This window comes from Microbacterium album, assembly GCF_014643695.1.
GTDB lineage: Bacteria > Actinomycetota > Actinomycetes > Actinomycetales > Microbacteriaceae > Microbacterium > Microbacterium album.
Genome location: NZ_BMJY01000008.1, coordinates 72,057 through 118,840, shown reverse-complemented (window position 1 = coordinate 118,840; position 46,784 = coordinate 72,057). Strand labels below are relative to the sequence as shown.

At 72.5% G+C, this 46,784-nt stretch carries 49 protein-coding genes, 1 tRNA gene and 1 pseudogene; 34 read left to right on the top strand and 17 right to left on the bottom strand.

Features of this window, described 5'->3' with window-relative positions; genetic code table 11:
- Positions 1 to 506: 506 nt before the first annotated feature.
- From IEX37_RS10650 to IEX37_RS10640, 3 genes are all read left to right on the top strand, one after another.
- Positions 507 to 701 carry a DUF2795 domain-containing protein gene (locus IEX37_RS10650; protein ID WP_188756245.1) on the top strand — a complete coding sequence of 65 codons (195 nt, stop codon included), beginning with the start codon at positions 507 to 509 and terminating at the stop codon, positions 699 to 701.
- On the top strand, positions 702 to 1,556 hold the full coding sequence (locus IEX37_RS10645) for a glycosyltransferase family 2 protein (RefSeq protein ID WP_188756244.1): 855 nt from the start codon (positions 702 to 704) through the stop codon (positions 1,554 to 1,556).
- Between the two features lie 108 nt (positions 1,557 to 1,664).
- Positions 1,665 to 2,420: a sigma-70 family RNA polymerase sigma factor gene (locus IEX37_RS10640; RefSeq protein ID WP_188756243.1), complete on the top strand. Its 756-nt coding sequence runs from the start codon at positions 1,665 to 1,667 to the stop codon at positions 2,418 to 2,420.
- Between the two features lie 39 nt (positions 2,421 to 2,459).
- On the opposite strand, the gene IEX37_RS10635 is transcribed toward IEX37_RS10640, so the two are convergent.
- A complete protein-coding gene (locus IEX37_RS10635) occupies positions 2,460 to 3,425 on the bottom strand; it encodes a glycosyltransferase family 9 protein (RefSeq protein ID WP_188756242.1) in 966 nt (321 codons plus the stop codon).
- A 106-nt stretch (positions 3,426 to 3,531) separates the two neighbouring features.
- Here IEX37_RS10635 and IEX37_RS10630 point away from each other — a divergent pair, with 106 nt between their 5' ends.
- From IEX37_RS10630 to IEX37_RS10600, 7 genes are all read left to right on the top strand, one after another.
- Positions 3,532 to 4,110 carry a D-glycero-alpha-D-manno-heptose-1,7-bisphosphate 7-phosphatase gene (locus tag IEX37_RS10630; protein WP_188756241.1) on the top strand — a complete coding sequence of 193 codons (579 nt, stop codon included), beginning with the start codon at positions 3,532 to 3,534 and terminating at the stop codon, positions 4,108 to 4,110.
- The gene (locus tag IEX37_RS10625; RefSeq protein WP_229663209.1) at positions 4,107 to 5,186 is read left to right on the top strand and encodes a glycosyltransferase family 9 protein; all 1,080 of its coding nucleotides are present in this window, start codon (positions 4,107 to 4,109) and stop codon (positions 5,184 to 5,186) included. The genes IEX37_RS10630 and IEX37_RS10625 overlap by 4 nt, the downstream gene beginning before the upstream one ends.
- Entirely contained in the window at positions 5,183 to 6,190 is a 1,008-nt protein-coding gene (locus IEX37_RS10620) for a glycosyltransferase (protein WP_188756240.1), read from the top strand. The genes IEX37_RS10625 and IEX37_RS10620 overlap by 4 nt, the downstream gene beginning before the upstream one ends.
- On the top strand, positions 6,187 to 7,449 hold the full coding sequence (locus IEX37_RS10615) for a glycosyltransferase (RefSeq protein WP_188756239.1): 1,263 nt from the start codon (positions 6,187 to 6,189) through the stop codon (positions 7,447 to 7,449). Before IEX37_RS10620 ends, IEX37_RS10615 begins: the two co-directional genes overlap by 4 nt.
- On the top strand, positions 7,446 to 8,147 hold the full coding sequence (locus IEX37_RS10610) for a D-sedoheptulose-7-phosphate isomerase (RefSeq protein ID WP_188756238.1): 702 nt from the start codon (positions 7,446 to 7,448) through the stop codon (positions 8,145 to 8,147). Before IEX37_RS10615 ends, IEX37_RS10610 begins: the two co-directional genes overlap by 4 nt.
- Positions 8,144 to 9,520 (top strand): PfkB family carbohydrate kinase, encoded by a 1,377-nt coding sequence (locus IEX37_RS10605; RefSeq protein ID WP_188756237.1) that lies wholly within the window; start codon positions 8,144 to 8,146, stop codon positions 9,518 to 9,520. The genes IEX37_RS10610 and IEX37_RS10605 overlap by 4 nt, the downstream gene beginning before the upstream one ends.
- A gap of 100 nt (positions 9,521 to 9,620) precedes the next feature.
- The gene (locus IEX37_RS10600; protein ID WP_188756236.1) at positions 9,621 to 10,319 is read left to right on the top strand and encodes an SDR family oxidoreductase; all 699 of its coding nucleotides are present in this window, start codon (positions 9,621 to 9,623) and stop codon (positions 10,317 to 10,319) included.
- Here the strand turns inward: IEX37_RS10600 and IEX37_RS10595 are convergent.
- Positions 10,285 to 11,463, bottom strand: coding sequence for a glycosyltransferase family 9 protein (locus tag IEX37_RS10595; RefSeq protein WP_229663208.1), 1,179 nt, complete (start codon positions 11,461 to 11,463; stop codon positions 10,285 to 10,287). The two genes, IEX37_RS10600 and IEX37_RS10595, sit on opposite strands and share 35 nt — an antisense overlap.
- 124 nt (positions 11,464 to 11,587) lie before the next feature.
- Here IEX37_RS10595 and rfaE2 point away from each other — a divergent pair, with 124 nt between their 5' ends.
- From rfaE2 to IEX37_RS10570, 5 genes are all read left to right on the top strand, one after another.
- On the top strand, positions 11,588 to 13,063 hold the full coding sequence (rfaE2, locus tag IEX37_RS10590) for a D-glycero-beta-D-manno-heptose 1-phosphate adenylyltransferase (protein WP_188756235.1): 1,476 nt from the start codon (positions 11,588 to 11,590) through the stop codon (positions 13,061 to 13,063).
- 110 nt (positions 13,064 to 13,173) lie between these two features.
- Entirely contained in the window at positions 13,174 to 13,902 is a 729-nt protein-coding gene (locus tag IEX37_RS10585; RefSeq protein WP_188756234.1) for a YceI family protein, read from the top strand.
- Between the two features lie 89 nt (positions 13,903 to 13,991).
- A complete protein-coding gene (locus tag IEX37_RS10580) occupies positions 13,992 to 14,681 on the top strand; it encodes a glycosyltransferase family 2 protein (protein WP_188756233.1) in 690 nt (229 codons plus the stop codon).
- A 61-nt stretch (positions 14,682 to 14,742) separates the two neighbouring features.
- Positions 14,743 to 15,738, top strand: a complete 996-nt coding sequence (locus tag IEX37_RS10575; RefSeq protein WP_188756232.1) for a DNA-3-methyladenine glycosylase family protein — start codon at positions 14,743 to 14,745, stop codon at positions 15,736 to 15,738.
- 24 nt (positions 15,739 to 15,762) lie between these two features.
- Positions 15,763 to 15,987, top strand: a complete 225-nt coding sequence (locus tag IEX37_RS10570) for a hypothetical protein (RefSeq protein WP_188756231.1) — start codon at positions 15,763 to 15,765, stop codon at positions 15,985 to 15,987.
- A 16-nt stretch (positions 15,988 to 16,003) separates the two neighbouring features.
- Here IEX37_RS10570 and IEX37_RS10565 read toward each other — a convergent pair whose 3' ends face one another.
- The 4 genes from IEX37_RS10565 to IEX37_RS10550 all read right to left on the bottom strand — a co-directional run bounded on the left by IEX37_RS10565 (position 16,004) and on the right by IEX37_RS10550 (position 19,857).
- Positions 16,004 to 16,759: an iron ABC transporter ATP-binding protein gene (locus tag IEX37_RS10565; RefSeq protein ID WP_188756230.1), complete on the bottom strand. Its 756-nt coding sequence runs from the start codon at positions 16,757 to 16,759 to the stop codon at positions 16,004 to 16,006.
- Entirely contained in the window at positions 16,756 to 17,811 is a 1,056-nt protein-coding gene (locus tag IEX37_RS10560; protein ID WP_188756229.1) for an iron chelate uptake ABC transporter family permease subunit, read from the bottom strand. The genes IEX37_RS10565 and IEX37_RS10560 overlap by 4 nt, the downstream gene beginning before the upstream one ends.
- Positions 17,804 to 18,790: an ABC transporter permease gene (locus IEX37_RS10555; RefSeq protein ID WP_188756228.1), complete on the bottom strand. Its 987-nt coding sequence runs from the start codon at positions 18,788 to 18,790 to the stop codon at positions 17,804 to 17,806. Before IEX37_RS10555 ends, IEX37_RS10560 begins: the two co-directional genes overlap by 8 nt.
- 71 nt (positions 18,791 to 18,861) lie before the next feature.
- Positions 18,862 to 19,857: a siderophore ABC transporter substrate-binding protein gene (locus IEX37_RS10550; RefSeq protein WP_188756227.1), complete on the bottom strand. Its 996-nt coding sequence runs from the start codon at positions 19,855 to 19,857 to the stop codon at positions 18,862 to 18,864.
- 135 nt (positions 19,858 to 19,992) lie between these two features.
- Between IEX37_RS10550 and IEX37_RS10545 the strand changes: the two genes are divergently transcribed.
- On the top strand, positions 19,993 to 20,787 hold the full coding sequence (locus IEX37_RS10545) for a siderophore-interacting protein (protein ID WP_188756226.1): 795 nt from the start codon (positions 19,993 to 19,995) through the stop codon (positions 20,785 to 20,787).
- Here the strand turns inward: IEX37_RS10545 and IEX37_RS10540 are convergent.
- Positions 20,738 to 21,487, bottom strand: coding sequence for a DUF998 domain-containing protein (locus IEX37_RS10540; RefSeq protein ID WP_188756225.1), 750 nt, complete (start codon positions 21,485 to 21,487; stop codon positions 20,738 to 20,740). The genes IEX37_RS10545 and IEX37_RS10540 overlap by 50 nt on opposite strands.
- Before the next feature lie 67 nt (positions 21,488 to 21,554).
- Here IEX37_RS10540 and IEX37_RS10535 point away from each other — a divergent pair, with 67 nt between their 5' ends.
- On the top strand, positions 21,555 to 22,121 hold the full coding sequence (locus tag IEX37_RS10535; protein ID WP_188756224.1) for a TetR/AcrR family transcriptional regulator: 567 nt from the start codon (positions 21,555 to 21,557) through the stop codon (positions 22,119 to 22,121).
- A 121-nt stretch (positions 22,122 to 22,242) separates the two neighbouring features.
- Positions 22,243 to 22,455, top strand: coding sequence for a PLDc N-terminal domain-containing protein (locus IEX37_RS10530; RefSeq protein WP_188756223.1), 213 nt, complete (start codon positions 22,243 to 22,245; stop codon positions 22,453 to 22,455).
- 15 nt (positions 22,456 to 22,470) lie between these two features.
- Here the strand turns inward: IEX37_RS10530 and IEX37_RS10525 are convergent, their stop codons facing one another.
- Both IEX37_RS10525 and coaBC read right to left on the bottom strand, forming a co-directional pair.
- A complete protein-coding gene (locus tag IEX37_RS10525; protein ID WP_188756222.1) occupies positions 22,471 to 23,310 on the bottom strand; it encodes an aldo/keto reductase in 840 nt (279 codons plus the stop codon).
- Positions 23,311 to 23,456: 146 nt separating this feature from the next.
- Entirely contained in the window at positions 23,457 to 24,665 is a 1,209-nt protein-coding gene (gene coaBC / locus IEX37_RS10520; RefSeq protein ID WP_188756221.1) for a bifunctional phosphopantothenoylcysteine decarboxylase/phosphopantothenate--cysteine ligase CoaBC, read from the bottom strand.
- 99 nt (positions 24,666 to 24,764) lie between these two features.
- Between coaBC and IEX37_RS10515 the strand changes: the two genes are divergently transcribed.
- The 3 genes from IEX37_RS10515 (at position 24,765) to IEX37_RS10505 (ending at position 26,446) form a co-directional block, all read left to right on the top strand.
- Positions 24,765 to 25,475, top strand: a complete 711-nt coding sequence (locus IEX37_RS10515) for an NRDE family protein (RefSeq protein ID WP_188756220.1) — start codon at positions 24,765 to 24,767, stop codon at positions 25,473 to 25,475.
- A 76-nt stretch (positions 25,476 to 25,551) separates the two neighbouring features.
- Positions 25,552 to 26,124 carry a DnaJ family domain-containing protein gene (locus tag IEX37_RS10510; RefSeq protein ID WP_188756219.1) on the top strand — a complete coding sequence of 191 codons (573 nt, stop codon included), beginning with the start codon at positions 25,552 to 25,554 and terminating at the stop codon, positions 26,122 to 26,124.
- Between the two features lie 121 nt (positions 26,125 to 26,245).
- Positions 26,246 to 26,446, top strand: a complete 201-nt coding sequence (locus IEX37_RS10505) for a hypothetical protein (protein WP_188756218.1) — start codon at positions 26,246 to 26,248, stop codon at positions 26,444 to 26,446.
- A 40-nt stretch (positions 26,447 to 26,486) separates the two neighbouring features.
- On the opposite strand, the pseudogene IEX37_RS10500 reads toward IEX37_RS10505, so the two are convergent.
- Positions 26,487 to 27,472 (bottom strand): annotated as a pseudogene (locus IEX37_RS10500) (malate dehydrogenase).
- 271 nt (positions 27,473 to 27,743) lie between these two features.
- Between IEX37_RS10500 and IEX37_RS10495 the strand changes: the two are divergent.
- Positions 27,744 to 28,418, top strand: a complete 675-nt coding sequence (locus IEX37_RS10495; RefSeq protein ID WP_188756217.1) for a DUF4287 domain-containing protein — start codon at positions 27,744 to 27,746, stop codon at positions 28,416 to 28,418.
- A gap of 75 nt (positions 28,419 to 28,493) precedes the next feature.
- Here IEX37_RS10495 and IEX37_RS10490 read toward each other — a convergent pair whose 3' ends face one another.
- A complete protein-coding gene (locus tag IEX37_RS10490; RefSeq protein ID WP_188756216.1) occupies positions 28,494 to 28,943 on the bottom strand; it encodes a MarR family winged helix-turn-helix transcriptional regulator in 450 nt (149 codons plus the stop codon).
- A 134-nt stretch (positions 28,944 to 29,077) separates the two neighbouring features.
- Between IEX37_RS10490 and IEX37_RS10485 the strand changes: the two genes are divergently transcribed.
- The 3 genes from IEX37_RS10485 to IEX37_RS10475 all read left to right on the top strand — a co-directional run bounded on the left by IEX37_RS10485 (position 29,078) and on the right by IEX37_RS10475 (position 31,569).
- Positions 29,078 to 30,196 (top strand): LLM class flavin-dependent oxidoreductase, encoded by a 1,119-nt coding sequence (locus IEX37_RS10485; protein ID WP_229663207.1) that lies wholly within the window; start codon positions 29,078 to 29,080, stop codon positions 30,194 to 30,196.
- Positions 30,193 to 30,810 carry an NAD(P)H-dependent oxidoreductase gene (locus IEX37_RS10480; protein ID WP_188756215.1) on the top strand — a complete coding sequence of 206 codons (618 nt, stop codon included), beginning with the start codon at positions 30,193 to 30,195 and terminating at the stop codon, positions 30,808 to 30,810. The genes IEX37_RS10485 and IEX37_RS10480 overlap by 4 nt, the downstream gene beginning before the upstream one ends.
- Before the next feature lie 291 nt (positions 30,811 to 31,101).
- Positions 31,102 to 31,569, top strand: coding sequence for a MarR family winged helix-turn-helix transcriptional regulator (locus IEX37_RS10475; protein ID WP_188756214.1), 468 nt, complete (start codon positions 31,102 to 31,104; stop codon positions 31,567 to 31,569).
- Here IEX37_RS10475 and IEX37_RS10470 read toward each other — a convergent pair.
- Entirely contained in the window at positions 31,527 to 31,673 is a 147-nt protein-coding gene (locus IEX37_RS10470; RefSeq protein WP_188756213.1) for a MetS family NSS transporter small subunit, read from the bottom strand. The genes IEX37_RS10475 and IEX37_RS10470 overlap by 43 nt on opposite strands.
- The gene (locus tag IEX37_RS10465; RefSeq protein WP_188756212.1) at positions 31,670 to 33,235 is read right to left on the bottom strand and encodes a sodium-dependent transporter; all 1,566 of its coding nucleotides are present in this window, start codon (positions 33,233 to 33,235) and stop codon (positions 31,670 to 31,672) included. The genes IEX37_RS10470 and IEX37_RS10465 overlap by 4 nt, the downstream gene beginning before the upstream one ends.
- A 127-nt stretch (positions 33,236 to 33,362) precedes the next feature.
- Here IEX37_RS10465 and IEX37_RS10460 point away from each other — a divergent pair, with 127 nt between their 5' ends.
- Positions 33,363 to 33,791, top strand: a complete 429-nt coding sequence (locus tag IEX37_RS10460) for a hypothetical protein (protein WP_188756211.1) — start codon at positions 33,363 to 33,365, stop codon at positions 33,789 to 33,791.
- Positions 33,792 to 33,901: 110 nt separating this feature from the next.
- Here the strand turns inward: IEX37_RS10460 and IEX37_RS10455 are convergent.
- From IEX37_RS10455 to IEX37_RS10445, 3 genes are all read right to left on the bottom strand, one after another.
- Positions 33,902 to 33,974, bottom strand: a tRNA-Arg gene (locus IEX37_RS10455).
- A gap of 189 nt (positions 33,975 to 34,163) precedes the next feature.
- The gene (locus tag IEX37_RS10450) at positions 34,164 to 34,787 is read right to left on the bottom strand and encodes an asparagine synthase (protein WP_229663206.1); all 624 of its coding nucleotides are present in this window, start codon (positions 34,785 to 34,787) and stop codon (positions 34,164 to 34,166) included.
- A 173-nt stretch (positions 34,788 to 34,960) separates the two neighbouring features.
- Positions 34,961 to 36,418 carry a glyceraldehyde-3-phosphate dehydrogenase gene (locus IEX37_RS10445; protein ID WP_229663210.1) on the bottom strand — a complete coding sequence of 486 codons (1,458 nt, stop codon included), beginning with the start codon at positions 36,416 to 36,418 and terminating at the stop codon, positions 34,961 to 34,963.
- Between the two features lie 374 nt (positions 36,419 to 36,792).
- On the opposite strand from IEX37_RS10445, the gene IEX37_RS10440 reads away from it, so the two are divergent.
- The 7 genes from IEX37_RS10440 to IEX37_RS10410 all read left to right on the top strand — a co-directional run bounded on the left by IEX37_RS10440 (position 36,793) and on the right by IEX37_RS10410 (position 44,982).
- A complete protein-coding gene (locus IEX37_RS10440) occupies positions 36,793 to 38,316 on the top strand; it encodes an AAA family ATPase (RefSeq protein ID WP_188756209.1) in 1,524 nt (507 codons plus the stop codon).
- Positions 38,317 to 38,393: 77 nt separating this feature from the next.
- A complete protein-coding gene (locus tag IEX37_RS10435; RefSeq protein ID WP_188756208.1) occupies positions 38,394 to 39,938 on the top strand; it encodes a fumarylacetoacetate hydrolase family protein in 1,545 nt (514 codons plus the stop codon).
- Between the two features lie 22 nt (positions 39,939 to 39,960).
- Positions 39,961 to 40,614: a GntR family transcriptional regulator gene (locus tag IEX37_RS10430; RefSeq protein ID WP_188756207.1), complete on the top strand. Its 654-nt coding sequence runs from the start codon at positions 39,961 to 39,963 to the stop codon at positions 40,612 to 40,614.
- Between the two features lie 46 nt (positions 40,615 to 40,660).
- Positions 40,661 to 42,187, top strand: a complete 1,527-nt coding sequence (hpaE, locus tag IEX37_RS10425; protein WP_188756206.1) for a 5-carboxymethyl-2-hydroxymuconate semialdehyde dehydrogenase — start codon at positions 40,661 to 40,663, stop codon at positions 42,185 to 42,187.
- Between the two features lie 44 nt (positions 42,188 to 42,231).
- Complete coding sequence (hpaD, locus tag IEX37_RS10420; protein WP_188756205.1) at positions 42,232 to 43,398, top strand: 3,4-dihydroxyphenylacetate 2,3-dioxygenase; 1,167 nt, start codon at positions 42,232 to 42,234, stop codon at positions 43,396 to 43,398.
- A gap of 10 nt (positions 43,399 to 43,408) precedes the next feature.
- Positions 43,409 to 44,194, top strand: a complete 786-nt coding sequence (gene hpaH / locus IEX37_RS10415) for a 2-oxo-hept-4-ene-1,7-dioate hydratase (RefSeq protein WP_188756204.1) — start codon at positions 43,409 to 43,411, stop codon at positions 44,192 to 44,194.
- The gene (locus IEX37_RS10410; RefSeq protein ID WP_188756203.1) at positions 44,179 to 44,982 is read left to right on the top strand and encodes an HpcH/HpaI aldolase family protein; all 804 of its coding nucleotides are present in this window, start codon (positions 44,179 to 44,181) and stop codon (positions 44,980 to 44,982) included. The genes hpaH and IEX37_RS10410 overlap by 16 nt, the downstream gene beginning before the upstream one ends.
- A 60-nt stretch (positions 44,983 to 45,042) precedes the next feature.
- Here IEX37_RS10410 and IEX37_RS10405 read toward each other — a convergent pair whose 3' ends face one another.
- On the bottom strand, positions 45,043 to 46,194 hold the full coding sequence (locus tag IEX37_RS10405; RefSeq protein ID WP_229663205.1) for a multidrug effflux MFS transporter: 1,152 nt from the start codon (positions 46,192 to 46,194) through the stop codon (positions 45,043 to 45,045).
- A 245-nt stretch (positions 46,195 to 46,439) separates the two neighbouring features.
- On the opposite strand from IEX37_RS10405, the gene IEX37_RS15875 reads away from it, so the two are divergent.
- Positions 46,440 to 46,784 (top strand): hypothetical protein (locus IEX37_RS15875; RefSeq protein WP_194461746.1); only part of this gene is annotated, 345 nt, incomplete at its 3' end.

The following is a 46,784-nucleotide window of genomic DNA, read 5'->3' as shown; positions in this document are numbered from 1 at the left end:
ACAAGTGCACGCTGTTGAGTTCTCAAGGATCGGATGCTCCCAGCCCTGCGACTCCCGCCGCAGCCCTCCGGGGCAACTTCTCGATCTTACCGCTTGAATCCGAGCTGTCAAGTTGGACACGCTGTGTCGAACCGGCTGCTCGGGCAAGCAGCGACCCACATCGTATCTCCCAGATCCTGGGCGATTGTTGTGGGCTTGTCGTCGACCTGGGGTGGGAGCCTTCCGGCTCAACCTCACCGCTTGGCGGCGACAAGGGATTACATTACGCCGATCCGCAGGTCTGAGCAAACCGCGGTCGAGCCCGGGCGTGTCGCGCCTGCCGTCCATTGCCTCGCGCCGGCCCGTCGCGGGACTCCGCGTCTGTCAACCCCCGCGTCTGCAGTGACCGCGGTTCTTAGCCTGGCCGTGCCCCGCCCCGGGCGGGGCCGTCGCAACGACGAACGACATCGGATCGGGGGAGGGACGCGGCGCTCGTCACGCCCTCCCCGCAAGCGGAAGGACCCACCATGGCTGACAACCCCACTCCGATCGAGCTGCAGAAGTACCTCGGCGGCGTCGACTACCCCGTGAGCAAGCAGGACCTGCTCGACAACGCTCGCGCAAACGGCGCGCCGGACGACCTCGTCTCGGCGCTCGAATCGTCCGGTGAGGACGAGTTCGACTCCCCCACGGCGGTCAGCCGCGCCGTGTCGGGTGGCTGAATGGCGTCGCGCGTGACGGCCGGCCGGTGGGGGAACCCGCCGGCACCGGCCGCGCCGCTCGTCGACGTGCTGATCCCGACCGCGGGTCGCGTGGCCGAGCTCGCCGTCACGCTCGCGGGTCTCGCGGCTCAGGACGACCCGCCCTTCCGCGTGATCGTCAGCGATCAATCGCTCGACGGCGCGACGGATCGGCCGGCCGTCGCGGCGATGCGCCGGGTGCTGCAGGCGCAGGGGAGATCCGTCGAGGTGCATCGCCACCTGCCCCGCCGGGGCATGGCGGAGCAGCGGCAGTTCCTCCTGGATCGTTCGGCAGCCCGGACGGTCCTGTTCCTCGACGACGACGTCTGGCTCGAGCCGGGCCAGCTGCAGCGGATGCACGAGGCGCTCGAGGAGCTCGGGTGCGGTTTCGTCGGCGAGGCGGTCCAGGGCCTGTCCTACCTCGATGACGACCGCCCCGCCGAGCGGGAGCCGTTCGAAGCGTGGGACGGAGCCGTGGCGCCCGAAGCGGTCGGTCGCGACACGGCGGCTTTCGAGCGGTGGCGCCTGCACAACGCGGCCAACCTCGTGCACGTGGCGCGCGAGGTGCCGTTGCCGCCGCGGGGCTGGATGCCCTATCGCGTGGCCTGGGTCGGAGGATGCGTGATGTTCCGCCGCGAGGCGCTGATCGAGGCAGGGGCCTTCGAGTTCTGGCGTGAGCTCGGTCCGGAGCACGCGGGCGAGGACGTCCTCGCGCAGTGGCGGGTCATGAGGCGCGACGGCGGCGCGGGCATCCTCCCCAGCGGCGCCGTGCACCTGGAGGCTCCGACGACCATCCCGCGCCGCCCCGTCGACGCCTTCGACCTCGTCGCACACTGACCCGCGGCCCGCCGGCCCTGCGATCGGGCAGCGCGTCGCATCTTCGCGCGCTTCTCCCCGCGTTTCAAGCCCCTCACACGCGCGGGCCGCCGCTGCCGACCATGAGGCATGACCGAGACCTGGGATGGCGACTCCGCCGCGGCCGATACGGAGCGCACGACGGCGGACCGGCTCGTGCTCGACAACCTCACGCTCGCGCAGTCCGTGGCCCGCCGGTTCTTCCGGCGCAACGCGTCGCGCGACGAGGACCTCGTGCAGGTCGCGTACATCGGACTCGTGAAGGCGGCGCGCCGGTTCGACCCGGAGAAAGGACGGAGCTTCGCGGCGTTCGCCGTGCCCACGATCACGGGGGAGATCAAGCGGCACCTGAGGGACGCCGGCTGGTTCGTCCGTCCTCCGCGGCGGGTGCAGGAGCTTCGCGGACGGATCGTGGAGGCATCTCCGCGCCTGGCCCAGGCCCACGGACACGCGCCCACGGTCGCGGAGCTGGTCGCCGAGCTGGGCGAACCGTCCGGGCTGGTGCAGGAGGCACTGGCGTGCCAGGACCACCTGTACCCGGCATCGCTGGACGTCCCCGTCTCCTCGGATCGTGAGACGACCGTGGGCGAGCTGCTCCCGGGCGACGGAGGCGAGCTCGAGAGAGCCGAGTTCGCCGCGGTGCTTTCCTCCGCCATGCGGGCGCTCTCGCCGCGTGACCGCCGCGTCGTGGAGCTGCGCTTCTTCGACGACCTCACCCAGCACGACATCGCGGCACTGCTCGGTGTGACGCAGATGCAGGTCTCGCGCATCCTCACGCGCACGCTCGGGGCTCTGCGCGATCACATCCGCCACGGCCCGCCGCCGCGACGCCTGCGCAGCGCGTGACGCGACCCGGGCTCGCTGCCGACTCGGACCCGGCGCTGCTCACTCCAGCACGTCGACGGCGCGCAGGACGTCCTCCACCGTTACCGCCAGCAGGGCAGGATCCGGCTTCTCGCCGAACGGGTCGCCCCGCCGCAGCTCCGCGGCCGTGAGCACCGCGTGCGGGCCGGGCGGCGGACCCCAGCGCTCGGGAGGGGCGGGGCCGAACAGCACGACCGAGGGCGTGGCGTACGCCGAGGCGAGATGCGCCGCTCCCGTGTCGGCGGAGACCACGAGCCGGGCGCGCTCGATCACCCCCGCGAAGCGTCCCAGGCTCAGCCGCCCGGCCAGAACCGCGGCGTCGGAGTGGCCCGACGCCCCGGCCACGGCGAGCGCGCGCTCGCGCTCCCTCTCGTCGCCCGTGAACACAACGCCATGGCCGCGGGCCGCCAGATGCCGCGCCACCTCCGCGAAGCGCTTGACGGGCCACAGCCGGGAGCCGTACGCGGCGCCCACGTGAACCACCGTGAGGCCCTCGGCGCCGGGCGGCGCAGGGGCCGACCGCAGACGCACCTCGTCGGCATCCGCCGCCACGCCGAAGGCCCGCACCAGTCGCACCCAGCGCTCGCGCTCGGAGACATCGTCCCGCCACGGCGGCATCCGCGGATCCGCCGGCGGGTCGCCGTCGATCCCGGGCACGCGATGGGCCATCGTCACCCGCGCGGCGAGCGCGTCCACGAGCAGCCGGCTCTCGCGGCCGCTGCCGTGCAGGTTCACGGCGACGTCGACGCGTCCCGGCGGCAGCGGAAGCGGGTCGTCCAGGCCGACGGTGGGCAGGAGCGCGTCGACGCCGTCGACCAGCTCGACGATCGGCTCGAGCCAGCCGGGCACCGCGACCACCAGCCGGTGATGGGGGAATGCCCGCCGCAGGCCCTGGAGCGCGGGGACCGCCACGAGCAGGTCACCGAGCTTGAGCGCCCGCAGCGCTAGCAGCTCCGGGCGGCCGTCGGAGGAGCCGAGGTATCGCACGCCCTCAGCATGGCAGGCCGTGCGCCCGGAGCGGATCTCGCAGGCCGGCGGTGGAGGGATGCGGAGAAGACGTTTGGCGCCGCGGAGAAGTGGGAAGTGCTCAGGTATGGCTTCCGATGGGACTCCCGTGCGGGCCGTGCTGTTCGACAGGGACGGCACGCTGGTGATCGACGTGCCGTACAACGGCGACCCGGACCTCGTGCGCCCCGTCCCCACGGCCGCGCGGGCGGTGGCACGCCTGCGCTGTGCCGGTCTGCCGCTCGGCGTCGTCTCCAACCAGTCCGGCATCGGCCGCGGGCTGATCGTGCAGGCCGATGCCGAGGCCGTGAACGCGCGCGTCGACACGCTGCTCGGCCCGTTCGACGTCTGGCGCTACTGCCCCCACGTGCCCGAGGACCGCTGCGCGTGCCGCAAGCCCGCCCCGGGCCTCGTGCTGAGCGCGTGCGCGGCGCTCGGCGTGTCGCCGTCGGAGACGGTCGTGATCGGCGACATCGCCGCCGACGTGGACGCCGCCGCGCGCGCCGGCGCGCGGGCCGTCCTCGTTCCCACGCCCGCCACGCGCGCGGAGGAGATCGTCGCAGCTCCGCAGGTGGCGGAGGACCTGGCGGCCGCGGTCGACTGGGTGCTGCAGCGGGTCCCCGATCGCGCCGGCGCCGGCGACCGTGATCCCGGGAGCATGCCGTGACGCGGCGCGCGCTCGTGGTCCGGCTCGACAGCCTCGGCGACGTGCTGCTGTGCGGGCCCGCGGTGCGTGCCGTCGCCGCATCGCCGGACATCGACGAAGTGTGGATGCTGTGCAGCTCGATCGGGGCGGAGGCTGCCCGCCGCCTTCCGGGCGTGGATCGGGTACTCGTGTGGGACTGTCCCTGGATCACCGCGACGAGGCCCGCGGTGACGCCCGAGCGGATGCGCGCGCTCGATCGCCTCCTCTCCGAGGCGCGCCCCTCCGTGGTCGTCATCCTGACGTCCTTCCATCAATCGCCGCTCCCCCTTGCGCTGCAGCTGCGTCTGGCGGGCGACTACTGCCGCATCGTCGGAGCGTCGACCGACTACGCCGGCTCGCTCCTGGACGTCCGGCTGCGACCGGGCGAGGACTTCTCGGAGGACCTCCCGGAGCCCGAGCGCGCGCTGGTGATCGCGGGGGCCGCGGGATTCGCCCTGCCGGACGGCGACGACGGGCGCCTCCGCCTGACCGGGGCCGCTCCCCCGCCGGTCGCTACGGCGGGGCTGTCCGACATCGTCGTCGTGCACCCCGGCGCGTCCGCGTCCGCGCGGCGGTGGCCCGCCGAACGACACGCGGCGGCCGTGCGGCGGCTGCGGGCGGAGGGCTGGGACGTCGTCGTCACCGGCGGTCCTGCGGAGCGCGAGCTCACGGCCCTCGTCTCCGACGGAGGCACTCAGGCGCTCGATCTGGGCGGCACGACCGGGCTCGCGACGCTCGCCGGGATCCTCTCCCGCGCGCGCGTCGTCGTCACCGGCAACACCGGCCCAGCCCATGTCGCCGCCGCCGTCGGCGCCCCGGTCGTGAGCCTGTTCTCCCCCGTCGTGCCCGCGTCCCGCTGGGCCCCGTACGGCGTGCCGCACGTGCTCCTCGGCGATCAGACGGCACCGTGCCGCGACTCGCGCGCGACGGAGTGCCCCGTGACCGGGCATCCCTGCCTGTCCTCCGTCACGCCGGACGACGTCGTGGCCGCGTGCGAGCAGCTCGCCGGCCCATCGCCGGCCTCGCGTTCCCGAGCGGGCCAGGAGGTGCGGGCGTGAGGGTACTGTTCTGGCACGTCCACGGCGGGTACGCCGACGCGTTCGTGCGCGGCGCGCACGAGTACCTGGTGCCGGTCGACGACGCGCGCGACGCGTGGGGGCTCGGCCTCGCGGGCCGCGACTGGCCCTCCGCGCGCGAGGTGCCGGTCGCGTCCCTGCGGGAGGAGGAGATCGACGTGGTCGTGCTGCAGCGCCCCGAGGAATGGGACGCGCTCGTCACGCTCACGGGGCGCGTGCCGGGCCGCGACGTGCCCGCCGTGTACCTCGAGCACAACACCCCGAAGCCGGATGCGACGGGCACGCGCCACCCGATGGCGGATGCGGGCATTCCCATCGTCCACGTCACGCATTTCAACCGCGTCTTCTGGGACAACGGCGACGCCCGGACGATCGTGGTCGAGCACGGCGTGCCCGACCCGGGTCCCCTCTACACCGGGGAGCTGCCGCGGGCGGGGGCCGTGATCAACGAGCCCGTGCGGCGGTGGCGCGTGACCGGCACGGATCTGCTGCCCCGCCTCGGCGCCCCCGTCGACGTGTTCGGCATGGGCGGTGGACAGCTGCGGCAGGCGCTCGGTGCCGACGGCGGCGACATCGCCGCCGCCGGAGACCTCCCCACCGCGCGACTGCACGCCGAGCTCGCGCGCCGGCGCGTGTACGTCCACCCGTTCCGGTGGACGTCCCTCGGCCTCGCGCTGCTCGAGGCCATGCACCTCGGGATGCCGGTGGTCGCCCTGGCCGCCACGGAGGCGCCCGCCGCCGTCCCGCCGGACGCCGGCGTCGTGTCCAACGACCTGGACCGGCTGCGGCGCGCCGTCGCCGCCTACCTCGCCGACCCGGCGCTGGCCGCCGCGCACGGCCGCGCCGCTCGGCGGCACGCCCTCGAGCACTACGGCCTCGCGGCGTTCCTGCGCCGCTGGGACGCGGTGCTCGCGGACGCCGCCCTGACCGGGTCGCGCCGTTCCGGCGCTGCCCTCCCTTCCCATGCCGAAAGGAGCATGCGATGAGGATCTCCATGGTGTCCGAGCACGCCAGCCCCCTGGCCACACTCGGCGGCGTCGACGCCGGCGGCCAGAACGTGCACGTCGCGGCACTGTCGTCCGCCCTCGCCGCGCGCGGCCACACCGTCACCGTGTACACGCGGCGCGACGACGCGGCCCTGCCCGAGCGCGTCCCCCTGTGCGAGGGGGTCGAGGTCGTCCAGGTCGACGCGGGGCCGGCCCTGCCCGTTCCGAAGGACGACCTGCTGCCCTTCATGGGAGAGTTCGGGCGCCGGCTCGCGACGTACTGGCGCCAGGACCCGCCGGACGTGGTCCACAGCCACTTCTGGATGTCCGGGCTCGCCGCGCTGGACGCCGCCGAGCGCGTGGCCGCGGACACGGGCGCTCGGCCCCCCGTCATCCACACCTTCCACGCGCTGGGCGTGGTGAAGCGGCGCCACCAGGGCAAGGAGGACACGAGCCCTCCGGAGCGCGAGGCCCTCGAGCCGCGTGTGGGCCGCGAGGCCGACACGGTCGTCGCGACGTGCTCGGACGAGGCGTTCGAGCTGATCCCGCTCGGCGTCCCGTCCTCGCGCATCTCGGTGGTCCCCTGCGGGGTCGACACCGAGCTGTTCACTCCCGACGGCCCGGCCGAGCCGAAGGGCCGGCGCTTCCGGATCATGACCGTCGGCCGGCTCGTGCCGCGCAAGGGCGTCGGGTCCACGATCTCGGCGCTGGCGCTCCTGGCCCGCACCGGGCGCGACGACATCGAGCTCGTCGTCATCGGCGGCTCGCGCGGCGCCGAGGACGTGTTCGACGATCCGGACGTCCAGCGGCTGCGCGACCACGCGCGCGCCGAGGGCGTCGACCACCTCGTCTCGTTCCGGGGCCAGGTGCCCCACGGCCGGCTCCCCGCAGCGCTACGCTCGGCCGACCTCGTGGTGTGCGCCCCGTGGTACGAGCCGTTCGGCATCGTGCCGCTCGAGGCGATGGCATCGGGCGTCCCGGTCGTCGCGACGGCGGTCGGCGGGCTGATCGACACCGTCGTGCACGGGGCCACCGGACTGCACGTGCCGCCGCGCGATCCGGATGCGATCGCGCACGCGGTGCAGGCGCTGCTCGGCGACACGGAGCAGCTCGCCGAGCTGGGCCGGGGCGGCGTCCGGCGCGCCCGCACCCGGTACACCTGGGCGCGCGTCGCCGCGGACACCGAGCGCGTGTACGCGGGGCTCGCGGCGGCGCGGCGCCCGGCGGCGCGCCGCGCGACGGGCGGAGCGCGAGGATGACGCTGTCGACACCGATCGCCCTCCCGCGCGCCGACGAGCTCGCAGCCACCCTGCGGGGCCACCTCGACGATCACGCCGTGGCGATGGCGTCGCTGCGGGCGCAACTGCCGATCGTCGCCGCGTGGGGCTCGGAGCTCGCCGCGCGGCTGCTGCGGGGACAGCGACTGCTCGCGGCGGGCAACGGCGGCTCGGCCGCGGAGGCCCAGCACCTGACGGCGGAGCTGGTGGGGAGGTTCGACGGCGAGCGGCGCCCGTTCTCGGCCATCGCCCTGCACGCGGACTCCTCGAGCGTCACGGCGATCGGCAACGACTACGGCTACGAGGACGTGTTCGCGCGCCAGCTCGCCGCCCACGGCAGGCCCGGCGACCTCGTGGTGCTGCTGTCCACGAGCGGCCGCAGCGCGAACCTAGTCCGGGCCGCCGCCGCGGCACGCGAGCTCGGCGTGGACTCCTGGGCGCTCACCGGCAGCGGGCCCAACCCTCTCGGGGATGCGTCGGACGAGCACATCGCGCTGGACGGCTCCGCCGCGGGGGTACAGGAGGCGCAGCTGGTCGCGCTGCATCTGCTCTGCCGCGTGTTCGACCACCGCGTACGCGCGCACGATGAGCTGCGCGCGCGCGATGAGCAGCGCACACCGGGCGGCGCCTCCGGCCGGCCGGAGGCGTCCCGCGGCGGGCGGAGAGGAGGCCTCGCATGAGGATCGCCGTGGTGGGAGACACCCTGCTCGACGTCGACATGACGGGGAGCGCGGACCGGCTCAGCCCGGATGCGCCCGTCCCGGTCGTGTCCGTCGAGGGATCCGTCGCCCGCGCCGGGGGCGCAGGCCTCGTGGCGACGCTGCTCGCGCGCGACGGTGCCGCGGTGCGCCTGGTCACCGCGCTGGGCGAGGACCGGCGCGCCGGCGAGCTGCGCGCGCTGCTGGAGGGAGCGCCGCGCGGCGCGATCGAGGTCGTCGCCGCGCCGTCGGGCGCCGCGACGCCCGTCAAGACACGCGTGCGCGCCGCCGGCCAGTCGATCGTCCGCCTCGACGACGGCTGCGACGTGCCCGAGCCGCCGCGGGCTACGCCCGCCATGCTGGCAGCGCTCGAGGACGTCGACGCCGTCGTCGTCGCCGACTACGGGCGCGGCGTCACGGCGGACCCGCGCCTGCGGGCCGCTCTCGAGCGCGCCGGGCGGCGCGTGCCGCTCGTGTGGGACCCCCACCCCCGCGGCACGGCACCGGTGGCATCCGCCGCGGTCGTCACGCCCAACCTGACCGAGGCTCTGTCCGCGGCGGGCACCTCCGGGCGCGGAGTGAGCGCCGCCGCGGAGGCGGCCGAGGCCCTCGTCTCGCGGTGGGGCGTGGCGTCCGTGCTCGTCACGCTCGGAGCGCGTGGGGCACTCCTGGCCTCGCGCGGCGCGGGCGCCGCCCACGTCGTGCCCGTCGCCGCTGTCGCCGCCGCTGACACGTGCGGCGCCGGGGACCGGCTCAGCGCGGCGCTCGCGACCGCGCTCGCGTCCGGCGCCGCGCCCGCGGAGGCGGCCGCCCGCGCTGCCGCCGCGGCGGCTCGATTCCTGGCCTCCGGCGGCGTCGGCTCCCTGGCCGCGCCCGCGGGCCCCCTGCCCATGGGCGGGGCGTCGGACGCGCTCGCGCTCGCCGGCGCCGTGCGCGCCGAGGGCGGGACGGTGGTGGCCACGGGCGGCTGCTTCGACCTGCTGCACGCGGGTCACGCGCGCACGCTGGCGGCCGCGCGTGGGCTCGGAGACTGCCTCATCGTGTGCCTGAACAGCGACGACTCCGTGCGGCGGCTGAAGGGCCCCGAGCGTCCGATCATGAGCGAGGCGGACCGCCGGGACCTGCTGATGGCGCTGCAGTGCGTGGACGCCGTCGTCGTCTTCGACGAGGACACCCCCGAGGAGGTCCTGCGCCGCATCCGCCCCGACATCTGGGTCAAGGGCGGCGACTACGTCGCGGCGGACCTGCCCGAGACCGCGGTGCTGCGCGAGTGGGGCGGGCGCACCATGACGGTGCCATACCACCCCGGGCGCTCCACGACGCGCCTGGCCGGAGCGCTCGCGCGCGTGGGTTGAGGCGCATCGCCCGCACCCGGGGCGCACCGCCCGCACGCGCGGCACCGCGCGCTTCTCCCCCTCACCAACCTCACCGAGCATCGAGATGTAAGGAGTCCTCATGACCGCAGACCGCACCCTCGGAAATGTCATCGTCACCGGAGGCGCGTCGGGCCTCGGAGCCGCCGTCGCTCGTGCCGTACGCGACGGCGGCGGGCGCCCCCTCGTGCTCGACCTGGACGTGTCGGCCGCCGACGTCCCCGATGCGTTCCCGATCGACGTCTCCGACACGCGCGCCACCGAGGCGCTCGTCGCGGACCTCGCGGAGCGCCACGGTGGCCTCGACGCGGTCGTGACCGCGGCGGGCGTGGACCGCCCGGCGCCGCTCGAGGCCCTGCCCGGAGAGGACTGGGAGCGCATCGTCGCCGTGAACCTGTTCGGCACGGCCGCGGTCGTCCGCGCGGCGCTACCCGCGCTCACCGCATCGCACGGGCGCGTGGTCGCGGTCGCCTCGTCGCTGGCGCTGCGCGCGTTCGGGGACGCGACGGCCTATTGCGCGTCGAAGTTCGGCGTCGTCGGCTTCGCCCGCGCGCTCGCGGCGGAGACCAAGGGCAGGCTCGGGGTCACCACGGTGTTCCCGGCCGGGATGCGCACGCGCTTCTTCGACGGGCGCGACGAGCAGTATAAGCCGGGGCCGGACGCGAACCTGATCGATCCCGGGCACGTCGCCGACGCGATCGTCTTCGCGCTCCGGCAGCCCGCCGGGGTGGAGATCCGCGAACTCGTCATGTGTCCCGAGGACGAACCGTCCTGGCCGTGAACGGGCTCAGCGCGAACGCGTCCTCGTAGACGGCGTCGACGGGGACCTCGGCGACGAACGACACGTCGTGCTCGCAACGGGGCGCGGTCCAGCCGACCTGGGTCGCGTCCCGTCCGCACACGGGGCAGTGCGTCGTCCAGCCGAGCTGCACTCGGTGACTCCGGCGGGTGAGCGGGCCCGCGTTGATGAGGTTGCCGACCCAGTACACGCTCGCGGTGGGCGTGCCGACGGCGTGGGCGAGGTGCCGCGGGCCGCTGTCGTTGCCGATGAACACGTCGGCGACGGCCAGCACTCCCGCGAGATCGGAGAGCGTCAGCCGGCCCGCGAGCGAGAAGACCGCGTCGCCGACGGTGCGCCCCGCCGCCCGCGCCGCCCGACGTGCCACGCCGTCCGCCAGCGGGGTGTCGTCCCCTTCGCCCACGAGCGCGACGCGCATGCCGTCGGAGGCGCACCGGGCGGCGATCTCGACGAACCGGTCCGCGGGCCAGCGCCGCCGCGGGTCGGTCGCGCCCGGATGGATCACGGCGAGCGGCGCGCGCCCGGTCCCCACCATGTCGCGGGCGCGCACTCGCTCCGCCGCGGTGACGAAGACGCTCGGCTCCGGTCCCGTGGACGGCGCCCCGGCGAGCGCGACGGTCTCGAGACGGCGCAGCACCTCGTGCTGATAGTAGACGTACGGCAGCGTCCGTTCGAGCGGCGCGGCGTCGGCCGTCGCGGTGCCGACCGTGTGTCGCGCCCCCAGCGCCAGCAGGAACGGATTCGAGTACCTTCCTCCGCCATGCAGCTGGCATGCGAGGTCGAACGCCTCGCCCCTCATCCGCTGCATGAACACCCCCGTGGCACGGGGATCGTCCTCCCCGTCTGCGCCGTACACACCGCGCGCCCGAGGCAGCACCTCCACGCGGGCCACCGGCCCGGGCCTGTCCTGCAGCAGCTCCCGGTGCATGGGCGTCCCGAGCAGGACGATCTCGGCCTCGGGGTACGCCTCCGCGAGGGCGTCGACCGCGGGCATCGCGAACAGCAGGTCTCCGAGCCCTCCGCCTCGCAGCACCGCGATCTTGAGCACGTCGTCGAACCGCCCCGTGTCCCGCGCGAGGACACGATCGGCAGTGGTCTCGGCGTGCTCCCGCACGGTCGTCCTCACGGCGCCTCCCCGACATCGTGACGCTCCGGGCCTCGCGTCACCCAGGATGTTCCCCGTTCCGGGGCGGCCGAAACCTTCTGGCCCGATCCGTGTACGGGAGCCGCGGGAGGGGTACTGACCCGGTATGGGGCGAGATCCGGACGACGTCATCGAGCTGATCCGCGCGCGAGCGCCACACGTGCTGGTCGTGGGCGATGCGATCCTCGACCGCTGGCTGCACGGCACCGTGCGGCGGCTCAGCCGAGAGGCTCCCGTGCCGGTCGTGGATGCCGACGGCGAGGTCGCCTGCCCCGGCGGCGCGGCGAACACCGCCGCGAACCTCGCCGCGCTCGGCGCGCGGGTGCGGCTCGTCGCGGAAGTGGGCGACGACGCCGACGGCAGGGCGCTCCGGCGCCTCCTCGACGACGCCGGAGTCGACACGTCCGGGCTCCTGGTCGATCGCCAGGGGTCCACGGCGTCGAAGACCCGCATCGTGGGCGACGACCAGATCCTCGTCCGCGTCGACCGCGCGGGCCCGGCGCGCCGCAAGGCGGCGACACCGGTGGAGGCGCTGCTGCCCCGCCCCGGGGAGACGCTCGTCGTGTGCGACTACGGCGCGGGCATGCTCGACGACGGCATCGTCGCGGAGCTGGCCGCGCGGCGCCCGGACGCGCGCGTCATCGTCGACGCGCACGACCTCGCCCGGTGGGCGACGATGCGGCCGGACGTCGTGACGCCGAACGGCGCCGAGACGGAGGGTCTGCTCGGCCGCGTGCTGCCCGAGGGCTCGGTGCGGCAGGACGTCGCGGCGCAGTGGGCCGGAGACGTGCTGGCCGTCGCGGGCGCGTCGGCGGCCATCGTGACGCTCGACCGCGACGGCACGGTCGTGATCGAACGCACCCTTGCCGACCCCGGCGGCGCGGCCGTGCATCGCACCCGTGCGCGGCCCTCCCCCGAGCACCAGGCGACGGGAGCGGGCGACACCTTCGTCGCGGCGATCGCCGTCGCGACGGCCGCCGGAGCGACGCTCCCGCGTGCCGCGGACTTCGCCCAGCAGGCGGCCGACGTCGTCGTGTCCCGTTCCGGGACCGCGGTGTGCTCCCTGGACGATCTCGGCGCCGGGCGGGCGGGCGCGACCGCGGCCGAGCCCGTGGACGATGTCGCGCTGCGCGCGGCCCTGACCGCCGAGCGGGAGCGGGGGCGGACGATCGTGTTCACGAACGGGTGCTTCGACCTGCTGCACCTCGGCCACACGCGACACCTCCAGCAGGCGAGCGAGCTCGGCGATGTGCTCGTCGTCGCGCTCAACGACGACGCCTCGGTGCGACGACTGAAGGGCCCCGGCAGGCCGGTCAATCCGGTCGAGGACCGCGCACGCGTGCTCGCCGCGCTCGAGTGCGTCGACTACGTCACGGTGTTCAGTGCCGACTCTCCCGCCGCTCTCCTGGAGGAGCTGCGCCCCGACATCTACGCCAAGGGAGGCGACTACACGCCGCAGATGTTGGCGGAGACCACCGTCGTGCAGGGCTACGGCGGCGAGGTGCGGATCCTCGACTATCTCCCCGCGCATTCGACGACCGAGATCGTCGCGCGCATCGCGCAGCGGGCGCCGCTGCGCTGAGCGGTACCGGACCCGACATCCGCGGGCGCGCGGACGCCCCAGCCGAGAGAACCATCCGAGAGCCGGCTGGCGGCGCGCATTCACGCGCCCGGAGGTCGCAGAATCGGAGCATGTCGAAGCCCGCTCCGCGTCGCCGCCTCAGCCGCGCGACGATCGTCGTCCTCGCCATCGTCGCCGCCCTCGTCCTGGTCGGCGGCGCGGCCGCCGCCTTCGGGCCGGCGTTCTACCGCGACGTGATCGTGGGCGAGGCGCCCGCCGCGCCCGCCGTCGATCCCGCGACCGCGCCATCCGCCCCCGCGGCGGACGAGCCGCTCGCCGACCTGTCCGGCACCTGGACCGTGGCCTCCGGCTCCTACGCCGGCTATCGCGTGGACGAGGTCCTCAACGGCACGGACGTGACCGTGGTGGGCCGCACCGAGGACGTCACGGGCGAGGTGCGCGTCGACGGGCTCTCGGTCGCGAGGGCCGAGGTCACGGTCGACGTCGGCTCGATCGCCACGGATGCCGCCGCGCGCGACGCCTATTTCCGCGACCAGGCGCTGTCGGTCCGCGAGCACCCGACCGCGACGTTCCGCCTGACGGAGCCGATCGAGACGGACGCCGCGCCCGAGGCGGGTGAGAGCGCGACCGTCGACGTGCGGGGCGAGCTCACCCTGAACGGCGTCACGCGCGCCGTGTCTGCGTCCGTCGACGCGGCGTTCGACGGCCGCACGGCCCAGGTCGCCGGCAGCGTACCGATCACGTTCGCCGACTTCGGCGTGGAGGCTCCGGACCTGGGCTTCGTGAGCGTGGAACCGGACGGGTTCGTCGAGTTCCTGCTGCTGCTCGAGAAGCGGTAGGAGCCCCCGCGGGGGCGTAGCCTAAGCGGCGGCGGAACGGCCCGGGAGGGGGATGGATCCGCCGGTCGGCCGCCGTTATTTTCGTGCGCATGACAGAATCTCGGTCGCTCCCCGTCGTGATGTGCACCTGGCGGCGTCCCGAGTACTTCCGCCGCACCCTGCGCTCGCTCGAGGCACAGGAGGGCGTCACCGTCGCGCTGCACGTGTGGAACAACAACCCCGACATCACCGAGGAACTCGAGCGCGCGGCGGCCGACAGCACCGTGCCCGTGACGTTCCGCCACAGCGCGACCAACGTGGGCGGCTTCGGACGCTTCTACCTCGCGCGCGAGCTCGCCGGAGAGCACCCCTACGTCGTCTTCATCGACGACGACCAGCTGTTCGGGGCGACGACGATGGCGACGCTCCTGTCCGAGGCGCGTCCGCGCAGCGCGAGCGGCTGGTGGGCATACCGCTTCATCGCCCCGCCGCACTACTGGCTCCGTCTGCCGGTGCGGAAGGGTCGCCGCGCACACTACCTCGGCACGTGCGGCATGATCGTCGACGCCTCGATCTTCGCCGACGAGCGCGTGTTCGAGTGCCCGGACCGGTTCTGGTTCGTGGAGGACGTGTGGCTGAGCTACGTGGCCGGGCACCTGCGCAGGTGGACCCTGCGCCGCTCGCGTGCGACGTTCCTGTTCATCCCCGACACCAAGAACCAGTTCACGGGGCTCATCCGCGAGAAGTACGAGTTCATGCGCTACCTGACCTCCCGGGGCTGGCTCACCCGGCCCTCCTGATCGCGCCTCGCTGGCCGCGCCCTCGGCGCGGAATGTCAGCGGGGCGACGTAGCGTGGGCGCATGCTCTCCCCCGCCGCGCTCGTCTCGCGCCTCCCGGCGCGCGAGCGCGACCCGCGTCCGGATCCGGGGCCGCGCCTCGAGACCGTGTACCGCCCGCGCGGGCCCCTCGACCTGCACGCCACCGTCGCGGTGTTCCAGCGCGGGCCCGGCGACCCCACGCAGGCGCTCGCGCGGGCGGCGGACGGGACCGTGATCTGGCGGGCGACGCGCACACCGCACGGCGTGACCGCCCTGGCGCTGCAGCAGCGCCCGGACGGCGCGGTGCGGGCCGCCGCGTGGGGTCCGGGACGCGAGTGGGCGATCGCGCAGGTACCCGCGCTGTGCGGCGCCGGGGACGACGACACGGGCTTCGACGCGGGGCTGCACCCGCTCATCCGGGAGGTGCACCGCCGCCATCCGGGCCTGCGACTCGGGCGCAGCGACCGGGTGTTTGACGCGCTCGCCCAGTCGATCACCGAACAGAAGGTCACGCTGCGCCAGGCGTTCGGTGCCTGGCGCCGCCTCGTGACGTGGTTCGGCGAGCGCGTGCCGGGGCCCACTCCCCGCCCGATGTTCGCTCCCCCGCCGATCGACGGCTGGCGGGACATCCCGTCGTGGGCGTTTCACCGCGCCGGTCTCGAGCCGCCGCAGAGCCGCGCGATCGTGACCGCGGCGCGCCGAGGGGCCTCCCTCGTTCGCGCCATCGAGGCCGCCGCCGACGGCACCGCCCGAGATCGCGCGTTGACGAGCGTGCCGGGCATCGGCCCGTGGACGGCCTCCGAGACGCGGCTGCGCGCGCTAGGGGATCCCGACGCGGTGAGCGTGGGCGACTTCCATCTCGCGCATCAGGTGGGGTACGCGCTGACGGGAGCGCGCGTCGACGACGACGGGATGATCGAACTGCTGGCACCCTGGGCGGGGCAGCGCCAGCGGGTCATCCGGCTGATCCTCGCCTCGGGCGTCCGGGAGCCGCGCCGCGCGCCGCGGCTGCACCCGGAGGACCACCGCGACCGGTGAGCGTCGAGGACCTAGCCTGGAAGCATGCCCCGTAGGCCGTCTCCGACTTCGCGCGCACGGTGGTGGGCCATCCTGCGCACCGTCGCGGTGCTGGCCGCGGGCGGGATCCTCGGGGCGGAGTACCTCGGCAGCGCCTGGCTCGGGCTGCTGATCGGCCTGCTCGTCGCGCTGGGGCTGTTCATCGCGTTCCAGTCCCGCCGCGGCGACCACCCGGGCCGCGACGAGTACGACGACGGCGCGCGCCTGTGACCGGCCCGCGCCGCGCTCAGTAGTACACGGCCAGCGGCCCGGCCGGGCCCTCGATCACGCGCACGGGGGTGTCGAACACGCGCGTGAGCACGTCGTCCGTGAGGATCTCCTCGGGCGTGCCGAACTCGACGACGCGGCCGTCCTTGACCGCGCAGATGTGATCCGCGTAATGACCGGCGAAGTTGATGTCGTGCAGCACGATGACGATCGTCCGGCCGAGCTCCGCGGCGGCCTTCCTCAGGTGCTGCATCATCTGCACCGAGTGCTTCATGTCGAGGTTGTTGAGCGGCTCGTCCAGCAGCACGAACTCCGTGTCCTGCGCGAGCACCATCGCCACGTAGGCCCGCTGACGCTGTCCGCCCGAGAGCTGGTCGAGATAGCGCCCCTCGAGCTCCGTGAGATCCAGGAAGTCGATCGCGCGGCTGACGATCTCCTCGTCGTGACGCGTGAGGCGCCCCTTCGAGTACGGGAAGCGTCCGAATCCGACGAGCTGGCGCACGGTGAGCCGCGTGATGAAGTGGTTCTCCTGGCGCAGGATCGACACGATCTTCGCGAGGTCCTTCGACGCGGTGCTCGCGACGTCGTAGCCGGCGATCTCGATCGTGCCCGCGTCCAGCCCCAGCAGGCGCCCCATCATGGTCAGCAGAGTGGACTTGCCCGCCCCGTTGGGCCCGACCAGCGCCGTGATGCCGCCGGCGGGGATCTGCAGGTCGACGGGGCCGATCGCGACGTCCGTGCTGTAGTCCTTGCGCACCTCGCGCAGCGTGATCACAGGCGTCCCTTTCTGAGGATGACGATGAGGAAGAGCGTCCCGCCGACGAGCTCGATGATGATCGACACGACGCCCTGCGCGTAGAAGACGTTCCTCATCACGAAGTACGCGCCCGCGAGCACCACGAACCCGGTGAGCACCGCGATCGGGAAGATGTGGCGGTGATCGAACGTGTCGGCGAACTGGTAGGCGAGCGTCGCGACGAGGAAGCCGAAGAAGGTCAGGGGTCCGACGAGCGCGGTCGAGACCGCCATCAGGATCGACACGAGGAAGAGCACCGTCATGGTCTCGCGGCGGTGGTTCAGGCCCACGCCCATCGCGGCGTCCCGTCCCAGCGCCAGCACGTTCAGCCGGTGCGCGCGAAGCCACAGCAGGCCGCCCGCGGCGACGCACAGCGGGATCGCGAGCGGGAAGTAGTCGGGATCCGCGTTGGCGACCGAGCCGAACAGGCGCGCGGTCAGCACGTCGAACTCGCTCGGCGTCAGGAGCCGCTGCATGAAGGTGGACACCGCCCCGAGGCCTCCCCCGATCACGATGCCGATCAGCAGCATGATCTGGAGGTTCGCGTACCGGCCGGACAGCAGCCATCCGTACAGCGCGAGCGCCAGACCCACCATGATCGCGACCTGCAGCGCGAACTGACCGAAGCCCTGGACGGCGACGATCCCCGCGGCGCCGAGGAAGTAGACGGCGGACGTCTGCACCGCCACGTAGAGGGACTCGAATCCCATGATCGACGGGGTGATGATGCGATTGTTCGTCGCGGTCTGGAAGCTCACCGTCGCGATGGCCTGACAGAACGCCACGATCGCTATGGTCGTGACGGCCGTGGCGCGCAGCTGGGCGATGCGCCAGAAGCCGTCCGAGCCGACGGGCATGGGATTGTCCCACGCCAGCAGGCCGAAGGCGAACGCGACCGCCAGCACGATCAGGATCGACAGGACGATGGCGTACCGGCGCCGTGCGCGAGGCGTCGGCAGCGATCCCGCGTGCCGTCCGGAGACGGGAGCCGCCACGCGCCGCGTGGGCGCGGCGGCCAGCGCCCTAGCCACGGCGCCGCTGCCGGAGGAGGAGGGCGATGAACACCGCGGCGCCGACGATGCCGAGGATGAGCGAGACCGGCACCTCGAACGGCATGATGATCGTGCGGCCGATGAGGTCGCAGATCGTGACGATCGCGATGCCGAGCAGACAGACCCACGGCAGGTTGCTGCGCAGGTCGTCGCCGCGCAGCATCGAGACGATGTTGGGGACGATGAGGCCGAGGAAGGGCAGGTTGCCGACCACGACGGTCACGACGCCGGTCGCGATCGCGATCAGGCCCGTGCCGAGGAGGATGATCCGGTTGTAGTTCAGCCCGACGTTGGTCGAGATCTCCTCGCCCAGCCCCGCGACCGTGAAGCGATCCGCGGCGATGAACACGCCGACGACGACCAGCAGCACGATCCACAGCGCCTCGTACTGGCCGCGCAGCACGGACGTGAAGCTGCCGGCGAACCACACCCCCAGGTTCTGCAGCATGTCGGTCTGCAGGGCGAGGAACGTCGAGACCGACCCCACCACGGCGCCGAGCATGATGCCGACGATGGGCACGATCAGGGACGAGCGCAGCGACACGCGGCGCAGGAAGAGGAAGAACACCATCGTGCCGATGAATGCGGCGACGATCGCGCCGACCATGCGCGGCATGATGCCCGCCCCGGGCATCAGGATCATGACCGCGAGCAGCCCCAGGCCGGCCCACTCCGTGGTTCCGGTGGTCGTCGGCTCCACGAACCGGTTCTGCGTCAGCAGCTGCATCACCAGCCCGCACATCGCCATCGCCGCGCCCGCGAGGACGAGTGCGATGGTGCGCGGGATGCGCGTGATCGCGAACATCTGCCTGCCGTCGTCGGCCCCCATGACGTCATAGACACCGGTGAACAGCGACAGCGCGAGCAGTCCGGCGACCGCGAGCACCCCCACCAGCAGCAGGGGGTCGAAGAGCCGGCCGGGGGCGCGGTGCGTCCGGGCGGGTGCTGTCGTCGTCATGCGGGTCTGTCCGTTGCGAGGGGGATGCCCGCCGGCCGGCGCAGGGCCGGTCGGCGGGCGAGGTCACGAGCTCAGCCCTTGCCCTCGAGGGCGTCGGCGAGCGCGTTGAAGAACTCGGTGTAGGTCTGGATGCCCTCGTTCGTGTAGGTGTCGGCGGGCATGTAGACGATGTTCCCCTCCTTCACGGCGGTGACGCCGGCGAGCGCCTCGGAGTTCTCGAGGATGTCCGAAGCCTGCTTGTACGACGCGTCCTGCGCGGCGACGGCGGCGTCGCGGTCCATGACCAGGATCCAGTCGGGGTTGGAGTCGGCGATCGCCTCGACGGAGATGTCGTCGCCCTGGTGGTCGTCGCTCGCACCCTCGACCTGGAGCGCCGGGGTGAGCCCGAGCAGCTCGAACACCGGCCCCAGGGTGCGGCCGACTCCCGGAGCGATGTAGCCGATCTCGCCGCCCGAGGTGGTCACGGCCATGACGGTCTGATCGGCGTCGTACGCGGCCTTCGCGCGGGCGATGGCCTCGTCGAGCTCGGCGACCAGCGCGGCGGCCTCGTCCTGCTTGCCGAAGATCTCGCCGAGCACCGTGACCTGGCGGGCGAGCTCGGCGTCGAGAGGTTCGCCCTCGCGAGGCTCGAGGTCGAGCACGACGGCGTCGGGCGCGAGAGAGACGAAGTCGTCGTGGTACTCGGTGAAGCGCTGGCCGTTGACGATGAGGTCCGGCTCGACGGCGACGACGGCCTCGAGGTTCGGCTCGCGGTGGTTGCCGAGGTCGACGATCGAGGAGTCCGACTTGTAGGAGATCGTGTCGGGCATGAGCGCCACCGCCGCGGCCGTCAGCTCGACGCCCCAGTCCGCGAGCGTCTCGAATGTGCGGTTGTCGGTCGCGACGACCGAGCGCAGCGGCAGCTCGATCGTGTGCGCGCCGTTGTTGTCCTCGACCTGGATGGAACGGCTCTCGCCGGCGGGTGCCTCCGCGGCGGCGTCCTCGGCAGCGGGCGAAGCACATCCCGCCAGCGTCAGGCCGGAGGCCGCGACGAGCGAGAGCGCGGCGATGGATCGGTTTCGAGACATGGGCATGCTCCTGTCCAAGAGCGCGGTATCAGCCGCGGTCTTCCGGTGGGAATCGGCGGTGCGCAGCCCCCCGGCTCGCGCGTCGGTTCAAGTTAGGCGAACCTCACCCGCCGCTGGGTAGGTTAGCCTAACTTCATGAGCCTGTCGAACTCGGCCCGCCTGACCTTCACTCTCGAGCGTCAGCGCCTGGACACCCGGTTCCGCTTCACGACGCTGGCGGCACGCGAGTGGATCACGCCCGACTACGTGCGGATCCGCCTCGAGGGCGTCGAGTTGGGGGGCTTCGGGTCGCCGGGTCACGACGACCACATCCGCGTGTTCTTCCCGGAGGGTCGCCCGGAGACGGTCGACGACATGCGCGCGGCACCGAGCCGCGAGTACACGCCCCTCGCATGGGGGTCGACTCCCGACGGCGGCGGATGGCTCGAGCTCGAGTTCGCCGTGCACGGCGAGGAGGGCGTCGCCGGCCCGTGGGCCGCGACGGCGCCGCTCGGATCCCTCGCCGGGGTCGGAGGCCCGCGGGGAACGCTCTCGATCGCCGGCTCACCGGACGCGTGGCTGCTCGCGGGCGACGAGGCGGCGGTGGCGCAGATCCGCCGTTACGCGGCGCTCATCCCGGAGGGCGCTCCCGCCACCATCCTGGTGGAGGTCGCCGACGCCGCGCACGAGATCCCGATCGACGCGCCCGTCGCCGTGGAGTACGTCCACCGCGGCGCGGCTCCGGCCGGAGCCGCGCTGGCCGCACGACTGGACGGCATCGGCGCGGACGAGCGGTCCGCCGGCGACGTCTTCGGCTTCGTGGCCGCCGAGCAGGCGATCGTCAAGCCCGGCCGTGCCCTGCTGTGCGAGCGGTGGGGCATCCCGTCCGACCGCATCGTGGTCAAGGGCTACTGGAAGCGCGGCGAGGCCGAGTACCACGCCCCGCACTGATCGCTGCTGCCGCCTGGGCCTGAGCCTGGGCCTGGGCCTGGGCCTGGGCCTGGGGCGGACGCTGCCGGAGGAGGAGTACTCCGACGACTGCGCTCCAGAGGGTGAGGGTGTCGAACGCGACGCGTTCCGTGAGCCCCAGCCCGAGACTCGCGGAGGGTCCGCCTGCGAGGGCGTCGACGAAGAGCGCGAAGCCGGCGATCGACAGCATCGCGGCCGAGGCGGTCACCACCGGAACGGCGCGGGGCAGTGCCCCGTGCCAGGTCGCACGCACGAGCAGCAGCATTCCGGCCCACTGGAGCGGGGCCTGCAGCAGGGCGAAGGCGTGGTGGGCGTCGGGCAGCAGATCCCAGGGCGTGAGCCCCACTCCCACGACGAGCAGCCCCCCGATCGCCAGCAGCAGGGATCCGGCCCTGCCGCTGACCCGTCGCGGCCAGAAGCGCCAGAGCAGGAGCGCTCCGATCGCGAGCGCGAGCCCGTTGAACACCGTGCCGGCGTTGGCGAGGACGTGCCAGGGCGAGCACACGAAGCGCTCGGCGCGTGAGCCGACGTCCGCGAAGCCGCACATCGTGGCGCCCAGATCGCTGATCGTGTTCGAGCGCCACGAGTACGCGCGAGGCCACCGGGCCGCGACAGCGACCTGCACGGGTAGCAATACGGCGGCGGAGATCCACAGCCAGGCGGCGGCTCGATATCGGGTCACCCGACTACAGTACATATGTATTGCGCGGGTGCGGAACGGCTGCCGAACGGCTGCGGAAGGGGAGGCGATGACCGAGGAGAGCCGAACCCGCGTGCTCGACGCCGTGGTTCGCGTGCTCGCCGAGCAGGGCGTGGACAGGCTGCGCATACGCGCCGTCGCGGAGGAGGCGGGGCTGTCCGTCGGAGCCGTGCAACACGCGTACGCCACTCGCAACGACCTGGTGCACGCCGCGATGCAGCACGTGTCGGAGCGCTTCACCGCCCGACTGCTGTCCGCCGTCGAACGCGACCGAGCGCCGCAGGAGAATCTCATCGCCGTCAGTCGGCTCCTCGCCGGCGTGGACGAGGACGCCCGGCAGTCCACGGTGGTCTGGCTGGCCTTCACGTCGCTCGCCTGCAATGATCCGGTCATCGCGGAGAGCCACCGCTCCGCGTGGAGGACGCTCGAGCACGGCCTGCTGCTCCTGCTCACCCAGGCGGCGCCGCATGCGTCCGCGGACGACGCCGCGGAGCTGCTGGCGCTGCTCGACGGCCTCGCGATCGCCCGCGCCACCGAGCCGGAGCGGATGCCGAGCGAGCGCGCGGCGCGCATCGCCACGCGGCACGTGGCGCGGCTGTGCGCCCGGAGCGGATGAGGCGCGCATCCGTCCTGGCCGCGGTCCCCGGGGGCCCGGGGTGCGACGCGAGCCGGCCGGAGGATGCGCCGCCGCGCCGATCGCGCGAGGATGGAGGCATCCGACGACAGGAGGCACCACCATGACTCGCGACAAGCGCGCTTCGGTCCCCGCACGGATCGGCCTGACCCTGCTCGGCGTCGTCCAGATCGCCTTCGCCCTGGCGGCGTTCTCCGACCTGTGGGCGCGCCCCGACAAGCAGGTGCGCGGCGCGAAGCCCGCGTGGATCCCGGTGATCCTGGTGAACTGGATCGGCCCGGCCGCGTACTTCCTGATCGGCGTCAAGAAGCGCTGAGGCCCGCGCCGGGCCTCAGAACTCCTCGTGGGTGTCCGGGTCGCCGTCCCAGAGCCGGCCGCGCTCGAGACGTGAGACCGCCTCGACGTGATCGTCGTCGAGCGCGAAGCCGAACACGTCGGCGTTCTCGCGCTGACGCGCCGGGTCGGCCGACTTGGGGATCGGCGTGGCGCCCAGCTGCACGTGCCAGCGCAGCACGATCTGCGTCGGGCTGACCCGGTAGACCTCGGCCAGGTCGCGGATGAGAGGTTCCGTCAGCAGCTCGCTGCGGCGCGCGAGGGGGCTCCAGCTCTCGGTGCGGATGCCGTGCTCGGCGTGGAACGCGCGCAGGGCCGCCTGCGGGAAATAGGGGTGCAGCTCGATCTGGTTCACGGCGGGCACGACGCCCGTCTCGTCCATCAGTCGCTGCAGCATGGGCTCGGTGAAGTTCGACACGCCCACCGACCGCACGAGCCCCTCGTCGCGCAGCGCGATCATGCCGCGGTACGTCTCGACGTACTTGTCGACGCGCGGATTGGGCCAGTGGATGAGGAGGAGGTCGATGCGGCCGAGGCCGAGCGTCGCGTTCGACTCGCGCGCGCTCGCGATCGCCTCCTCGTATCCGTGGTGCCGGCCCGGGATCTTGGTCGTGACGATCAGCTCGTCGCGGTCGACGCCGCTGCGGCGCACGGCCTCTCCGACCTCGCGTTCGTTGCCGTAGTTGACGGCCGTATCGAGCACGCGGTAGCCCGTGCGGATCCCCGCCTCGATCGCGGCGATCCCCTCCTCCCCCGTCAGCTTGTACGTGCCGAGCCCGAGCTCGGCGAACGCGGTGCCGTCGTTGAGCGTGATCGCGGGGATGTCGATGGTCGCCATGGCACGAGCCTAACGGCGGCTCCCGGCCGCGGGCGCGGATCGACGGCCGGCCCGATCGCCGATCCCGAACGGATCTGCACATCCGAAGACGGATCCGGATCCGGCGGTGTTCGGATCCGCGGATCGCTTCGGATCGGCGGGTGGGATCAGGACGCGCGCGCCGCGAGGACGGCGTCGAGCAGCGCGTCGGCGACCTCACGCTTGGAGCCCGAGACGGTCGCGACGACCGCGTCGTCGGGACCGATGATCGACACCGTGTTGTCGGCGCGCTCGAAGCCCGCCTGCCAGCCGACCTCGTTGACCGCGAGCAGGTCGGCGCCCTTGCGGCGGCGCTTGCGGATGCCGCGCTCGATCACGCTCTCGTCGTCGGTCGGCATCTCGGCCGCGAAACCGACGATGGTCTGCCCGGAGCGGCGCCCGGCGGCGAGGCCGGCGAGGATGTCGGCGTTCTCGACCAGCTCGATGCGGGGCGCGCCGTCGTCCTTCGTCAGCTTGTGATCCGACACCCTCGCGACGCGGTAGTCGGCCACGGCGGCGGTCATGATCACGACGTCGCTCTCCTGGGCGAGCGCGGTCATCCGCTCCCCCAGCTCGGACGCGGTGCCGGCGTGCTCGAGCCGGATCCGGGCGCGGCCGCGCACGTCGGCCAGCACGGCGCCGTCGATGTGCGCGGCGACGAGCGTCACGTCGGCGCCGCGCTCGGCTGCGGCGAGCGCGACCGCGATGCCCTGCCGTCCGCTGGAGCGATTGCCGATGAAGCGCACCGGGTCGATGGGCTCGCGGGTGCCGCCCGCCGAGACGGCGATGCGCAGCCCGGCGAGGTCGCGGCCGGCCGCGAGCAGGCGCGCGATCTCGGCGTGGATCGCCTCCGGCTCGCTCATGCGGCCCGGCCCGCTGTCGGCCCCCGTGAGCTGCCCGCTGTCGGGCCCGATGATCCGGACCCCGCGTTCGGCGAGCGTGGTGACGTTCGCCTGCGTCGCCGGGTGCAGCCACATCTCCATGTGCATCGCGGGCGCGACCAGGACCGGCGCGCGCGTCGCGAGCAGGGTCGTGCCGAGCAGATCCCCCGCGAGCCCCGCCGCCATCTTGGCGAGCGTGTTGGCGGTGGCCGGCGCGACGACGACGAGGTCGGCCGCCTGGCCGAGCGCGACGTGCCGCACCTGCGCAACGTCGTCGTGCACGGACGTCGTCACAGGATGGCGGCTGATCGCCTCCCAGGTGGGCGCGCCGACGAAGCGCAGCGCATCCTCGGTCGGCACGACGTGCACCTCGTGCCCGTCCTTCACGAGCAGGCGCACGAGATGCACGGTCTTGTATGCGGCGATCCCGCCGGTGACCCCCACGACGATGTTCATCGGGTGCGATTCTCCCATTCCGGGACCGGCGCGGCGCCCCCTGTCTTCGTGTCGAGACCCCACCGCTCCGGACCGGTGCATAGGCTGGTGCGGATCGCCATGTGCACCGTCGTCGTCCGCGTCCCCGCCTCCCCCCACGAGCCCGTGCGCCTGCTCGCGGTGCGTGACGAGGATCCGCATCGCCCCTGGAACCCGCTCGGCGCCTGGTGGCCGGACCGCCCGGGCGTGGTGGGCGTGCAGGATCGGCTGGCCGGCGGCGCGTGGCTCGCCGCGAAGCCGGGCCGCCTCGCCGTGCTCCTCAATCGCGCCGGCGATCCGGATCTTCCCGCCGACGCGATCGAGTCGCGCGGTGGGATCGTGCTGGACTCGGTCGAGGGTGCGGCCCCGACCGGACGCCCCCGCACGCTCGGCTTCAACCTCGTCGAGGTGGACGGGACCACCGTGACCGCAACCGGGTGGGACGGCCACGACCTGCGCCGCGTGACGCTCGGCCCGGGCACCCACATGCTCGCCCACGACGACGTGGACGATCCCACCACCGCGCGGATCCGCATGTGGCTGGGCGCCTTCACGGAGGCCCCCACGGATGTCCCCGGCGATGCGTGGTGGGAGCCGTGGCGCGAGGTGCTGGCCGCGACCGCGCGCCTGTCGCCCTCGGACGACCGCGCGATCGTCCGGGACAACCGGGCGCACGGGTACCCGACGCTGTCCCTGCTGGCGTGCGTCGCATCCGTCCGCCCGGGTGAGGCCGACGTGCGCTACGCGGAGCTGGAGAGCCCCGGCCACTGGAATCCGCTTCGCTTCGCCTGAGCAGACGCGTCCGCGAAGCGCCCACCGTCCCGGGCGGGCGTAGCCTGGGTGGACCGAGACGTCTCGGAGGTGTGCCATGTCGGATCCGCGCGAAGCCGCTCACCGCTACCGGATGGAGCGGGACCTCCCGCCCGAGGAGCGGGACGCGCACGAGGACCGCGCGACGCCGGCCTGGTCGACGCCCGAGGAGCGCGCGGCCATCGTGGAGCAGGCGATCCGCCATGCGATCCGCCGCGGCGACTTCGACGATCTGCCCGGTGCCGGCAAACCGCTCACGGGACTCGGAACCGGCCACGATCCGGACTGGTGGATCCGCCGCAAGATCGAGAGCGAGCAGCTGCGCGGACTCGGCCCGCCCGCGCTCGCGCTGCGCGTCGAGAACGCCGAGCTCGATGAGCGGCTCGACGCGCTCACGCGCGAGGCGGACGTGCGCGAGACGCTCGAGGACTTCAACCGGCGGATCCGCTACGCGCGCATGCAGCTGCTCGGCGGCCCACCCGTCGTCACGCCGACGCGCGACGTCGACGCCGAGGTCGCGGCGTGGCAGGCACGGCGCGAGGCGCGCGCTCGCGCCGTGCAGGAGGAGCGAGACGCGACCGACGAGCGCCCGCGTCAGGGTCTGTGGCGGCGGCTCCGCCGACGCGACTGAGCAGGCAGCGGCGGCTTCATCCCATCGGGCCGGCTTCGTCTCTCCGCGCGAGGGCGGAGCACGGGGCGCCGTGGATCGCAACCCCCTCACGCGGGGCTCGGCGATGTCGGAGGCTGTCGGCATGAGCAATCGAGACGACATCAAGCAGCCGCTCGACCACCTCCCTCCGAAGGAGGAGCGCGACGACGACGCCGTCGAGCAGCCCCAGTACCCCGATTCGGGCGCGCCCGCGGGCGGCTCGTCCGTGTCGCCGGAGACCGCCGCGGAGCCGACCGAGCCCGACCGCCACGGTCTGGACGGCCTGCCTCGCCAGGGAGCCTGACCCCCGCGTTCCGGGCGCCGCCCGGCGGTCGAGGAGCGGCTCAGACCAGGCCGAGCGCCTCGACCGCCTCGCGCTCCTCGCGCAGCTCGGCGACGGACGCGTCGATCCGGCGCGGGAGAACGCATCGATGTCGAGGCCTTCCACGATCCGCCAGGAGCCGCCCGCAGCCGTGACGGGGAAGGAGCAGACGAGCCCGTCCGGCACTCCGTACGAGCCGTCGGACGGCAGGGCCACCGAGGTCCAGTCGTCCGACGGCGTGCCGGAGACCCAGTCGCGCATGTGGTCGATCGCGGCGCTGGCGGCCGACGCTGCGGAGGACGCGCCGCGCGCCTCGATGATGGCAGCCCCGCGCTTGGCCACTCCCGGGATGAACTCGTCCTCGATCCACGCGCGGTCGAGCCTCGGCAGCAGCGGCTCCCCCGCGACCAGGGCCTGCGAGACATCGGGGTACTGGGTCGCGGAGTGATTGCCCCAGATCGTCACTCGGGAGACGTCGGATACGGGTGCCCCGAGGTGGCGCGCGAGGCGGCTCACGGCGCGATTGTGATCGAGACGCGTCATGGCGGTGAACCGCTCGGGCGGCACGCTCGGCGCGTGCTTCTGCGCGATGAGCGCGTTGGTGTTCGCGGGGTTGCCCACCACGAGCACCCGGATGTCGTCGGCAGCGCCGGCCTCGATCGCGGCGCCCTGCGGGGCGAAGATGCCGCCGTTCGCCTCCAGCAGGTCGCCGCGCTCCATCCCCGGCCCGCGGGGGCGGGCGCCGACGAGCAGGGCGATGTTGGCGCCGTCGAACGCCGACTTCACATCGTCGGTGACCTCGACCCCGGCCAGCAGCGGGAAGGCGCCGTCGTCGAGCTCCATCGCGGTTCCCTCGGCGGCCTTCACGGCCTGCGGGATCTCGAGCAGGCGCAGCCGGACGGGCACGTCGCGCCCCAGCATCTCGCCCGCCGCGATGCGGAAGAGCAGCGCGTAACCGATCTGTCCGGCTGCGCCGGTGACCGTGACGGTGACGGGTGTGGCAGACACACTGCGACCCTACGGCTCCCCGCCGACGAAAGCGAGATGCAGTGCCCGCAAGGACAGGGATGCACACCGCGTTCCGGCGGCGCTATCCTGGTGCCCGGCGATACGCCTCGCCGAACCTCCATCATCCGGTGCCCGCGCCACCGGAGGTCGCCACGGCGGCGGAGGCAAAGGGGACCTCGAGTGCTCGGCGTTGGGATCATCCGGACACGTCAACCGGGGCAGCTCCCGAGGGTGCGGGTCGGTGGAGTGCGCCGGAGCGACGGAGAACCGCATGACCACGCAGGAATTCTTCAAGAAGCGCGTCCGAGCGCGCATGGCCCGAACCGGTGAGCGCTACGCCGCAGCCCGCCGAGCGATGCTGGCGAAGCGCGCGCCGATGCCGGACAAGCCCGGGTGGGTCTCGGAACCCGAGATCGGCGACGCCAGGATCCGCGAGAAGACCGGGCACGACTGGGCCGAGTGGGTCGCGCTCATCGATGCCGGGCCCGGTCGCGACGCCGGGCACAGCGCCATCGCGGCCTGGGTGGAGCAGGAGCACGGGGTGGACGCCTGGTGGGCGCAGGGCGTCACCGTCGGCTATGAGCGGATCACGGGTCTCCGGCTGCCCGGACAGATGAAGGACGGCACCTTCACCGTCTCGCGCACCAGGACCCTCGATCTGGACGGAGCCGCGCTGCGATCGCTGCTGGACGACGACGACGCCCGGGCGGGTCTCCTGCCGGGCCTGCTCTCGACCGCGCGATCCCGGCCGGCTGCGAAGGCGCCCCGGTTCGCGATCGTCGACGCCGCGTCCGGCGAGGAAGCGGGCATCCTTCAGTTCCGCATCGAACAAACCGCGACCGGCTGCGCACTCGTCGTCACCCACGAGAAGCTCCCCGACGTGGCGACCGCAGAGTCCTGGAAGCGCTACTGGAGCGACTGGCTGGACGACCTCGCCGCACAGTGAGCGTGGCCCGGCGTCGGCGAACGCGTCGACGCCGGGCTACGGGGCGCACCGTGGCACGGACCGCGCCGGCGCTCGTCAGTCGCGCGCGTCCTCCCCCAGCCGCGCCCAGATGCGGACCAGGTCCTGCAGGTCCGTCTCATCGAGACGGTCGAGGAACAGGCGGCGCAGGTCGTTGTGCTGCTGGCGCCACGCTTTCCGCAGCACGGACCGCCCGTCCTTCGTGAGGGTGGCGACGTAGCCGCGGCCGTCCTCGGCCGCGCGGCGGCGCGCGATCAGGCCGCGCCGCTCGAGCCGGTCCGCCAGACGGGTGAATCCGCCGGTGGACATCACGCGGCGCCTCGCGAGGTCCGACATCCGCATGCCCTCCTCGCCGGCGCGGGCGAGGAGCGCCAGCACGCTGTACTCGGCCATGCTCACCCCGAGGGGCGCGAGCCCGGCCTCGATCTCGCGCCAGATCCGGTCGTGCGCGTAGAGGAACCCCTGCCAGGCGTCGTCTTCGAGCGGTGTCAGGCGCGGCGACGGCATGGATGAACTGTATCTCCACCCGCGCAGACAGTCGCGCATTCGGAATATCTGCCTGCGCAGATAGTTATAGGCGGCAAGGGCACGCCGCGCCGCGGCATCGGCCGACACCGAGCCCGACGAGAAGGGAAGCAGGAATGAGCGACTCACACAGCAGCGAGCGGACGGCGAGCATGACTCGAGGGGCGAAGCGTGCAGCGTTCGAGCTCGGGCACATGACCTTCGTCGAGATCACGGCGGACCCAGCCACCGGCGCCGTCCCCTCCGCCCATCAGCGGGCGCGCGAGACCATCGAGCAGGCGCGACTCGCCGACCGGGTGGGCCTCGACCTGTTCGCGGTCGGAGAGCATCACCGCACCGACTTCGTCGGGTCCGCGCCGGCGATGGTGCTCGCCGCGGCGGCGGAGGCGACCGAGCGCATCCGGCTGACCAGTTCCGTCACCGTGCTCAGCTCGGACGATCCCGTGCGGGTGTGGGAGCAGTTCGCGACCTTGGACCAGTTCTCCGGCGGGCGTGCCGAGATCATCGCCGGCCGCGGCTCGTACACCGAGTCGTTCCCGCTGTTCGGCTACGACCTTCGCGACTATGCCGACCTCTTCCGCGAGAAGCTCGACCTGCTGTTGAAGATCCGCGCGCAGAACCCGATCACCTGGTCGGGCAGGTTTCGCCCCGCCCTCGACGCGGCCGACATCGGACCCCGGTCCCTCCAGGCCCAGCTGCCCATCTGGGTAGGCGTCGGCGGCACCGCCGCCTCCGCGATCACGACCGGCCGACTCGGCCTGCCGATGGCCATGGCCCTGCTCATGGGGCCCCTGACGCTCCACCAGCGGACGCTCGACCTGTACCGGACGGCTGCCGCCGAGGCGGGGCACGATGTCGCGTCGCTGCGCACGAGCATCAACCTGCACGGCTACATCGGCCGCACCAGCCAGGGCGCCCGCGACACCATGTACCCCTACTTCGCGCGCGGGATGATGGACAACAACCACCAGCGCGGCCAGGGCTTCCCGCTGACGCGAGGAGTATTCGATGCCCAGACCTCTCCCCCCGCCGGCCTGGTGGTCGGCAGCCCGCAGGAGGTGATCGACAAGCTGATGGCGTATCACGAGGTCTACGGCCTCGATCGGGCCTTGATCCAGATCGGCTTCGGCGGAATGCCGCAGAAGGACGTGCTGCAGGCGATCGAGCTGCTCGGCACCGAGGTGGCGCCCGTCGTCCGCCGCGAGGTCGCCTCCCGACGCGTGGGGGCCGCATGACCGCGCCGGGCCGCTCCCTGCGCGTCGTGGTCGTCAACGGCAGTCCGAGCGAGAGGTCCAGAACCGCGGCGCTGACCGAGGTGGCCGTCGACGCGCTGCGTGCATCGCTCGACGGCGAGGGCGTAACGGTCGACGCCGAGCGCGTCGACGTCGCCCGCCTCGGCCCCGGCTTCTCCGGTGCCCTCGAGCGCGAAGCGGTCTCCCCGGAGGTCGACGTGCTGCTGCGCCGGATCGAGGAGGCCGACCTCCTCATCGCGGCCACGCCCGTCTTCCGCGGGTCATACCCCGGATTGTTCAAGCACCTCTTCGACCTCGTCGACCAGTACGCGCTGGCGAACAGGCCCGTGCTGCTGCTGGCGACCGGCGGAGGCGAACATCACGCCCTGGTGCTCGAGCACGCCCTGCGGCCGCTGTTCGGGTTCTTCCAAGCGCTGACGCTGCCGGTCGCCGTGTTCGCCTCCGCGGGCGACTTCGACGGCACGATCCTCCTGAACCCGCGCGTACACGGGCGCATCGAGCTCGCGATCTCCGACGTGCGCGATCTGCTCCTCACCCGCAGCGCGAGCGGCGGGCCGGTCGGCGGCGCATTGTCACGGGATCTCTCCCCGACGTGAGGCCGCCCGCCGCCCGTGCAACAGGGCCGTCGTCGACCGTCCCGCTGTGCCCGAAAACTCGGTTACGAAAAAGTAACGACAGGCCTTGTGCGTCGTTACCTCACCGTTATAGAGTGCTCGCACGGTAGCTGTTTTGCTGTGGCGGCTACCGGACATGTGATTGCAGGACACTCTTGGTGCAAGGGACAGAAGGCCGGTCGGACGCCTCTCCGACCGGCCTTCACCATGTCGGCGGACGCGCGTCGGTGCGGCAGTCGGCCTTACGCGGCGCGGCGCGGATACGCTGGATGCATGGCTGATCGGAGGCTCGCCGTCGAGGCGTGGGAGAGCCTGTTCCGCGCGCAGCACGAGGTCTTCGCCGAGGTCGCCCACGACTTCGACGGCACCGAGCTGACCCAGCCGGAGTACGACGTGCTGCTCACCGTGACGCGCGCACCCGCCATGTCGGCGCGGCTGCGGGACGTGACCGCGAACATGCTGATCAGCCAGCCGAGCGTGTCGCGCCTGGTGGATCGCATGGTCGAGCGCGGCCTCGTCACGAAATGCGCCGATCCCGCCGACGGGCGCGGTGCCGTGGTCACGGCCACGGAGAAGGGCGCCCGTGCGTTCCGCGCGCTCGCGACGGCCCATGGCCGCTCGATCGCGCAGCGGATGTCGGTGCTGTCCGAGGATGAGCTGCGCACCCTCCGCACGCTCACGGAGAAGCTGCGCCGCGCTCAGGCGTCGTCCGGGTCCGCGTCCTCTCCCCCGTCCGGATAGACGGCGACCGAGGGCTTGGCCACGAGAAAAAGCACACTCGTCGCGAGCCCGCCCCAGATCAGGACGGCCGCGATGACGAGGAACGTGATGGCGATCGGGGTCATCGGCGGACCTCCTCCCGGCGCGGCGCCTCGATGGGCGGCCACGCCTCGAACTTGGCATGATCGTGGCGCCAACGGGCGGACGTGAGGACGATCGCGCCGAGCACCATGACGAGCACGGAACCCCAGCCCACGATGCCCAGGTACAGCGCGGGGTACCCCTCGTAGCCGTTCGCGATGAGCTCCACGATCTTCGCGATCAGGATGTAGCCGAGCACGACGGGCGCGAGGAGCGCGACCAGAAGGCGCCACGTGCGTCCGACCTTGAACGTGGACAGGGCGCTCACGTGGCCGCTCAGCTCGGCGCCGGCGCGCCGCACCCACATCACCACGACGATGGTCGCGATCGCCGACGCCACGATGCCGACGTTGTTGGCCCAGTTGTCGATCGTGTCGAGCGCCGTCAGACCGGACGTCGTGCCGAAGAGCAGGACCGATACGACCGCGAGCGCCCCGCCCAGGCCGTACGCCGCCTGGGCGCGCGTGAGACCGAACTTGTCGCGGACCGCGGACACGATGACCTCGAGGATCGACAACAGCGACGTCAGGCCCGCGAGGGCGAGGGCCCCGAAGAACAGGGCGCCGAACCAGGCGCCGCCCGGCATCTCCGCGACGATCGCGGGGAACGTCATGAACGACAGGCCGACCCCGGTGAGGCTCTCGAGGTCGTCGATGCCGACGCCCTGCTGGAACGCGAAGAAGCCCAGCGTCGCGAACACGCCGATCCCCGCCAGCAGCTCGAACGACGAGTTGCCGAAGGCGACGACGAGACCCGGCGTGCTGAGATTCGACCGCCGGCGGCGGTAGGACGCGTACGTGATCATGATGCCGAACGCGATCGACAGCGAGAAGAAGATCTGGCTGTAGGCCGCGATCCACACGCCCGGATCCGCGAGAGCCGAGAAGTCGGGGGTGAAGAAGGCGTTCAGGCCCTCGACGGCGCCGGGCAGGAACAGCGCGCGCACCACGAGGACAAGGAAGCCGATCACGAGCAGCGGGATGAACACGACGTTCGCCCGCTGCACGCCGCGCACGACGCCGGCGCCGAGCACCACCAGTGCCACGACCCACATCAGCAGCAGCGGGATGAGGACGGCCGGGACGAACTCGAGCGTGAAAGGCTCGTCTGCGGCCCGCAGGAAGTCCCCGACGAAGAACCCCGTCGGGTCGTCGCCCCAGCGCAGGTCGAACGAGTAGACGAAGTAGCTGATCGCCCACGCGAGCACGACCGTGTAGTAGACGGCGATGAACATGCAGATCATCACCTGGAACCACCCGATGCCCTCGCCCACGCGCCCCGCGGCCCGCCGGAGGGCCAGCGGCGCGGATCCGCGGAACCGGTGGCCGATCGCGTAGTCCAGCAGCAGGATCGGGATGCCGGCCGTGAGCAGCGCGACGAGGTACGGGATCAGGAACGCCCCGCCGCCGTTCTCGTAGGCGACGCCGGGGAAGCGCCAGATGTTCCCCAGGCCCACGGCGGACCCGATGGCCGCGAGGATGAAGCCGACCTGTCCCGTCCACTGCTCCCGTGCCGGGACGGCCTGCGTCGCGCTCGTGCGAGACATGATGCCCCCTCTGCTGAGCGAATGGTGTGAGTCACCCGAAGTCAGCACAGCCTACAACGCACCGTGCGGCCGAACGGGGCAGATCGCGCGGATGTCGCGCGTCATCGCGAGGCGCTAGGATGCGGCGGTGCCCGTCCTTCTCCCCCACGAGCTGCTCGCCGACGTCGGCGCTTTCCTCGCGAGCGACGGCGTGCAGGCGTTCGTCCTGGCCATCGGCTGGATCGTCGTGATCGCGCTCGCCGGTGCCGCGCTCTTCTTCGCCGTGCGCGCTCTCGTCCGAGGGCTCGTCGCCCTGGTCACCGCCGCGACCCGTCCGGTCCGCGCCTGGTTCAGCCGCTCGGAGCGCGAGTACCGCCGCTATCGCCGTGCCGCGCGGCGCCGCATGCGCGACGCCACACGCGGCATGCCTCCTGCCGCGACCCCGCCCGTAACCGCCGATGCACCGTCGGCGCGGCTGTTCCAGCGCGATCCCGCGCCGCGCAGGATCAGCCACGCGGGCTGGGTCGAGCGCTCCCGACCGGCCGGCCCGCGGGACTGGTCCCCCGCGGGCGACTGACCCCGCGGGTGATCGTCCCCGCCGAGGCATCCGGGGAAACGAGAACGGCCCGCCGAAGCGGGCCGTTCTCTCACTGTCTCAACACAGTCCTGGCGGTTCCGAGGAACCTGCGCGCCCGAAGGGACTCGAACCCCTAACCTTCTGATCCGTAGTCAGATGCTCTATCCATTGAGCTACGGGCGCTGGTGCCGTTGCCGTGGCAACCCGTCTACTATACATCGCCTCCGACGCCCTGGCGAATCCGCCCCGGCCACCGCTCCCCGCACCCATCCCGGGGCGCATCCCGGCGTCGCGCCGCACATCCCCGGCCGATGACTAGCGCCGGTGCGGCTTACTAGCGCTCCCCGCGCAAGTGAACCGCACGGACGCTAGTCAACGACTCCCGGTTGGGCGTGCGCGCGGTTCGTCGTCGGGCGCGTCGGGGTCGGCGGCCTCGCTGCGGCGTCGGCGCGCCTGCGCGGAGAGCTTCTGCAGGTCGACGAGACGGAGGGCCTGCATGCGCGCCTCGCGCATCCGGGCGTAGTCGGGGTCCTGGTCCGGCCGCATGGCCTCGATGCGGAGACGCCCCTGCAGGTTCGCCTCGACATCGCCCCACGCGGCCTCCCGGGCGCGCTCCACGAGCTCTCGCAGCACCTCGGGCCGGCCGGCGGACGCTCGCAACGACTTGGCGACGCCCGCATACTGCTTGGCACGGCGACGGAGATTGCGCACGTCCCGGTCGCGGTAATCGTGCGTGCCGCGTGGCTCGGTGTGGCGACCCCACGCGGCCTTGCGCGCGCGCGAGACGGCGTCCGCCGCCTGCTCGGCCTCGTCGGCCAGGCCCAGGAGCGTATCCCGAGCGGCATCCGTGAAGTGCTCCGGATCGAAGGACTCGCCCAGCGAGATGGTGCTGACGAGGATCGTGTTCTTCACGGACAGGCGCGCGGCGGCCATGGCGATCGCAACGCCCTCTTCGATGGCCTCGGCGTTCCGTCCCACGGCGCTCCGTTTCCGCATGTCCAGTGTCGGCGAGCACGGTCTCCGGTCCGCAGCATCCGCCCCCTCGAGAGTATCCGTCGCGACGAAGGGGTCGCGGCGCGAGGAGCGAACCGCCCCGCTGCGCGCGTCCCGTGGGGCCACGGGGGGCGGTCCGCGATCGAGATCGTGGGAAGGAGTCGGAGAGCGTCGGGTCAGACGCCGGCCGGGACGGGCGCGACGGACGTGCCCTCCACGGCCTCCTCGCCCTCGGCGGACGCGACGACCGGCTGCCGCTCGGGCAGCACGGTCGGGTGAGCACCCGCCATCTTCTCGAGCACGCGCACGACCTGGCACGAGTAGCCGTACTCGTTGTCGTACCAGACGTACAGCACCACGTTGTCGCCGTCGACGATCGTGGCAAGCCCGTCCACGATCCCGGCGCGGTTGTTGCCGACGAAGTCGGTGGACACCACCTCGGGCGACTCGATGTAGTCGACCTGCTGGCGCAGCGGCGAGGTCAGCGACACCTGACGGAGGAACCCGTTGAGCTCGTCCTTGGTCGTCGGCCGACCCAGCTGCAGGTTCAGGATCGCGAGCGAGACGTCCGGGGTGGGGACGCGGATGGCGTTGCCCGAGAGCTTCCCCGCCAGCTGCGGCAGGGCCTTGGCGACGGCCTTCGCCGCGCCGGTCTCGGTGATGACCATGTTGAGCACGGCCGAGCGCCCGCGCCGGTCGCCCTTGTGGAAGTTGTCGATGAGGTTCTGGTCGTTCGTGAACGAGTGCACGGTCTCGACGTGCCCGCGCACGACCCCGTAGGACTCGTCGAGCACGCCGAGCACGGGCGTGATCGCGTTCGTGGTGCAGGACGCGGCGGACAGGATCCTGTCGTCGTCCGTGATCGTGTCGCTGTTGACGCCGTGCACGATGTTCTTGATCGCGCCCTTTCCGGGGGCGGTGAGCAGCACGCGCGCCACGCCCTTGGCCTGCAGGTGCTGCGACAGACCGGCCTCGTCGCGCCAGCGGCCCGTGTTGTCGACGACGATCGCGTTGTCGATCCCGTACTGCGTGTAGTCGACGCTCGCGGGGTCGTTCGAATAGATGACCTGGATGAGCGTGCCGTTGGCGAGGATCGTGTCGTTCTCCTCGTCCACCTCGATGGTGCCGGCGAAGGATCCGTGCACGGAGTCGCGGCGCAGCAGGCTCGCGCGCTTACGCAGGTCGGTGTCGCCGCCCTTCCGGACGACGATCGCGCGCAGGCGCAGGCCCGAGCCGTTGCCGGCGTGCGCGAGGAGGATGCGCGCGAGCAGCCGGCCGATACGCCCGAAGCCGTACAGGACGACGTCGGTGGGCGCCGGCGTGTCCGCATCGATGACCTCGGCGAGCTCCGCACGCAGGAACGCGTCGAGCCCGGCCTGGTCGTAGCTGCCGCCCCGCTCGTCGTAGCGCGCGACCAGCCGGGCGACGTCGATGGACGCCGCGCCCGGCCCGATCCGGTCGATCGACTCGAGCACGGCGAACGTCTTGTGCGGGTCGAGGACGTCGTCTCCCGTGAGCCGCGCGAAGCGATGCGCCTTGATCAGCTCGACGGGAGAGCGGTTGATGAGGCGGCGCCCGTGGATCGAGGGGACGACGCCGTGGGTCCGATACAGGCGACCGATCAGCGGGATCATCCGCTCGGCCAGCTCCTCGCGGGCGATCCAGTCCGCCCTGTGCGCCTCGAACCCGCGCGCTTCCCGTCCCTGGGCCTCGGACTTCTCGCTCACGCTCGCTCATCACTCCTTCGTCGCTGCGGTGCATCGACGCGCCGTTCCGGCGACGCCTGACGCTTCGATTCTATGGAGGAGAAGCCGAGCTTTGCAGGCGCAGCGCCGTCAAGAATCCAGATTCTTTCATCAGCGCGAGGAAGCGCCGCCCCCCGCGCCCGATACGCCCCGCTCTTTCACGCCGAGCGCGGAGTCCAGCCGGAGACTTCGGGCGGCTTGGTCGCTACTGTGGGAGTCCGCGGATCCCTGCTGAACACCGGGATCTGAGGGAGGAGGTCCCGATGACCGCGACCGACCAGTCCGCGCTCGTCGCCGTCATCGACGCCGACGGCTCGTCCGAGCTGCGCATCGGCGACGGAATCACCGAGTTCGACACCGCATCGCTCGAGGACGCGCGCCGGGCCATCATGGACCGCGTCGTGGCGGAGGCGGTGCGTCGCGGAACCTCCGTGCGCGTCACGGTGCACGAGCCCGACGGAGTGTGGCCGCTGCTGGTCCACACGGACGGCACGGTGGAGACGGACGAGGACGTGCCCTCGCCCGGCGCCGGCGACGACGCGCCGGTCTCCGCGGCCGAGACACCCGCTCCCGGCGCCTCGCGGGAGCCCGCCGCCGCGCCGCCCGCACCGACCCCCGTCCCGGCGGCGGCGCCTGCCGGCCCGGCCGTCGTCCCGACCGGCGACGCGGGCGCCGTCGGCGACGGGGCGCCGGGGCAGGAGGGGCAGGAGGGGCCACTCATGCGGCGCCGTCAGCGCGAGGGCGCGGCGCCGGCCGCGGCCCCGCCCTCCCCCACCTCGGATGCGCCCCAACCGCCTCGGGAGGGCGAGCCGCAGGCGCAGCCCGGGCGGCACGGCGAGGAGCGGCGGCGCAGCGAGGAGCGGCGGTCCTTCCTCACACCCGAGCGCACCGAGGAGCCGGCGCAAAAGGGATGGCGCGGCATGCTCGCCCGCACGGGGCTGCGCGTGCCGCCGAGCGCCTCGGAGCGGGCGGAACGGTCCGACATCTATACGGTGTCCCAGCACTGGCCCGGCCCGCGGACGATCGCGGTCGTCAACGGCAAGGGCGGCGCAGGGAAGACGCCCACCACGATCCTCACCGCCGCCGTCTTCGCGCGGTACGGAGGCGCGGGCGTGCTGGCGTGGGACAACAACCAGACGCGGGGCACGCTCGGATGGCGCACGGAGCAGGGCCCGCACAACGCGACCCTCCACGACCTGCTGCCCGAGACGGGACGCCTGCTGTCCACCAGCGCGCAGTCGGCGGACCTCGCCCGCTACGTGCACCACCAGACCCGCGACCGCTACGACGTGCTGCGCTCCAAGCCCATGCTGCTGGCGCACGAGCAGCGCATCGAGTCGGACGACGTCGACCGGATCCACGCCGTGGCGGCCAAGTACTACCGCCTCATCATCATGGACTCGGGCAACGACGAGTCGGATCCGATGTGGCGCCGCATGATCGACCACACGGATCAGCTCGTCGTGGCGACGACGACGCGGGCCGAGCACGCCGAGGCGGGTGCTCTGCTGCTCGAGGCGCTCGCGGCGCGCGACGAGCGGTCGGCGCAGCTGGCGGAGAACTCCGTCGCCGTCGTGAGCCAGGCCGACCCGAGCGCCCATCCGTCGACCCTGAGATCGGTCGTCGACGGATACCGCGCGCTCACGCGCGACGTCGCCGCGATCCCCTACGACTCGGCCATGGCCGGCGGGCTTCTCCACTACGGGGCGTTGCGCCCGGCCACGCGCCGCGCGTGGCTCGCCGCTGCCGCCGCCATCGCGCGGGGCCTCGGGCCGCAGGGAACCTGAAGCCGCTCGCACCAGGGCAATCGCGGGGCCTGGGAAAGGGCACCCAAAGGGGGTTACCCTGCGCGAACGGATCGTATATGATTTCGGATACGACCCCAGAGCAAAGGAGCTGGCACGTGACCGACGCCCCGACGGACCCCCGCTTCGCCGCCCTTCCCGCCGTGCCGGGCAAGATCATCGCGGTCCACCTGAGCTACGAGTCCCGCGCGGCCCAGCGCGGACGCCGGCCCGCGGCACCCTCGTACTTCTTCAAGCCGGCGAGCTCCGTGGCCGCGTCGGGCGCCACGATCGAGCGCCCCGCCGGCACCGAGCTCCTCGCCTTCGAGGGCGAGGTCGCCCTCATCATCGGCACGCCGGCCCGGCGCGTCCCGCTCGAGCGCGCGTGGGAACATGTCGGCTGGGTCACCGCCTCCAACGACTGGGGTCTGTACGACCTGCGCGGGAACGACAAGGGCTCGAACGTGCGCAACAAGGGCCGCGACGGCTACACGCCGCTCGGGCCGCAGCTCATCGACGCGCGCGCCGTGGATCCCACGGCGCTGCGCGTGCGCACGTGGCGCAACGGCGAGCTGGTGCAGGACGACCGCACGTCGGACGAGCACCTGATCTTCCCGCTCGCCCAGTTCGTCGCCGACCTGTCCCAGCACTTCACGCTCGAGGTGGGCGACGTGATCCTCACCGGCACGCCCGCCGGATCGTCGGTCGCGCAGCCGGGCGACGTGGTGGAGGTCGAGGTCGACGCGCCCGACACCGCCGGCACCCCCAGCAGCGGGCGCCTCGTGACCCGCGTGGTCGAGGGCCCGGGCGACTTCGACGAGAGCATCGGCTCGCTCCCTCAGGTGAACGACCTGCAGCGGGAGGAGGCCTGGGGCTCGCGGCAGGCCGCGGGGCTTCCCTCGGAGCCGGAGGTGAAGACCCCGGGCCTGACGCCCGAGCTGCGCGCCAAGCTGCTCGAGGCACCCGTGGCCGGGCTGTCCCAACAGCTGCGCCAGCGCGGCATCCGCGGCGTGTTCATCGACGGCCCGAAGTCGGACACCCCCGGCGCCAAGCTCGTCGGCACGGCGAAGACGCTGCGCTTCGTCCCCCTGCGCGAAGACCTGTTCAAGGCCCACGGTGGCGGCTACAACGCCCAGAAGCGCGCGTTCGACGCGGTCGAGGAGGGCGAGGTCATCGTGATCGAGGCCCGCGGCAACGCCGGCTCCGGCACGCTCGGCGACATCCTCGCGCTGCGCGCCAAGGCGCGCGGCGCGGCCGGCATCGTCACCGACGGCGGCGTCCGGGACCACACGGTGGTCGCGGGCATCGACCTGCCCGTGTTCTCGCAGGGCGGCCACCCGGCCGTGCTCGGCCGGTATCACGTGCCGTGGGAGCACGACGTCACGATCGCGTGCGGCGGCGCGACCGTCCAGCCCGGAGACATCATCGTCGGCGACGACGACGGGGTCATCGTGATCCCGCCGGCCCTCGCCGAGGAGGTCGCGGACGCGACCCTCGCCCAGGAGGCGGAGGACGCCTGGATCGCGGCGCAGGTCGAGGCCGGGCACCCCGTGGACGGCCTGTTCCCCATGAACGCCGAGTGGCGCGCCCGCTACGAGGCCGAGCAGGCCCAGTCCGGCGCGTGACGACCGCGACAGAGTGCCGCTGATGTCCCTTCCCGTCGAGAGCGCGAGCAAGTCCGAGCGCGCGTACGAGTGGATCCGCGAGCGGATCGCCCGGCGCGAGTACGGCCCCGGCTTCCGCCTCGTGCTGGGGCCGATCGCGCAGACGCTCGACATGAGCGTCGTGCCCGTGCGGGAGGCGATTCGCCGCCTGGAGGCGGAGGGACTGGTCGAGTTCGAACGCAACGTCGGCGCGCGGGTGTCGCTCGTCGACCGTGACGAGTACGTGCACTCGATGCAGACCCTCGGCGTCGTGGAGGGTATCGCGACGGCCCTGTCGGCGCCTCTCCTGGCCGAGCGGGACCTGGACCGGGCCGAGTCGGTGAACACCCGGCTCACCGCGCTGCTGGACGACTTCGATCCGATCGCCTTCACGCGGCTGAACCAGGACTTCCACACCGTGCTGTTCGAGCCGTGCCCCAATCCGCACATCCTCGATCTCGTCCACCGCGGGTGGGCGCGCATGCAGGGCCTGCGCGACTCGACGTTCGCGTTCGTGCCCGGGCGCGCGCACGAATCGGTGGAGGAGCACATCGAGATCCTCGAGCTGATCCGAGGCGGGGCCGACCCGCTGGAGATCGAGCTGGCCGCGCGCCAGCACCGCTGGCGCACCATGAACGCCTATCTCGCCGACCACTAGACCTTCGACCCATCTGATCCACCTACCTCATGCCGGAGGAAATCGAATGAACACCATTCCCCTGAACGAGCGGCACATCCCCGCCGATCTGCCCGCGAAGATCCAGCACTACATCGGCGGCCGCCACGTCGACTCGATCGACGGCGACACGTTCGACGTGCTGGACCCGGTCTCGAATCAGACCTACCTGCAGGCGGCGTCGGGCAAGAAGGCCGACATCGACGCGGCCGTCGCGGCGGCTCGCAAGGCCTTCACCGAGGGCCCCTGGCCGAAGATGCTCCCCCGCGAGCGCTCGCGCATCCTGCACCGCATCGCCGACATCGTCGAGTCGCGCGACGCGCGCCTGGCGGAGCTGGAGTCGTTCGACTCGGGCCTGCCGATCACCCAGGCGCTCGGCCAGGCCCGCCGCGCGGCGGAGAACTTCCGCTTCTTCGCCGACCTGATCGTGGCGCAGGCCGATGACACGTTCAAGGTGCCCGGGCGGCAGATCAACTACGTCAACCGCAAGCCGATCGGCGTCGCCGGCCTCATCACGCCGTGGAACACGCCGTTCATGCTCGAGTCGTGGAAGCTCGGCCCCGCCCTCGCCACGGGCAACACGGTCGTGCTGAAGCCCGCCGAGTTCACGCCGCTGTCGGCCTCGCTGTGGGCCGGCATCTTCGAGGAGGCGGGCCTGCCGGAGGGCGTGTTCAACCTCGTGCACGGCTTCGGCGAGGACGCGGGCGACGCGCTCGTGAAGCACCCCGACGTGCCGCTCATCTCCTTCACGGGCGAGAGCCGCACCGGACAGATCATCTTCGGCAACGCGGCGCCCTACCTGAAGGGTCTGTCGATGGAGCTGGGCGGCAAGTCCCCCGCCGTCGTCTTCGCCGACGCCGACCTCGACGCCGCGATCGACGCCACGATCTTCGGCGTGTTCTCGCTGAACGGCGAGCGCTGCACGGCCGGCTCGCGCATCCTCGTCCAGCGCGAGGTGTACGACCGGTTCGTCGAGCGCTACGCCGCGCAGGCGAAGCGCGTGAAGGTCGGCTACCCCCACGACCCGGCGACCGAGGTCGGCGCGCTCGTGCACCCCGAGCACTACGACAAGGTCATGTCGTACGTCGAGATCGGCAAGAGCGAGGGACGCCTGGTCGCCGGCGGCGGCCGGCCGGAGGGCTTCGACGAGGGCAACTTCGTCGCCCCGACGGTGTTCGCCGACGTGAAGCCGGACGCGCGCATCTTCCAGGAGGAGATCTTCGGACCGGTCGTCGCGATCACGCCCTTCGACACCGACGAGGAGGCCCTCGAGCTCGCGAACAACACCAAGTACGGCCTCGCTGCGTACATCTGGACCAACGACCTCAAGCGCGCCCACAACTTCGCGCAGGCGGTCGAGGCGGGCATGGTGTGGCTGAACTCGAACAACGTGCGCGACCTGCGCACCCCGTTCGGCGGCGTGAAGGCCTCGGGCCTCGGCCACGAGGGCGGCTACCGCTCGATCGACTTCTACACCGACCAGCAGGCCGTGCACATCACGCTCGGCAAGGTCCACAACCCCACCTTCGGCAAGGAGGGCGGATCGGCTCACTGACGCCACCGCCATCCCGCACACATCCAGAGAGCAAGGACCCTGAAATGACCACCACCGACCCCCGCGGCATCAAGACCTCCTCGGGCTTCTTCGTCTCCCAGGAGGCCCCGATCCAGGCGGCCGACCCCGTGGCGACGCCGAAGGCGCCGGCCCCCGACATCCTCCGCTGCGCGTACATGGACCTCGTCGTGACCGACCTCAAGAAGTCGCGCGAGTTCTACGTCGACATCCTCGGTCTGCACGTGACCGAGGAGGACGACGAGGCGATCTACCTGCGCTCGACCGAGGAGTTCATCCACCACAACCTCGTGCTGCGCAAGGGCCCGGTCGCCGCGGTCGCCGCGTTCTCGTACCGCGTGCGGACGCCCGAGGACCTCGACAAGGCCGTCGCCTTCTACGAGGAGCTGGGCTGCCGCGTGATCCGCAAGCCGGAGGGCTTCACGAAGGGCATCGGCGACTCGGTGCGCGTCGAGGACCCCCTCGGCTTCCCGTACGAGTTCTTCTACCAGTCGGAGCACGTCGAGCGGCTGTCGTGGCGCTACGACCTGCAGGTGCCGGGCGAGCTTGTGCGCCTGGACCACTTCAACCAGGTCACGCCCGACGTCCCGCGCGCCGTGCGCCACTACCAGGACCTCGGCTTCCGCGTGACCGAGGACATCCAGGACGAGGAGGGCACCGTCTACGCGGCCTGGATGCGCCGCAAGCCCACCGTGCACGACACCGCCGCGACGGGCGGCGACGGCCCGCGCATGCACCACGTCGCGTTCGCCACGCACGAGAAGCACAACATCCTCGCGATCTGCGACAAGCTCGGCGCGCTGCGCCGCTCGGACGCGATCGAGCGCGGCCCCGGCCGTCACGGCGTCTCGAACGCGTTCTACCTGTACCTGCGCGACCCCGACGGCCACCGCGTCGAGATCTACACGCAGGACTACTACACGGGCGACCCGGACAACCCGGTCGTCACGTGGGACGTGCACGACAACCAGCGCCGCGACTTCTGGGGCAACCCGGTGGTGCCGAGCTGGTACACGGAGGCGTCGCTCGTGCTGGACCTCGACGGCAACCCGCAGCCCGTGCGCGCCCGCGAGGAGAAGAGCGAGATGGCCGTGACCATCGGGGCCGACGGCTTCTCGTACACCCGCGCCGACGACGAGGAAGAGATGCCCTCGTGGAAGCAGGGCGAGTACAAGCTGGGCAACCAGCTGTGAGGATGCACACATGCTGACACCGGAGCAGATCACCCAGATCGCCGAGGAACTGGCGGAGGCGGACCGCACGCACTCCGTGATCCCGCGGATCACCGCGCGGTTCCCGGAGGCGACGATCGAGGACTCGTACGCGATCCAGGGCATCTGGCGCGACAAGAACCTCCAGGCGGGGCGCCGTCTCGTCGGCCGCAAGATCGGGCTGACCTCGAAGGCGATGCAGCAGGCGACGGGGATCACCGAGCCCGACTACGGCGTCATGTTCGACGACACCGTGTGGGAGTCGGGCACGGTGATCCCGGCCGCGAACTTCTCCAACATCCGGATCGAGGTCGAGCTCGCGTTCGTGCTGAAGGACGCGCTCGAGGGACCGGCGTGCACGCTGTTCGACGTGCTGCGGGCCACCGAGTACGTCACGCCCGCGCTCGAGGTGCTCAACTCGCACATCGAGATGGAGGGGCGCACCATCGTCGACACGATCAGCGACAACGCCGCGTACGGCGGCATGGTGCTGGGCGGCCGGCCGATGCGGCCGGACGACATCGACCTGCGCTGGGTGGGCGCGATGCTGTACCGCAACGAGACGATCGAGGAGACCGGCGTCTCGGGAGGCGTGCTCGGTCACCCCGGCAACGGGGTGGCGTGGCTGGCGAACAAGATGCACCAGCACGGCGACCGGCTCGAGGCCGGCGAGATCATCCTCGCCGGCTCGTTCACCCGGCCCGTGTGGGCCAAGGCCGGCGACAGCATCCTGTGCGACTACGGGCAGATGGGGACGATCGCATGCAGCTTCGCCTGAACCCGACCCTGCGGCATCGGATCGCGGACGCGGATCGAGCCCTGTTCGGCGGCTGGGTCTCGTCGGGCTCGCCCGTCATGGCCGAGATCATGGCCGGCGCCGGGCTCGACTGGCTCATGATCGACATGGAGCACGGGCCGATCGGATTGGGCGACGTGCAGCTCATGCTGCAGGCGGCGGCCGCCTACCCGGTCACGCCGGTCGTGCGGGTGCCCGTCAACGACGCCGTGTGGATCAAGCAGGTCCTCGACCTCGGAGCCCAGACCATCATGGTGCCCATGGTGTCCACCGCGGCCGATGCCGAGGCGGCCGTCGCCCACGCGTCGTACCCGCCCCGCGGGCATCGCGGCGTCGGCAACGCCCTGGCGCGCTCCGGCCGCTGGAACCGCGTCGACGACTACCTGCGGAACGCCGCCGAGTACGTCTCGGTGATCGTGCAGATCGAGACGTTCGCCGGCGTGGAGAACGCCGAGGCGATCGCCGCCGTCGACGGCATCGACGGCGTGTTCGTCGGCCCGAGCGACCTCGCCGCGTCGATGGGCCTGATCGGTCAGCAGACGCATCCGGATGTCGTGGCCGCCGTGGAACGGGCCTTCACGGGCGTGCGGGCCGCGGGCAAGCCCGTGGGTGTCAACGCCTTCGATCCCAAGGCCGCGCAGGCCTACGTCGGCGCGGGGGCGCGCTTCCTGCTCGTCGGCGCCGACGTCGGCCTCGCCGCGCGCGGCGCGGAGAACCTGGCCAAGACGTTCATCACCGACGCCGACGCGACTCAGCGCAGCTCGTACTGAGCACGCGGACGCCCCCGGGCATCGGAGTCCATCGCGGATCTCCGACGCCCGGGGGCATCGTCATGCGCGGCGCGTGAGGAAGCTCAGCAGGACGAGCGACAGCAGCATCCCGGCGGCCATGCACACGCCCATCAGGGGCGCGCTCGTGCCGCCGAGGGAGACGAGGGGCGGCACGAGCGCTCCCATGCCGAACTGGGTCATGCCGAGCAGGGCGGATGCGGCGCCGGCTCCCCGCGAGAAGGGCGCAAGGGCCAGCGCCGTGACGTTGGCCAGCATCGCGCCGTGCACCAGGATCGTGCCGAACAGCGGCACGAGCAGGACCGGGAGGGGCAGCCCGAGGAGGGCCACGACCGTGAACGCCGTGGCACCGACGGCACCCACGGCGACGCTGCCGACCGCGAGCCGGGCCACTCCGAAACGTCCCACGATGCGGCGGCTGATCTGCGTGCCGATGAGGATTCCGACGGCGTTGACCGTCATGACGAGCGAGAACGCCTGCGGGGACAGACCGTACTGCTCCTGGAGCACGATCGGCCCCATGGAGATGTAGCTGAACAGGCCCAGCCCGGCCAGGCCCAGCGCGAGCGCGCTGAGCGCGAAGCGGTGGTTCCGGACCATCCGCCCCATCTCCGAGAGCTGCTCCGACACTCCCCCGGCGTGCCGGTGCTCAGGCGCGAGGGTGTCGGGCACGGTGATCCAGGCGAGCGCGAGCAGCAGCACCCCGATGCCCGCGAGCGCCACGAACAGCCCCCGCCAGTCGGTCACGAGCAGCAGCCCGCCGCCGAGCAGCGGGGCGATGATGGGCATGATCGCCACGACGGCGGCGAGCATCGCGAACGCGCGCGCAGATTCCTCGCCGGTGAACATGTCGCGCACGACGGCACGGGCGATCACGATGCCCGCCGAGCCCGCGATGCCCTGCGCGGCGCGCGCGATCAGCAGCGTCTCGATCGTCGGCGCGAACGCGCAGGCGAGCGACAGGACCGCGAACGCGGCCAGGCCGATCAGCATGGGCCGACGGCGCCCGAAGCGGTCGCTCAGTGGCCCGAGCAGCAGCTGCCCGGCCGCGAGACCCACCATGTTCGCGCTCATCGTGGCCTGCCCGAGCGGGTCGGGGATGCGGAGGTCGGCGACGAGCGCGGGCAGCGCCGGCAGGTAGAGGTCCATCGACAGCGGCCCGAACGCGCTCAGCAGCCCCAGCGCAACGACCAAGAACCGCGAGGGGGATCCGGACGCAGAACCGCCGCTCCCCGCCCGACCCGATGCCACCTCCCCACCCTAGCGACACCGGCGATGCCGTCCGGTCATGCGGCTGGGCTGTTCGCGCTCCTTGGGCTGGCGTTCACTCCTCGTCCCCAATCACCGCTGGAAGCGGGTTGTCCACGGGTTTCGTTTTGGGGTGTGGATCGGCGGTTTCTCCGACGGGGAATGTCGGTGGCCCTCCCTACCGTGGAGGTATGGATCACCGGTACACCACCAGCGGGGAGGGGCTTCCCTCACCCGGTGATCTGCGTGCCCTGATCCACAACACGGCCGCGCTGTCGGACGCTGATCTGGTGTCCGCGGCCGGCGCGGTGGAAGCCCTCGGTCGTATCGTCGACGCCGCCCGGGTCCGCATCGCCGGAGAGATCGACACCCGCTCCGCCCGGGATGCGGATGACCGCCTGTCGGCCCGGTACGGGTGCCGGAACGGGGTGGAGCTGTTGGAGCGCACCACCCGGGTGTCGGCGAAGTCGATCAATGCCCGAATCCGGTTGGACAAGCGCACCCGGCCGGGTGTGTCTCTCACCGGTGAGGAGCTT

Bases quoted from the DNA above. Each gene is read 5' to 3' on its own strand.
- IEX37_RS10650 (WP_188756245.1), top strand. From the start codon at position 507: ATGGCTGACAACCCCACTCCGATCGAGCTGCAGAAGTACCTCGGCGGC.
- IEX37_RS10645 (WP_188756244.1), top strand. From the start codon at position 702: ATGGCGTCGCGCGTGACGGCCGGCCGGTGGGGGAACCCGCCGGCACCG.
- IEX37_RS10640 (WP_188756243.1), top strand. From the start codon at position 1,665: ATGACCGAGACCTGGGATGGCGACTCCGCCGCGGCCGATACGGAGCGC.
- IEX37_RS10630 (WP_188756241.1), top strand. From the start codon at position 3,532: ATGGCTTCCGATGGGACTCCCGTGCGGGCCGTGCTGTTCGACAGGGAC.
- IEX37_RS10615 (WP_188756239.1), top strand. From the start codon at position 6,187: ATGAGGATCTCCATGGTGTCCGAGCACGCCAGCCCCCTGGCCACACTC.
- IEX37_RS10610 (WP_188756238.1), top strand. From the start codon at position 7,446: ATGACGCTGTCGACACCGATCGCCCTCCCGCGCGCCGACGAGCTCGCA.
- IEX37_RS10605 (WP_188756237.1), top strand. From the start codon at position 8,144: ATGAGGATCGCCGTGGTGGGAGACACCCTGCTCGACGTCGACATGACG.
- IEX37_RS10600 (WP_188756236.1), top strand. From the start codon at position 9,621: ATGACCGCAGACCGCACCCTCGGAAATGTCATCGTCACCGGAGGCGCG.
- rfaE2 (WP_188756235.1), top strand. From the start codon at position 11,588: ATGGGGCGAGATCCGGACGACGTCATCGAGCTGATCCGCGCGCGAGCG.
- IEX37_RS10585 (WP_188756234.1), top strand. From the start codon at position 13,174: ATGTCGAAGCCCGCTCCGCGTCGCCGCCTCAGCCGCGCGACGATCGTC.
- IEX37_RS10580 (WP_188756233.1), top strand. From the start codon at position 13,992: ATGACAGAATCTCGGTCGCTCCCCGTCGTGATGTGCACCTGGCGGCGT.
- IEX37_RS10575 (WP_188756232.1), top strand. From the start codon at position 14,743: ATGCTCTCCCCCGCCGCGCTCGTCTCGCGCCTCCCGGCGCGCGAGCGC.
- IEX37_RS10570 (WP_188756231.1), top strand. From the start codon at position 15,763: ATGCCCCGTAGGCCGTCTCCGACTTCGCGCGCACGGTGGTGGGCCATC.
- IEX37_RS10555 (WP_188756228.1), bottom strand. From the start codon at position 18,790: ATGACGACGACAGCACCCGCCCGGACGCACCGCGCCCCCGGCCGGCTC.
- IEX37_RS10550 (WP_188756227.1), bottom strand. From the start codon at position 19,857: ATGTCTCGAAACCGATCCATCGCCGCGCTCTCGCTCGTCGCGGCCTCC.
- IEX37_RS10545 (WP_188756226.1), top strand. From the start codon at position 19,993: ATGAGCCTGTCGAACTCGGCCCGCCTGACCTTCACTCTCGAGCGTCAG.
- IEX37_RS10535 (WP_188756224.1), top strand. From the start codon at position 21,555: ATGACCGAGGAGAGCCGAACCCGCGTGCTCGACGCCGTGGTTCGCGTG.
- IEX37_RS10530 (WP_188756223.1), top strand. From the start codon at position 22,243: ATGACTCGCGACAAGCGCGCTTCGGTCCCCGCACGGATCGGCCTGACC.
- IEX37_RS10525 (WP_188756222.1), bottom strand. From the start codon at position 23,310: ATGGCGACCATCGACATCCCCGCGATCACGCTCAACGACGGCACCGCG.
- coaBC (WP_188756221.1), bottom strand. From the start codon at position 24,665: ATGAACATCGTCGTGGGGGTCACCGGCGGGATCGCCGCATACAAGACC.
- IEX37_RS10515 (WP_188756220.1), top strand. From the start codon at position 24,765: ATGTGCACCGTCGTCGTCCGCGTCCCCGCCTCCCCCCACGAGCCCGTG.
- IEX37_RS10510 (WP_188756219.1), top strand. From the start codon at position 25,552: ATGTCGGATCCGCGCGAAGCCGCTCACCGCTACCGGATGGAGCGGGAC.
- IEX37_RS10505 (WP_188756218.1), top strand. From the start codon at position 26,246: ATGAGCAATCGAGACGACATCAAGCAGCCGCTCGACCACCTCCCTCCG.
- IEX37_RS10495 (WP_188756217.1), top strand. From the start codon at position 27,744: ATGACCACGCAGGAATTCTTCAAGAAGCGCGTCCGAGCGCGCATGGCC.
- IEX37_RS10490 (WP_188756216.1), bottom strand. From the start codon at position 28,943: ATGCCGTCGCCGCGCCTGACACCGCTCGAAGACGACGCCTGGCAGGGG.
- IEX37_RS10485 (WP_229663207.1), top strand. From the start codon at position 29,078: ATGAGCGACTCACACAGCAGCGAGCGGACGGCGAGCATGACTCGAGGG.
- IEX37_RS10480 (WP_188756215.1), top strand. From the start codon at position 30,193: ATGACCGCGCCGGGCCGCTCCCTGCGCGTCGTGGTCGTCAACGGCAGT.
- IEX37_RS10475 (WP_188756214.1), top strand. From the start codon at position 31,102: ATGGCTGATCGGAGGCTCGCCGTCGAGGCGTGGGAGAGCCTGTTCCGC.
- IEX37_RS10470 (WP_188756213.1), bottom strand. From the start codon at position 31,673: ATGACCCCGATCGCCATCACGTTCCTCGTCATCGCGGCCGTCCTGATC.
- IEX37_RS10465 (WP_188756212.1), bottom strand. From the start codon at position 33,235: ATGTCTCGCACGAGCGCGACGCAGGCCGTCCCGGCACGGGAGCAGTGG.
- IEX37_RS10450 (WP_229663206.1), bottom strand. From the start codon at position 34,787: ATGCGGAAACGGAGCGCCGTGGGACGGAACGCCGAGGCCATCGAAGAG.
- IEX37_RS10445 (WP_229663210.1), bottom strand. From the start codon at position 36,418: ATGATCCCGCTGATCGGTCGCCTGTATCGGACCCACGGCGTCGTCCCC.
- IEX37_RS10440 (WP_188756209.1), top strand. From the start codon at position 36,793: ATGACCGCGACCGACCAGTCCGCGCTCGTCGCCGTCATCGACGCCGAC.
- IEX37_RS10435 (WP_188756208.1), top strand. From the start codon at position 38,394: ATGATTTCGGATACGACCCCAGAGCAAAGGAGCTGGCACGTGACCGAC.
- IEX37_RS10430 (WP_188756207.1), top strand. From the start codon at position 39,961: ATGTCCCTTCCCGTCGAGAGCGCGAGCAAGTCCGAGCGCGCGTACGAG.
- hpaE (WP_188756206.1), top strand. From the start codon at position 40,661: ATGAACACCATTCCCCTGAACGAGCGGCACATCCCCGCCGATCTGCCC.
- hpaD (WP_188756205.1), top strand. From the start codon at position 42,232: ATGACCACCACCGACCCCCGCGGCATCAAGACCTCCTCGGGCTTCTTC.
- hpaH (WP_188756204.1), top strand. From the start codon at position 43,409: ATGCTGACACCGGAGCAGATCACCCAGATCGCCGAGGAACTGGCGGAG.
- IEX37_RS10410 (WP_188756203.1), top strand. From the start codon at position 44,179: ATGCAGCTTCGCCTGAACCCGACCCTGCGGCATCGGATCGCGGACGCG.